This is a genomic window from Amycolatopsis sp. NPDC005003 (assembly GCF_053600695.1).
The window spans coordinates 1-54,042 of sequence record NZ_JBSGAI010000058.1 but is presented as its reverse complement, the minus strand read 5'-3'; the positions used below and the strand labels follow the sequence as shown (position 1 = coordinate 54,042).

The following is a 54,042-nucleotide window of genomic DNA, read 5'->3' as shown; positions in this document are numbered from 1 at the left end:
GCGGGGGCACCGCCCGCGCGGGGCGTGGGGCTAAAAGGGGCGGGCGCCGGGGAATCCCCGGCCGGCCGCAGCGAACCAACGCGCTACCAGGTGACCGGCAGCTCGGCCAATCCCTGGAACGCGTCCCCCGGCTTGACCCGGACTTCGTCGGCCGGGACCGCCAGGCGCAATCCCGGCAGCCGGTCGATCAGCCGCTGGAAAGCGATTTCCATGATGGCGCGCGCGTGGTTCATCCCCGCGCACTGGTGCGTCCCGAACCCGTAGGTCAGGTGGTCGCGGAACGTCGGGCGGTGCCAGTCCAGCCGGTCGCCGTCGTCGTAGGCTTCCTCGTCCCGGTTGATGAGCGAGAACAGGAAGAACACGCCGTCGCCCGCGCGGATGGTGGTGTCCGCGTCGACCTCGATGTCGGCCGCGGCCACCCGCTGCAGGCCGTCCGGGACGACCACGAACCGGGTCAGCTCGTCGACCGCGGCGGGCATCAGCGACGGGTCCGCCCGCAGCTCGGCCAGCTTCTCCGGGTGCTGCAGCAGCGTGAACGCACCCAGGCCGATCGAGCTGGACGTCGTGTCGTGGCCGGTCACCAGCACGATGAGGAACATCTGGAGGATTTCCTCGTGGTCGATGTCGCTCGCCGGGTCGCGCTCGGCGAGCAGGGCCTGCAGGAAGCCCTCCTCGGCCGGGTTCTGCTGGGCCTTCTCGATCAGCTTGGTCAGGTAGGCCATCAGCTCGTCGTAGGCCCCGCCGGCGTCCGGCCCGAACAGGATCTGGTGCGCCTTCTGCTCGAAGTAGTCCTGGTCCTCGTGCGGGATGCCGAGCAGGTCGCACAACGCCATCAGCGGCACCGGCGAAGCGAACTTCTTGAGCAGGTCCGCGGGCGCGCCTTCGGCGATCATCTCGTCGATCTGCCCGTCGACGATCGCCTGGATCTTCGGCCGCAGGGAGTCGATCCGCTTGACCGTGAACCCCGCCTGCACCAGCTTGCGCCGCGCCCGGTGGGCCGGGCCGTCGACGCCCACCAGCGCGGTGAGCAGCTTGATGACCTTCTGCTGGACGTCGGTGAACTCGACGGCCGCGGCCGCGCTGACCATCGGCCACGCGGGATTGGTCCGGTCACTGGAGATGCGCGGGTCGGTCAGCAGCCTGCGGGCCAGCTCGTGCCCGGTGACCGCCCAGGCCTTGCGGCCGTCGTACAGGGTGACCTCGGCGATCGGGCGCCGGTCGGCGAGCGGCTCGTAGCCCGGCGCCGGCTGGTACGGGCAGGTGCGGTCTTGCGGGAAGGCGACGGTCTCGGTCAAGGGAATCTCCTCCGACGAAGGGGCGTCAGGACGCCGGCGCGACGAGCCGCACCGGCAGGTCCTTGGTCCGGGTGAAGCCAGGCCGCAATATCCACGGGATCTCCTTGCGCGGCACCGCCAGCGTCATGTCCGGGAACCGCGTGTACAGCCCGCGCAGCGCCACTTCCGCCTCCAGGTAGGCGACGTGCTGGCCGAGGCAGCGGTGGATGCCCTTGCCGAAGCCGAGGTGGCTCTCGCTGCCGACGGCGAGCCGGTCGATCTTCAGCTTCTCCGGCTCGGGGAACTTCCGCGGGTCGCTGTTGGCGGCCATGATCAGCGGCACGACCGGCATCCCGCGCGGGATCACCGTGCCGCCCACCTCGATGTCCTCGGTGGCGAACCGCGGCTGCCCGAACTGGATCGGGCCCAGGCGCTGCAACTCGCGCACGGCCTGCGGCCACAGCGTCGGGTCCGCCTTCAGCCGCGCCAGCTGGTCCGGGTGCTCGTGCAGGGCCAGCACCGAGTTGCCGATCAGGTACGTCGTCGTCTGATGCCCGGCGGTGACCAGGCTGAACAGGATGCCGACCAGCTCGTCGTCGGTGGCGATGCCGGGGTTCTTGGCCTGCGCCTCGACGAGCGCGGTGACCATGTCGTCCTTCGGCTCGGCACGCCGCCGCTCGATCATCCCGCGCGCCGCGATGAGCGTCTTGCGGACCTCTTCGGGCAGCCGCTTGCCGTCCAGGGTGGCCATCGCGTCGCTCCACGCGCGCCACTGCGGGCGGTCTTCCGCGTCGACGCCGACCAGCTCGCAGATCACCGTGACCGGCAGCGGGTAGCAGTACGACTCGACGAGGTCGATCGGCGTGCCGTCACCGCCCTCGGCTGCCAGCTTGTCGAGCAGCTCGGAGGTGAGCTCTTCGACGCGGGGGCGGAACTTGCCGACCCGGTGCGCGGTGAGCGCGTAGGAGACCAGCTTGCGCAGCCGGGCGTGCTCCTCGCCGTCGGAGGCGTTGATGAGGTTCTTCAGCCAGGGGATCAGCTCCTCCGGCATGTCCAGGTGCCGGAAGACGCCGTTGCGGATGTCCTCGGCGGGCGAGTCGGCCAGCGGGTTGCACTGGAAGCGCTGGTCCATCAGGACCTGGCGGACGTCTTCGTAGCGGGCGGCCAGGTACATCGGCGGCCCGCCCATGAAGCCGCCGATCTGCAGCGTCGGCGCCTCGCGCACCGCCGCGTGCGCTCCCCACGGGTCGGCGACCACTTCCGGGGAGAACAGGTCGACCGGTTCGGCCGAAGTCTCGGCAGTGGTGGTCATGGGCCTTCCTTTCGTGTTGGATCCGGCTACGCACGGTCCGTTGTGGACACTCGCGCGGTCAGTGCGTGGCGACGAACTCCTTGAGCGTGCCGATCACGTACTCGATCATCTCCGTGGTGATCCCCGGGTAGACGCCGATCCAGAACGTCCGCTCGGTGACGATGTCGCTGTTGGTCAGCGGGCCGGCGATGCGCTGCGGCTTGCCGATGTAGGCGGGGTGGCGGGTGAGGTTGCCCGCGAACAGCCGCCGGGTGCGGATGTTGCGCGCTTCCAGGTAGTCGACCACCTCGGGCACGGCGAAGCCCGCGTCGGGCTGCACCGTGATGATGAACCCGAACCAGCTCGGGTCGCTGCCCGGCGTGGCCTCCGGGAGGATCAGCCCGGGCAGCCCGTCCAGGCCTTCGCGCAGCTGGCGCCAGTTCCGCTTGCGGGCCTCGATGAAGTCCGGCAGTTTCGCCAGCTGGCTCAGCCCGAGCGCGGCGTGGATGTCGGTGCTCTTGAGGTTGTAGCCGACCTCGGAGAAGACGTACTTGTGGTCGTAGGCCTCCGGCAGCGTGCCCAGGTGGAGGTCGAACCGCTTGAGGCAGCGGTCGTCTTCGCCCGGCTCGCACCAGCAGTCGCGGCCCCAGTCGCGGAACGACTTCGCCAGCTTGGCCAGCTTGATGTCCGAGGACAGCAGCATCCCGCCCTCGCCCATGGTCAGGTGGTGGGCGGGGTAGAAGGACACCGTCGAGAACCGGCCGAACGTGCCGGTGAGCTGCCCGTGGTACGTCGAGCCGACGGCGTCGCAGTTGTCCTCGATGAGGTGCAAGCTGTGGCGCTTCGCGATTTCGGCGACTTCCGCGACGGGGAACGGATTTCCCAGCGTGTGCGCGATCATGATGGCGCGCGTGCGCGGGGAGATCGCGGCCTCGACCCGCTCGGCCGTCGTGTTGTACGTGCCGAGCTCGATGTCGACGAACACCGGGATCATGCCGTTCTGCAGGATCGGGTTCACCGTGGTCGGGAAGCCGGCCGCGACCGTGACCACCTCGTCGCCCGGCTTCAGCCGCTCGTCGCCCAGCGTCGGGGACGTCAGGGTGCTCAGCGCCAGCAGGTTCGCCGAAGACCCGGAGTTCGTCAGGACCGCCTTGCGCCGCTTGAGTTTCCGGGCGAAGGCCGACTCGAACTTCGTCGCGATCGTGCCGGAGGCGATGCGCAGGTCGAGCGCGGCGGCCACCAGGGCTTCGCGGTCGGCGGCGTCCAGCACCGCCCCGGACGACAGGATCGGCGTCCGCCCCGGGATGAACGGCGCCGGCCCGGGGGACTGGGCGTCGTGGTAGTCGCGGACCTGCGCCAGCAGGTCCGATCGGGCTGAGTCGACCATGTCGGATCGATCCCCTGCTCCTCGAGTGCGGATTGCGGACCTAACGCTTCAGCCACGCTAGAAGCGCCGGAGGAAAGGGACATCCCTCAACGTGGTAGGCCGCTTCCGGCAACCGCCCGGGACTACTCGCGTTGGTGATGGCCCGGGCCGTCCTCGTGGGCAAGCTGGAGCCGACACCAGCCACCCCCCTGGGAGGACGATCTTGTGAAGGTTCTCAATCTCGCCGGGGTCGCCCCGTCGACGGTGTTCAGCCACGTCCCGCTCGCGAACGCCCTGCGGGGCGCCGGGCACCAGGTGATGACCACGGCGTCGGTCGACGAGATGGTCGACACCATCGCCGGCGTCGGGTTGTCCGCGGTGCGGACCACCGTGCCGGGGGTGTCCCCGCGGCAGGTCATCGCCGAGAGCGGCCTGACGCACGTGCCCGACGACCCCCGCGAACGCGAAATCATGGCGGGCCGCTGGTACGCGCACATGGAATACGTGACCCTGGACGCGTTGCTGGCGTTCAGCAAGGACTGGCGCCCGGACGTGATCATCAGCGGCGTCACCTCGTACTCCGGCCCGCTGCTGGCTGCCCACCTCGGCGTGCCGTACGTGCGCCACGCCTGGGACATCCACTCCCCGCGGCTGATGGACCAAGGAGCCGAGGAGCAGCTGCGCGACCAGCTCGAGGAGCTCGGCCTCGACGGCCTGCCCGAGCCCGCGATGACGATCGAAATCGCGCCGCCGAGCCTGCTGCCGGAAGACCTCGAGGGCGGCCAGCCGATGCGGTGGATCCCGGGCAACTCGCAGTCCGTGCTGGAACCGTGGATGTACACCAAGGGCGCGGGCACCCGGATCGGCGTCACCGTCGGCACCGGCGTCGCGAACTACAACCAGTACGACTTCCTGCAGGGGGTCGTCGAGCAGATCGCCACGCTGGACGCCGAAGTCGTCGTCGCCGTCACCGAGGACGCGGCGCCGGAGCTGCGTGAGCGGCTGAAGAACGTGCGCGCGGGCTGGATCCCGCTGGACGTCGTCGCGCCGACCTGTGACGTCCTGGTGCACCAGACCGGTGGCAGCACGATGATGACGGGCCTGAGCTTCGGCGTGCCGCAGGTGCTGCTCCCGGACCCCAACCTCTTCCGCGCCAACGCCATGGCCCGCCGCCTCGCCGGCACCGGTGCCGCGGTGGTGCTCTCCCCGGAGGAGGCCACGAGCGAGGTCATCGCGAAGACCTGCGGCGAGCTGGTCGCCGACCCGGCGTTCAAGGCGGCCGCGGGCGGGCTCGCCCGGGAGATCGCCGCGCTGCCGTCGCCGAACGAGGTGGCGGTGCGCATCGAGCGGCTCGTCCAGGAAGCGTCCTAAACGGACATGGGCAGCGTCAGCACCCGCAGCATGAGCGTGCGGCCGCTCGGCATCGGCGGCGCGCACCTCGTGTCGTCCAGGTCGTTCGGCGACGAGCGCGGCGACTTCTTCGAGGTCTACCGCGAAGACGTGCTGGCCGAGGCGCTCGGCTACCGGCCGAGGTTCCTGCAGGCCAACGTCTCGACGTCGTGCCGCAACGTGGTGCGCGGCGTGCACGGGGCGGCCACCCCGCCCGGCCTCGCGAAGTTCGTGACGTGCCTGCGGGGCTCGCTGCTCGACTTCGTCGTCGACGTGCGCACCGGCTCGCCGACGTTCGGGCAGTGGGACATGATCGTGCTCAACCCCCACGGCGGCACCGCGGTGTACGTCGAGGAGGGCCTCGGCCACGCGTTCGTGGCCCTCGAAGACGACACGTGCGTCCAGTACCTGCTGTCCGACCTCTACCGGCCGGCGGAGGTCCTCACCGTCAACCCGCTCGATCCCGGGATCGGCCTGCCGCTGAACCTGCCGGGCGAGCCCATCCTGTCCGACCGCGACGCGGCCGCGCCGACGCTGCGGGAGGCCGGCGAACTCGGTCTGCTGCCGCGGTACGAGGAGTGCCTGGCGCTGCGGGCGGCTCGCGTGCGGCCGGCCGAGGCGGCCGCGGCTTCCTGAACCACCGCAACGGAACGGCCCGGGACCGCGGTCCCGGGCCGTTCCGTCACGCCACCTGTTCGAGTGCGGTGCGGAGTGTCTCGCCGAGGAAGTCGAGATCGCCGTCGGTCGCGTTCAGCGGTGGGGCCACCAGCAGCCCCTCGCCCGTGCGGTCCGGGTGGAAGCCGACGTACGGGTACAGCAAAAGCCCCTTGCCCCGGGTGATCCGCATGACGTCGCCGAGGGTGCCCGACGCCAGCTCGATGCCGTAGAAGTACCCCAGCCCACGCACGTCCGTCACCACGGACCGCCCCCGCACCGCGTCGGCCACCAGCCGGCCGAGGGCCGCGCCGCGGACTTCGTCGCGGTCGAGGACGCCGAGGTCGTCCAGCACCGACAGCACCGCCAGCCCGGCCCGGCCCTGCAACGGCGTCGCCGACATCGTGCCCATCAGCGGCAGCCACTTGCCGCTGGACATGATGTCCTCGGCCAGGTCCGGGGCGATCATCGTGGCCGCCAGCGGGACGTACCCGGCGCCGAGGCCCTTCGACAGCGTGACGATGTCCGCCGCCGAGCCCGGTGTGTGGTGCGAGGCCAGCGGGAGCCCGCATCGGCCCAGGCCGGTGAGGACCTCGTCGTGGATGACCAGGACGCCGAACTCGTCGCAGACCTCGCGCAGCGCCCGCAGGTATCCCGCCGGCGGGACGAACCCGCCGCCGGTCGTGCCGTTGACCGGCTCCAGCATGACCGCCGCGACGCTCTCCGGGCCGGCCGCGACGATCGCGTCGCGCACCGCCCGCACGCACTCGACGCGGCAGGTGGGGAACGGGCAGTCGAGGTGCTGGCCGGGGTAGGGCGGGTTGAACGCGGGGGCGAGGCCGAAGCTGTCGTCCTGGTGCGGACGGCGGGACCGGTGGCCGGACAGTGCGAGCATGAACGCGCTGTTGCCGTGGTAGCCCAGTGTCGAGGTCAGGATCTTGTGCCTGCCCTCTTCGCCGCGGGCGCGCTGCACCAGCCTGGCCAGCGCGACGGCGGATTCCGTCGCGTGCGTTCCGGTGGGGGTGAACATGACCCGGTCGTCCGGCCGGTGCACCGCCCGTGCGGTGGCCGCGGCGAGCTGCTCCATCAGCTCGGGCGCGAACGTGCCCGGGCTGGCGTAGGTGCAGATCCCGACCTGGTCCCGCAGCGCCTCGACCACCACGGGGTGGGCGTGGCCGATGTTGACGTTGACGATCCCGCTGGCGCCGTCGAGGTAGCGCGTGCCGTCGGAGGCGTACACCCACGACCCGGCGGCGTGGCTGTACGGGATCGGGGGGATCTGCAGCCGGGCCGCCAAGAGCTGGGACGGCGCTTCCTGCGCGGTCATCGTCACGATCGGGTCTCCTCCTGGCCTCAGCCCACCGGCTCGGTGGCGTGATCGACGTAAAGCCTCGCCTTGGTGCGGATGTCGTCGACGAGCACGGCCTGCCGCGCCACGTCGTCGGTGTCGGGGAGCCGTCCCGAGCGGACGGCCGTCGCGAAGGCGGTCAACGTGTTCGCCACCTGATCGTCGGGCGGCAGCGGGATTTCGTCAACGCCCGAGCGTCGTTCCAGGCGCAGCAACGGAATGTGGTCGGCGGGCGGGGTGAACGCGTGATCGAGCACGATCCGTCCTTCGCTGCCCCAAAGCTCGTAGCCGGACCGGTAGGCGTGGTCGATCCCGAAGGTCGCGGACGCGCCCACGCCGTCGCCGGTGCACAGCAGCGCCTGCCCGGCGGAGTCGACGGGGTGACCGTGGCGCCGGGTGAGCACCGCGGAGACGACGTCGACTTCGCCGCCCAGGAAGGAAATCGCCGCGCGCACCGGGTAGACACCGGTGTCCAGCAGGGCACCGCCGCCGAGCTCGGCGCGGTGGCGGATGTCGTCGGCCGGGCGGGCCGGCACGGCGAACGCGGCGTGGAACGCCCGCAGTTCGCCGATCGCGCCGTCCGCGAGGAGCTCCCGGACCGCCGCGTGCTGGCTGTGGTGGAGGAACATGACGTTCTCCATCAGCACGAGCCCGGCCGACCGCGCGGCGGCGAGCAGGTCCCGCGTGCGGGAAACGCTGGTGGTCAGGGGTTTTTCGGCGAGCACGTGCTTGCCGGCGGCCAGTGCCTGCTCGATCCACCCGGCGTGCGCGGCGTTCGGGAGCGGGATGTAGACGGCTTCGACGTCGTCGAGATCGAGCAGCGCCGAATAGCCTTGCACCGCGCGGGATCCGTAGGCGCGGGCGATTTCCGCGGCTTTGCCGGCGTTCCGGCTGGCGATCGCCGCGATTTCCGTGCGGGGCAGGGCCGCCATGGCGGGGAGCACCTTGCGGAGCGCGATGCTCGCGCATCCCATGATCCCGATGCGCAGTGGGGCCACGGGATCTCCTTCACGGACGCACGATTTCGGTGCCACCCACGCTAGGGCAGCCGGGGCCGGCCGGACATCCCTCGTCCTGATAGCGAGGCCGCCGTCCTATCAGGTCGAGGGATGCCCGCCCGGCCGCGCCCGGCTTAGGCTCGCCGCAGCCGAGGAAGGGAGTGACGTGGTCCACAGCGCGATACACGAGGACACGGCGCGGGACGGACGCTCCGACGCCGTGGCCGACGAAGCAGTCATGTCCATGGCGGACTTCCACTCCTGGTTCAACGCGCGGGCCCGCGCGAACAGCTTCCAGGTGGACCGGATCCCGTTCGCGGACCTGTCCGGCTGGGACTTCGAGCCGGACACCGGCAACCTGGTGCACGCCAGCGGCCGGTTCTTCTCGGTGGAGGGCCTGCGCGTCCGGACCGACCGGCCCTGGGTGGGCGAGTGGGCCCAGCCGATCATCGTGCAGCCGGAAATCGGCGTGCTCGGCATCCTGGTCAAGCGGTTCGACGGGATCCCGCACTGCCTGATGCAGGCGAAGATGGAGCCGGGCAACATCAACGGGCTGCAGATCTCGCCGACCGTGCAGGCCACCCGCAGCAACTACATGAAGGTGCACGGCGGCGCGGCCACCAAGTACCTGGAGTACTTCCGGCCGGGCTCCCGCGGACGCGTGCTGTTCGACGGCCTGCAGTCCGAGCAGGGCTCGTGGTTCCTGCACAAGCGCAACCGCAACATCGTCGTCGAGACCGACGACGACGTCCCGCTCGACGAGGACTTCTGCTGGCTCACGCTCGACCAGATCCGGCGGCTGCTGCGGCTGGACCACATGGTGAACATGGACTCCCGGACCGTCCTCGCGTGCGTGCCGCCCGCGTTGGCGCGGCCGGGTGAGGCGGCCACCGGTGACGGCTCGTTCGTCGAAGCGGTCCACCGCTCGCTGTCCGGCCGCGCCCGGGCCGTGCACGACCCCGGCCACATCCTCAGCTGGCTCACCGAGGTGCGCGCCCGCCAGGAGCTGGTGCAGCGCCGGGTGCCGCTCAAGGAGATCGCCGAGGACGGCTGGCGCCTCGGCCACGACGTCATCGACCACCGCGACGGCAAGTACTTCGACGTCGTCGCGGTGGCTGTGGAAGCCAGCAACCGCGAGGTCGGTTCGTGGACCCAGCCGCTGGTGGCGCCCCGGCAGTCCGGCCTGCTGGCGTTGCTGGTCAAGCGGATCGGCGGCACGCTGCACGCGCTGGTGCAGGCCCGCAGCGACGCCGGCACGCTCAACATCGCCGAGCTGACCGCGACCGTGCACTGCCAGCCGGGGAACTACGCCGACGCGCCGGCGGAGCACCGCCCGCCCTACCTCGACTACGCACTGGCCGCCCCGACCGGCCGCGTCCGCCTCGACGTCGTGCATTCCGAGGAAGGCGGCCGGTTCTACCACGCGCAGAACCGCTACCTGGTGATCGAGGTCGAGGACGACTTCGCCGCCGAGCCCGACGACCGCTTCCTCTGGACGACGCTGAGCCAGCTGATGTCCCTGCTGTCGCACAGCAACTACCTGACGGTGGAGCTGCGCAGCCTGATGGCGGGCATGCGCAGCTTCTGACGGACGACGAACGGGCCGGTCCCGCAGGACCGGCCCGTTCGTCGTACCTCAGGCCGTGGGAACCGCGGTGCGCAGCCGGTCCCGCAGGTCGTCGGCCAGCGCGTCGAGGCCGCCCGGGCCCGCGGTGCCGAAGACGTGGTAGTCCGGCCGCACCAGCATCGAAGCCGCTCCGAAGCGGGCCAGGAAGGGCCGGTAGACGTTGTCGGTGTCCACGGCGTCGTCCAGCCGGACGACGTGGGTGCCGAGGTCGGCCAACACCTCCGCGGGAGCGTCTTCGGTGGTGAGCAGCACGAAACCGCGGCCGATGACGTCGTCGAACAGCCCGGTGGTCCCGGCCAGGCTGACCCGGCCCTGCGGCACGACCACGCCCGCACCCGGGCTCTCGTGCAGCAACCCGCCGGTGAGCGGTTTCGCCGGTTCGGGACGGCCCGCGGGCTTGCCACGGCGGTTGGCCAGCACGGTCGCGTCCCGCTCGGCGGCGGCCGCCGGGTCCGTCACGCAGATCACGCGGCCCAGCTGGACCGACGACAGGATCGCCTCGCGAGCCTGCTCCCGGCGTTCCTCGCCGTAACTGTCCAAAAAGGACTCCGGGGCCAGGTCGCGGAGCGTGAGGTCGAGCTTCCACGCCAGGTTGGTGACGTCCCGGATGCCGGAACACAGGCCCTGCCCGGCGAACGGCGGCATGAGGTGCGCCGCGTCGCCGGCGAGCAGGACGTGCCCCACCCGCCACCGGTCCGCCCACCGCGCCTGGAAGATGTAGGTGGTGCTGCGCAGCAGGGTCGCGGTCTCGGGCGTGACGCCGAAGGGTGCCATCAGCCGCCACGCCGTCTCGTCTTCGTTCAGCGCCGCCGCGGTCTCGCCCGGCAGCCGCATGAACTCCCAGCGGCGGCGGCCGGGCCCGCTGCCCACCAGTGTCGTGGGCCGCGCCGGGTCGCAGATCTGCACGTTCGTCGGCACGAATTCGCGTGGTTCCTTCAGCTGGACGTCGCAGAGCAGCCACTCGTAGGAAAAGCCGAGGTCGGTCACCGGCACCTCGAGGTGCTCGCGCACGAAGCTGTTGGCGCCGTCGCAGCCCACGACCCACCGCGCCGACAGCGTCCGCGAGACGTCGTCGGAATCAACGGTGGTGACCTGGACGAGCGAGCCGTCGGCGATGGCCACGACTTCGTGCCCGCGGAGCACGGTGATCCCGGGCAGGTCGGCCACCCGGGCGGCGATCAGCTCTTCCAGCGCGGGCTGGTGCATGGTGTTCGCGTCGGGCCAGCCGTACGGGCCTTCGGTGGTGAAGGCGATGTCGAGCAGCGTCTGCCCGTCGGCGGTCTGCCACTGGTAGCCGTTGGCCGGGGCGGTGATCCGCCCGAGGTCCGGGCCGATGCCGGTGGCGGCCAGCAGCCGGGCGGTCTCGCCGTCGAAGCTGGTCGCCCGCGGCAGCCGGTACGGCCGGGGCCGGCGCTCCAGCACGGTCACCCGCCAGCCGCGCTGGGCCAGCAGCACCGACAGGGTGGCGCCGATCGGGCCGTTGCCGACGATGACGACGTCCGTGTCCGTCAAGAGAGCCTCACAAGGCGGGTCAGCTGGTCGCGCAGGCAGTCCAGACGTTGCGGCAGCGAGGGATCACCCTCCGGCCAGCCCAGGTCGAGGCCCACCCGGCCGCCGAAGCTGCTCAGCACGTAGCCGCCGAGCGCGACGGTCTCCCGCATCCGGGACGCCGAGTGCAGGTTGGTCAGCCGCAGCCCGTCCGGCGTCCGCATCGGCGGGACGACGCCCCAGTTCATGACGCTGACCACGGCCAGCGCGAGTTTCGGGTCCCACGGTTTCGCGGCCGCGGGCCGGGAGAACATGTCCAGGATGCTGCGCTGCACGGAACCGTCGGCGAGACCGGCCCGCAGCTGATCGCCGATCGCCCGGCCGATGACGACGGCGTCGGGCGCCAGCCCGGCCGGCACCTCGAAGCCGGCCCCGCCGAGCACGTTCGTGCCTTCGGTCGCACCGACCGGGGGCGTCAGCCTGCTGCGCAGGTTCACCGAGTACCGGTGGACGAGGTCGGTCAGCGACATGTCCCGGATCTCGGCCTCGGCGAGCAGCACCGCACCCGACACCAGGCCGTTGATCGTCACCTTCTCGCGGTGCCCGAGTTCCACCAGTGCCGCCGTCTCGGCCTCGGTCAGCCGGAGCTGCACGACGGGCCGGGTGACGGGATCCGGCCGGGCGCCCGCCGGTGGGGCCACCGCGGTGGCCGGCCCGTTCGCGTGGATGCCGCGCTCGGCCAGCAGGTCCTCCAGCGACTGCGGAAAGGGGTGGCGGCCCAGGTCGAGCGGCACGCCCTCGACGACGTCGGTGTAGCAGGACCACAGCGTCGAGAGGAGCGCGGTGGCGTGGTGGGCGTCGGCGACGCTGTGCTGGATCGCCAGGCAGACACCGGCCTCGTCGCCGTCCCGGACGACGTTGAGCGCGCTCAGCGAGCGGCTCTGGTCGAGGTTCAGCCCGGCCAGCGGCCGGTCGGTGGCACCGTCGGCGAACCGGATCTCCGGCGGCGCGTCGGACTCGGTGAGCACCGCGCGGCCGGCGTCGAACTCCACCCGCGCCGAAAGCTGCGGGTAGGCGCGGCAGACCGCTTCGAACGCCGTGGTCAGCGCGTCCGGGTCGAGCCGGCCCTCGGCCCGCACGGTGTACCCGATGTAGGCCTCTTTGGCGGCGTGGATGCTTTCGCTGGGCGCCAGCGCCCGCCGGACAGCGGCTCGCGTCACGGCTTGCCTCCCGTGGACAGCGCGACGCCGGCCAGCTTCTCCGTGATCGTCGCGATCATCGGGGCGGCCTGGTCGACCAGGAAGAAGTGGCCGCCCGGCAGCACCCGCAGTTCGGCGGGCCCGGTGGTGTGCTCCGCCCAGGCGCGGGCCTCCTCGACCGACACCCGCGGATCGCGGTCGCCGGTGAACACCGTGACCGGGCAGTCCAGCCGCCGTCCCGGTTCGTGCCGGTAGGTCTCGACCGCGCGGTAGTCGCTACGGATCGCGGGCAGCACCATGGCCAGCAGCTCCGGGTCGGCGAGCATGGCCGCGTCGGACCCGCCCAGCTTCCGCAGCTCGGCGACGAGCCGCTCGTCCGAGGCGCCGCGGAAGTCGTCGTCGCGGTAGCGCGACGGCGCCCGCCGCCCGGACGCGAACAGGTGCGCCGGCGCGGGCAGCCCGGCTTCGGCCATCCGCAACGCCAGCTCGTAGCCGATGATCGCGCCCATGCTGTGCCCGAACAGCGCCAGCGGCCGGTCGTCCGGCGGGCGCAGCACTTCGAGGAGCCGGTTCACCAGCCCGCCGATGCTGTCGACGGGTGGTTCGTGGCGCCGGTCCTGGCGGCCCGGGTACTGGACCGCGAGGACCTCCACCGCGGGAGCGAGAGCCTTGGCGAGCGGGAAGAAGAAGCTGGCCGAGCCGCCGGCGTGGGGCAGGCACACGAGCCGGGCTCGCGCGTCCGGTGTCCGCTCGAAACGGCGTAACCACTTCTCGGTGTCTGGTCGGTGCACGGGGGACTGCCTTTCGGGGCTAAGCGAGTTTCAGGGGGAGCGTCTTGGTCCGGGTGAACGCCGGCCGGAGGATCCACGGGATCTCCTCGCGGGGCACGGCGAGCGCCAGGTCCGGGAACCGGGTGAACAGCCCGTGCAGCGCCACCTCGGCCTCCTGGTAGGCGAGGTGCTGGCCCAGGCAGCGGTGGATGCCCTTGCCGAAGGACAGGTGCAGCTCGTTGGCGACGCTCAGCCGGTCGACGATCAGCTTGTCCGGCTCGTCGAACTTGCGCGGGTCGGTGTTGGCGGCCAGCAGCAGCGGCGCGACCGGCGTCCCCCGCGGGATCGTGACGCCGCCCAGTTCGACGTCCTCGGACGGGAAGCGCGCCTGCGTGAACTGGAGCGGGCCCAGCCGCTGCAGCTCCCGCACGGCCTGCGCCCACAGCGTCGGCTCGGCCTTGAGCCGGGCGAGCTGGCCGGGGTGCTCCAGCAGGAAGAGCACAGAGTTCCCGATCAGGTACGTCGTCGTCTGGTGCCCGGCGGTGACGAGGCTGAACAGGATCCCGACGATCTCGTCGTCGGACACCCGGCCGGGGTCCTCCGCCTGGGCCTGCACGAGCGCGGTGACCAGGTCGTCCTTCGGCTCGACGCGCCGGCGGGCCATCAGCTCGCGCGAGAGGGCGATGCACTTGCGCAGTGCGGGCGGGATGCTGGGGCCGTCCATCGTCGCCATCGCGTTGCCCCAGGCGTGCCAGGCCGCGCGGTCGGGCTCGTCGATGCCGACCAGCTCGCAGATGACCGTGACCGGCAGCGGGAAGCAGAACTCCTCGACGATGTCCACCGGCGAGCCGTCCTTGCCCAGCTCGGCCATGTGGTCGAGCAGGTCCGCGGTGATCTTCTCGACGCGCGGCCGCAGCGCGTTGACGCGGCGCGCGGTCAGCGCGTAGGAGACCAGCTTGCGCAGCCGCGTGTGGTCCTCGCCGTCGGCGGTGTTGAGCTTGTTGGCCATCCACGGGATGAGGTCTTCGGGGAAGTTCATCGCCTTGAAGACGCCGTCGCGGATGTCGGCCAGCGGCGAGTCGGCCGGCGGGTTGGTGAGGAAGCGGGGATCGGTCAGGACGGTGAGGACGTCCTCGTAACGGGTGGCCAGCCACATGTCCGGGCCACCCATCATGGTGCCGATGTTCAGCGTCCCGGTGTGCGGCAACGGCTCTTCGCGCAACCGCGCGTACCAGCCGAACGGGTCGGCGACCACTTCCGGGGAGAACAGGTCGACCGGCTCGGCCGAAGGCTTGGCGGTGGCGGTCATGGCCATCCCTTCCGTTCGCGTGGAGCGTGCCCGGGTCGGACGGTAGGGAAGCGGTGCCCAGCGGGGCATCCCCCAACCTGGCAGTGCTCGGCTGTGTGTCCTTTATGGATGGTCGGAGCACTATCAGGACGAGGGATGCCGTGGCCCGCCGTGTCTCCCATAGCCTGCGGACAACGATGCCGAGACGATGCTTAGGGGTACTGGTGACGAAGCCGACTCCGAACGAGATTGGTAAGGGCTACGACGCTTTCGCGGACCTGCTCGACCAGCTCTGGGGTGAGAACCTGCACCACGGGTACTGGGACGACGAATCCGCGACGCTCGAAGAGGCCACCACGCGGCTCACCGACCGGCTGGCCGCCATGCTCCCGCTGCGCGCGGGCGACCGGCTGCTCGACATCGGCTGCGGCAACGGTGAGCCCGCCATCCGGATGGCCGTGGCGAACGACGTCATGGTCACCGGCATCTCCATCAGCGAAAAGCAGGTGGAGCGGGCGAACGACCGCGCGTACAAGGCCGACGTCGACGACCGGGTCGTCTTCGAGTACGCCGACGCGATGGAGCTGCCGTACGAGGACGGGTCGTTCGACCTCGTCTGGGCGCTGGAGTCGCTGCACCACATGCCGGACCGCTGGCACGTGATCCGCCAGGCGGCCCGCGTGCTGCGCCCGGGCGGGCGGCTGGCCCTCGGCGACTTCCTGCTCGTGCCGGGCCCCGCCGGGCTGGAAGCCGACGCCGAACGCGTCCGCGAGGTCGGCAAGGGTGTGGTGTCGGTCGTCTCGCTCGACGAGTACCACGCCCACCTGCGTGAAGCCGGCCTCGAGCCCGAGCACAGCGAAGACGTCAGCGAGTACACCCGGCCGTCGTGGACCAAGGCGGCGGAGCGGTTCGAAGAGCTGCGGGAAGAGGCCCTGCAGCACATCGAGGCCGCGCAGTTCGAGGTCACGCTCGGCCGGTTCCGCGCGTTCAGCGAGGAACCGTCGCTGGGGTACGTCCTCCTGACCGCGCGCAAGCCCGACTGAGGGAAGCCCGAAACCATGCAGATGACGGAAGAGAACCTCCGCGGCCTGTTCGGCCGGATGACGGGGGACGAGAAGCACGGCTGGGCCGCGGCGTCGACGCTGCACGCGATCTGGGTGCTCTACGAACGCGTGCTCAACGTGTCGCCGTCGACCATCGACGACCCCGACCGCGACCGGTTCTACCTCTCCAAGGGCCACGGCCCGATGGCCTACTACGCGGTGCTCGCCGCGAAGGGCTTCATGCCGCCGGAGACGCTGGACACCTGGCGGCAGTGGGGTTCGCCGCTCGGCATGCACCCGGACCGCACCCTCGCGCCCGGCGTGGAGATCAGCGCCGGTTCGCTGGGCCACGGCCTGCCGCTCGGCGTCGGCACCGCGCTCGGGCTGCGCGCCCAGGGCCGCGACGCCCGCGTGTTCGTCCTGCTGGGCGACGGCGAGTTCGACGAGGGCAGCAACCACGAGACGATGGCGATCGCCGGACGGCTCGGGCTGGACCGGCTCACCGCGATCGTCATCGACAACAAGACGGCCAGCCTCGGCTGGCCGGGCGGCATCGCCGGGCGCTTCGAGCAGGAGGGCTGGGCCGCGGCCACGGTCGACGGCCGCGACCACGACGAGCTGGAGAAGGCGCTGACCGGGGAGACCGACGGGCGGCCGCGCGCGGTCGTCGCGGAGATCCTCCCGGTCGAGGAAGGGAGCACCGCGTGACCGCCCAGGTGACCAGGAAGCAGATGCGGACCGTCTTCGCCGAATCGGTGATCGAGTCGCTGGCCACGGACCCGCGGGTGGTCATGCTGACCGCCGACATCTCGTCGTGGTTCTTCTGGGACGTGAAGAAGGAGTTCCCGGACCGCGTCCACAACTTCGGCATCCGCGAGCAGGCGATGATCGACATCGCCGGCGGCTTCGCGCTGGCCGGCCAGCGGCCGGTGGTGCACACGTACGCGCCGTTCCTCGTCGAGCGGCCGTTCGAGCAGCTCAAGATCGGCCTCGGCCACCAGGACGTCGGCGCGGTGCTGGTCAGCGTGGGCGCCTCCTACGACGACCCGTCGTGGGGCCGCACCCACCAGGCCCCCGGCGACGTGGCCCTGCTGGACACGCTGCCGGGCTGGACGGTGCACGTCCCGGGCCACGAGGACGAGGTCGCGCCGCTGCTGAGCCAGGCCATCGCGGGCGACAACCGCGTCTACGTCCGGCTGTCCGAACGCGCGAACAGCGAAGCGGTGCCGGTGTCGGACAAGTTCGCGGTGCTGCGCCAGGGCCGCGCGGGCGTGGTGGTCGCGGTCGGCCCGGTGCTGGACCAGGTCCTGGCCGCGACGGCCACGGCGGACGTGACGGTGCTGTACGCGTCGACCATCCGCCCGTTCGACCACGCCGGCCTGCGCGCGGCGGTGACCGCGTCGGCGCCGAACGTCGTGCTGGTCGAGCCGTACCTGCGGGGCACCTCGGCGTTCGAGGTCACCGAGGCGCTGGCGGACGTCCCGCACCGCCTCCGCTCGTTCGGCACGTGGCGCGACCGCGAGGCCCGCGTGTACGGAACGGCCGAGGAACACGACCGCCTGTTCGGCGTGGACGCCGAGTCCCTGGCGGATTCGATCGCCCGCTTCGTCGGCTGACCCGCGAGCGGGACCCCACCGGCTCCACGCCGCACCGGCACCCCAGACGGTGCGGCGTGGAGCCGGCTTTCGCCGTGTCACCCCGCCAATCACGCGAGATGCCCCTCCAGTCACGCGCGATGCCCCTCCAGTCACGCGAGATACGCCCCCAATCACGCGAGATACGCCCCCGATCACGCCTGGTGCCCCTTCCGACACCCGGACATGGGAAGGCCCGGACCGCCGTCGTGCGGTCCGGGCCTTCTCGGCGGTGTCCTAAGGGGCGTCCCAGGCGATCGGCAGCGAGTGCACCCCGTACGTCAGCATGTCGTTGCGCAGCGGAACCTCCTCCGGCGGCACGGCCAGCCGCAGGTTCGGCAGCCGGCGCAGCAGCTCGGCGTAGCCCGCCTGCATCTCCATCCGGGCCAGCTGCTGGCCGAGGCACTGGTGCACGCCGTGGCCGAACGCCAGGTGGGGGCCGCGGGGGCGGGTCAGGTCGAGGTCCGGGTCCGGCCACTGGCGCTCGTCGCGGTTGGTGGCGACCACGGAGACCACCACCGTCGAGCCCGCCGGGATGTGCTCGCCGCCGAACTCGAGGTCCTCCTTGGCGAACCGGAAGATCCCCGGGTTCACCACGGACAGGTAGCGCAGCAGCTCCTCGACGGCGTCGGTGATGCGGTCCGGGTGGTCGCGCAGCGTGGCGAGCTGGTCCGGGCGCTGGAGCAGCACGAAGATGCCCAGCCCCAGCATGCTCGCCGTGGTGTCGTAGCCGGCGATGAGCAGCAGGTTGGCGATGTTGATCAGCTCGTCGTCGGTGAGCGCGGGGTCGGCGCCGGCGTGGTGGATCAGGCCGGAGAGGAGGTCGCCGGCGGGGTGGTCGCGCTTGTCCGCGACCAGTGCCTGCATGAACGCGCGCAGGGCGTCGGCGTTCTTCACCGCCTCCGCGACCGGCTGGTTCATCTGCAGCAGGGCGGACGCGCGCTGCTGGAACTCCGCCCGGTCCTCGTAGCGCACTCCGAGCAGTTCACAGATCATCAGCGACGGCGCGGGGAACGCGAATTCGGTCATCAGGTCGGCGGTGGTGCCGCCGGCCAGCATGGCGTCCACCCGTCCGGCGACGATTTCGTCGATCCGGGCGCCGAGCTCGCGGATCCGGCGGACGGTGAACTGCCCGGTGAGCAGTTTCCGGTACCGAGTGTGCTCCGGGGGGTCCATGTTGATGAACGACCCGGCGCGCGCTTTGTCGTCGCGCAGGCGCTCCCGGAATTCGGCCGACAGTTCTTTGAACCGCGGGTGGTACCGGAACCGGTCGGAGGAAAAGCGCGGGTCCGAAAGCACCGCGCGCGCTTCCTCGTACCCGGAGACGAGCCAGAAGGGATCGCCGGCGGCCAGTGTCGCCCTGGCGACGGGACCCCGTTCGGCCACGGCCACCAAAGCGGGCGGCACGTGGAACGGATCCTCGCGCCGGACGAACTCCGGGGGCAGCGGTGAGCGCAGCGATTCGTTGCTGGGCGCGTTTTCGGTCACGTTGATCGTCACTGCGGAGGAACTCCATTCCCGGATCGCCGGACAAGCCTCGGCCGCGAGCCTAAGTTCCCCGCGGCCGGGCGGGCATCCCTCGGTCTGATAGGTCTCCGGCCGCAACTATCAACGTGGGGGTTGGTGGCCCACGGCGGCATCGACAGCATGAGGTGGTCCGGCCCCCTGCTGAGCGAGGTGTGTCCCGTTGCCCGACGTCCTTCTGCTGAACGGTCCCAACCTGGGTGTGCTGGGCCGGCGCGAGCCGGAGATCTACGGCACCGACACGCTGGCCGACATCGAAAAGATGGTCGCCGAAGAGGTGCGTCCCCACGGGTGGGACGTCGTGCCGATCCAGCGTGACGGCGAAGGTGAGCTGGTCGGCGCGATCCACCGGCACCGCGACACGACGGTCGGGGCGATCGTCAACCCCGGCGCGTTGATGATCGCGGGCTGGAGCCTGCGCGACGCGCTGGCCAGCTACGAACCGCCGTGGGTGGAGGTCCACCTGAGCAACGTGTGGGCGCGCGAGCGGTTCCGGCACGAGTCGGTCATCGCGCCGCTGGCGAGCGGGGTGGTGGTGGGTCTCGGCGCCTTCGGCTACCGCCTGGCCGCGCGGGCGTTGCTGCACCTGTCCGCCGAATCGGGGAATGTACTGCGCTGATTGCGCCAGCCGCCCTCGGTGCCCCGGAAGCAGCCCGCGAACGGCGCTTTCCGGGTATTCACCTTGACCTGGTGTTCCCCCATGGTCCAGTCCACCGTTATCGTGAACATCATCTTCGGGCCTGGTTGGTTGACTACTAACCGTTTGCCCGCTAGTCCATCGGGCTGATTCGGGCCGGTCGCTATCCGCGAATTTCCTTGTGCGACAAGCAATACGCCGCTTATTCACCATTTCGAAAGGTGTGATCAGGGTCACATGGTCGGTGACGACCGGCTGAGCCGAAGCTAGTGTGGGTCGCACAAGATGTTAATTTCTGACGAATCAAACCTGGGGAGGTTGTGGTGGTGCGCCCCGGTGCGTCTTCCGGGTGTCACCACACGCTGATTTCACCTTCCGCGCTCCGCGCGAACACTGTTTGACGCGGCGCGCACACATTGGGGGGAACGGCCCCTACGGGGCGTGCCGTTCATGCTCGGTGTCGGGAGAAATCCCCTGCAGCTGCGGCGCGCCGTGAAATCGATTCCGCTCCGTCTATGCCTGGGGGATAGCCGATCGATGTTGGACGTACCGAACTTGCAAATGCCACAGAATCCGTTCGCCGGATTCGGTGACGATTTGATGCAGCGGTCCTGTGACACCGCTGGGTTCCTCCGCCGCTCCGCCTCGTCGTGGTTCAACGGGCGGCTCGACGCGGGCCTGCACTGCGCCAGGGCCGCGGCGGAGGGCACCCGCCCGGAATCCGACGAACTCGGCCAGCTGGCTCGGTTCTGGTACGTCGGATTGCTGATCAAGGCCCGGGACCTCGACGCCGGCCGCCGGGTGCTCGAGTCGGCGGAAGCGGGCCGGGGCGGGGCGGCCTCCGACCGCATGACCGCCGTCGCGCACAACGCGCGGGGCAGCCTGCTGTTCGCCATGGGCAGCGTCGACGACGCGATGGACGAGATCAGCACCGGGCTGCGGATCGCCGAGAGCTGCGGCGACCGGTCGCTGCGGCCGCCCAGTTACGTCGTGCTCGCCCTCGGGGCGCTGCGCCGCGCGGACATGCGGGCGTGCCGCCACTTCGTCGACAAGCTGTCGGACGAAGCGCTGCTCGGTTACTTCGGGCAGGCGCCCGGAGCGTGGGTGGCCGCGCAGGCGGTCGAGGCCCGCAGCGGGGTGGAGAGCGCGGCGAGCCTCATCGCCGGGATCGTCACGAACCCGGTGGTGCTCCGGCAGCTGCTGGTGTCGGAACCGGCGGCGGCGTCCTGGCTGGTGCGCGCGTGCGTCAAGCTGGACGCGCTCGACCTGGCGAAGGCTTCGGCGGAAGAGTCCGCCGCACTGGCCGCCGAGCAGCCGGAGTTCAGCGTGATCCGCGGCTCGGCCCTGCACGCGGCGGGGCTGCTGGAGCAGGACGCGGCCAAGCTCCACGAGGCGGCCGACATCCACCCCGACCGCTGGTGCGCGGCCTCGGCGCGCGAGGACCAGGCGAGCCTGCTGGCCGTCCGGTGCTCCGAACGCGACCGGACGATCCGGATCCTCGAGTCGGTCCTGGACGCCTACACGGCGGTGAGCGCGACGAGGGACTCCGCCCGGGTGGTGAACAAGCTCCGCGAGTACGGCGTCCGCCGCGGCACCACCCGCACGGTGGAGTGCGAGGGCACCGTCCCGCACGGGCTGACGAACACGGAGTTCGCCGTCGCGGAGCTGGTGAGCCAGGGCCACACCAACAACGAGGTGGGCAGGCAGCTGTTCATCTCCCGGCACACCGTGGCGTTCCACCTGAAGAAGGTGTTCCAGAAGATGAACCTCACGTCGAGGGTGGAGCTGGCGGCGGCGTGGAAGGTGTTCTCGTGAGGCGGTGAACGCGGTGGGCCGGTCGGTCCCCCGGGCGGTCGGGTGCCGTGCCGGGCGGGATGACCGGGTAGCCGAGCGGGCACGAAGCGTGGTCACGCCGCAGTGGAGGGCGGCGCGGTCCCGAGGAGTCCGCAGACCAGTGGTCCTGAGGTGCCGGGGGCCGGCGGTGGCCGGGCCGCCGGGTGGAGAGGTGCCCTCCGTCCCGGCGGCGCTGTGGTGCCCGGGCGCCCGGGACGGGCGGGCAACTCGCTCCGACGGTCCCGTAAGCGCTCTCCCGCGCCCCCGTGCCACCCCCCGATCCGCGAATCCGACACGCCGGCACGCCCGGTCGCGGTCCGGTTCGGTGGCGTTCGCCTCACCGGCCCGGCCGCCGGAAAACCCCAGGTAGGGCCGCCAAGGTGGCGTTACCGGCCGGTAGCTGGAATGATATTCGGCCGCTCACGCTCCGCTGAACCTCTTCCACGCTGCGCCAACCGGCGGGACCCCCGTGTGGCATCTTGACTGGAAGCGCCGGTGGGGTCACGCTTACTCCCGACGGCGAAACCGGGGCCCTTGCGGGAGGGACCACCGGGTCGCCCGGAGGCATACCTGAAGACGTTGCGAAGCAGGCTGGGCCCCATCGGGAGCGCCCCCTGGACAAGCCGCGACGTTCGGGCTAGACTGCCTCTTTGCGCTGCCCTCTTTCAGGCTGCCCGGAGCCGGTAGTTAGGATAGTGGGCACACGGCACCCTTGACAGTCGCTGATAGCTGTTGCTATGGCGGCCGTCACCGCTCATTGTCCCCGGAAGGACGCATCTTGGCAGTCTCTCCCGCGAACCAGGCCACTGCTGCGACCAACTCGGCTGAATCTCGCTCGGAGGCCACGGGAATCCCCGGCGCGCCCAAGCGGGTTTCCTTCGCAAAGATTCGCGAACCCCTGAACACCCCCAACCTGCTCGACGTCCAGATCCAGTCGTTCCAGTGGTTCACCGGGGACGAAGCGTGGTTCCAGCGCCGTGTCGAGGAGGGTGAGGAGAACCCGGTCGGCGGCCTCGAAGAGGTCCTCAACGAGATCTCCCCGATCGAAGACTTCTCCGGCTCGATGTCCCTGTCCTTCTCCGCCCCGCGCTTCGACGAGGTCAAGGCCTCGATCGAGGAGTGCAAGGACAAGGACATGACGTACGCGGCCCCGCTGTTCGTCACGGCGGAGTTCGTCAACAACAACACGGGCGAGATCAAGAGCCAGACGGTCTTCCTGGGCGACTTCCCGGTGATGACCGACAAGGGCACCTTCGTCATCAACGGCACCGAGCGTGTCGTGGTGTCCCAGCTGGTCCGCTCCCCGGGCGTCTACTACTCCAAGGACATCGACAAGACCTCCGACAAGGACGTCTTCAGCGTCCGGGTCATCCCGAGCCGGGGTGCCTGGCTGGAGTTCGACGTCGACAAGCGCGACACCGTCGGCGTCCGCATCGACCGCAAGCGCCGCCAGCCGGTCACCGTGCTGCTGAAGGCGCTCGGCTGGACCACCGAGGCGATCCGCGAGCGCTTCTCCTTCTCGGAGACGCTGCTGGCCACCCTCGAGAAGGACCACACCGCCGGCACCGACGAGGCGCTGCTCGACATCTACCGCAAGCTCCGCCCGGGCGAGCCGCCCACGAAGGAGAGCGCGCAGACCCTGCTGGAGAACCTGTTCTTCAAGGCGAAGCGCTACGACCTGGCCAAGGTCGGCCGGTACAAGGTCAACAAGAAGCTGGGCCTGTCGACGCCGATCGACAACGGGACGCTGACCGAAGAGGACATCGTCACGATCATCGAGTACCTGGTCCGGCTGCACGCCGGCGAGGACAAGATGACCGCCGCGAACGGCACCGAGATCCCGGTCGAGACCGACGACATCGACCACTTCGGCAACCGCCGCATCCGCACCGTCGGCGAGCTGATCCAGAACCAGATCCGGGTCGGCCTGTCGCGCACCGAGCGCGTCGTCCGCGAGCGCATGACCACGCAGGACGTCGAGGCGATCACCCCGCAGACCCTGATCAACATCCGCCCGATCGGCGCGGCGATCAAGGAGTTCTTCGGCACCTCGCAGCTGTCGCAGTTCATGCAGCAGACGAACCCGATCGACGGCCTGACCCACAAGCGCCGCCTCAACGCGCTGGGCCCGGGTGGTCTGTCGCGTGAGCGCGCCGGCATGGAGGTCCGCGACGTCCACCCGTCGCACTACGGCCGGATGTGCCCGATCGAGACGCCGGAAGGCCCGAACATCGGCCTGATCGGCTCGCTCTGCTCGTACGCGCGGGTCAACCCGTTCGGCTTCATCGAGACGCCGTACCGCAAGGTCGTCGAGGGCCGGGTCACCGACCAGATCGACTACCTGACGGCGGACGAGGAAGACCGGTACGTCAAGGCCCAGGCGAACGCGCCGATCGACGACGAGGGCAACTTCGTCGAAGACCGGGTCATGGCCCGCCGCAAGGGCGGCGAGGTCGAGCTGATCGACCCGCTCGACATCGACTACATGGACGTGTCGCCGCGGCAGATGGTCTCGATCGCGACGGCGATGATCCCGTTCCTCGAGCACGACGACGCGAACCGCGCGCTGATGGGCGCGAACATGCAGCGTCAGGCCGTGCCGCTGCTCCGCAGCCAGGCGCCGTACGTCGGCACCGGCGTGGAGCTGCGCGCCGCGATCGACTCCGGCGACATGCTGGTCGCCGAGCAGTCGGGCGTGGTGGAGGAGCTGTCGGCCGACCTGATCACGGTCATGCACGACGACGGCACCCGCAAGAGCTACAGCCTCTACAAGTTCCGCCGCTCGAACCACGGCACCTGCTTCAACCACCGCCCGATCGTCAACGAGGGCGACCGGGTGGAAGCCGGCCAGGTCATCGCCGACGGCCCGTCCACCGAAAACGGTGAGGTGGCGCTCGGCAAGAACCTGCTGGTCGCGGTCATGCCGTGGGAGGGCCACAACTACGAGGACGCGATCATCCTCTCCGAGCGCCTGGTGCAGGACGACGTGCTGACGTCGATCCACATCGAGGAGCACGAGATCGACGCCCGCGACACGAAGCTGGGCGCCGAGGAGATCACCCGGGACATCCCGAACGTCTCCGAGGAGGTGCTGGCCGACCTCGACGAGCGCGGCATCATCCGGATCGGTGCCGAGGTCCGCGACGGCGACATCCTGGTCGGCAAGGTCACGCCGAAGGGCGAGACCGAGCTGACCCCGGAGGAGCGCCTGCTCCGCGCGATCTTCGGCGAGAAGGCCCGCGAAGTCCGCGACACCTCGCTGAAGGTGCCGCACGGCGAGACCGGCAAGGTCATCGGCATCCGCGTGTTCTCGCGCGAGGACGACGACGAGCTGCCCCCGGGTGTCAACGAGCTGGTCCGCGTCTACGTGGCCCAGAAGCGCAAGATCCAGCCGGGCGACAAGCTCGCCGGCCGGCACGGCAACAAGGGTGTCATCGGCAAGATCCTGCCGGTCGAGGACATGCCGTTCATGGAGGACGGCACGCCCGTCGACATCATCCTGAACACCCACGGTGTGCCGCGACGGATGAACATCGGCCAGATCCTCGAGCTGCACCTGGGCTGGCTGGCTTCGCAGGGCTGGACGATCGAGGGCGACCCGGACTGGGCGAAGAACCTTTCGCCCGAGCTGCGCGACGTCGCGCCCGGCACGAACACCGCCACCCCGGTGTTCGACGGCGCGAAGGAGGAGGAGCTCACCGGGCTGCTCAGCAGCACGAAGCCGAACCGCGACGGCGAGCGGATGGTCAAGGAGAACGGGAAGGCCAACCTGTTCGACGGCCGCTCCGGCGAGCCGTACCCGTACCCGGTGTCCGTCGGCTACATGTACATCCTGAAGCTGCACCACCTGGTCGACGACAAGATCCACGCCCGCTCCACCGGTCCGTACTCGATGATCACGCAGCAGCCGCTGGGTGGTAAGGCGCAGTTCGGTGGCCAGCGCTTCGGTGAGATGGAGTGCTGGGCGATGCAGGCGTACGGCGCCGCCTACACGCTGCAGGAGCTGCTGACGATCAAGTCGGATGACGTGGTCGGCCGCGTCAAGGTGTACGAGGCCATCGTCAAGGGCGAGAACATCCCCGAGCCGGGCATCCCGGAGTCGTTCAAGGTGCTCCTCAAGGAGCTCCAGTCGCTGTGCCTCAACGTCGAGGTGCTCTCCAGCGACGGTGCGGCGATCGAGATGCGCGACTCCGACGACGAGGACCTCGAGCGCGCCGCGGCGAACCTCGGCATCAACCTGTCCCGCAACGAGTCGCCCTCGGTGGACGACGTCGTGCACTGATCCGGTGTCGAGCGGGGACCTGCCTCCCGAGTGAGACACAGGTCCCCGCTCCACCGCCGACCCCTCTCTAGCCGATACAACCCCAAGGGGATTAAGACGTGCTGGACGTCAACTTCTTCGATGAGCTCCGCATTGGTCTCGCCACGGCCGACGACATCCGTCAGTGGTCGTACGGCGAGGTCAAGAAGCCGGAGACCATCAACTACCGGACGCTCAAGCCCGAGAAGGACGGCCTCTTCTGCGAGAAGATCTTCGGCCCGACCCGGGACTGGGAGTGCTACTGCGGCAAGTACAAGCGCGTCCGCTTCAAGGGCATCATCTGTGAGCGCTGCGGCGTCGAGGTGACCCGCGCCAAGGTGCGCCGCGAGCGGATGGGCCACATCGAGCTGGCCGCCCCGGTCACCCACATCTGGTACTTCAAGGGTGTTCCCTCGCGCCTCGGCTACCTGCTGGACCTGGCGCCGAAGGACCTCGAGAAGATCATCTACTTCGCTGCTTACGTCATCACCGGCGTGAACACGGAGCTGCGCCACAACGACCTGCCGACCCTCGAGAACGAGATCGGCGTCGAGCGCAAGAACCTCGAGACCAAGCGTGACGCGGACATCGAAGCCCGCGCGCAGAAGCTCGAAGCCGACCTGGCCGCGCTGGAGGCGGAGGGCGCCAAGTCCGACGTCCGCCGCAAGGTCAAGGAGGGCGGCGAGCGCGAGATGCGCCAGCTGCGCGACCGCGCCGGCCGCGAGCTGGACCGCCTCGAGGAGGTCTGGACGACCTTCACGAAGCTCGACACCCGCCAGCTGATCGCCGACGAGCTGCTCTACCGCGAGCTCGTCGACCGCTACGGCGAGTACTTCACCGGCGGCATGGGCGCGGAGGCCATCCAGAAGCTGGCCACCGAGTTCGACGTCAACGCCGAGGCCGAGAGCCTGCGCGACACCATCCGCAACGGCAAGGGGCAGAAGAAGCTCCGCGCGCTGAAGCGGCTCAAGGTCGTCGCGGCCTTCCAGGCCACCGGCAACGACCCGCGCGGCATGGTGCTCGACGCCGTCCCGGTGATCCCGCCGGACCTGCGCCCGATGGTGCAGCTGGACGGTGGCCGCTTCGCGACCTCCGACCTGAACGACCTGTACCGCCGGGTCATCAACCGGAACAACCGCCTCAAGCGGCTGATCGACCTCGGCGCGCCCGAGATCATCGTCAACAACGAGAAGCGGATGCTGCAGGAGGCCGTCGACGCGCTGTTCGACAACGGCCGCCGCGGGCGTCCGGTCACCGGCCCGGGCAACCGGCCGCTGAAGTCGCTGTCCGACCTCCTCAAGGGCAAGCAGGGCCGGTTCCGCCAGAACCTGCTCGGCAAGCGCGTCGACTACTCGGGCCGTTCGGTCATCATCGTCGGCCCGCAGCTGAAGCTGCACCAGTGCGGCCTGCCGAAGGACATGGCGCTCGAGCTGTTCAAGCCGTTCGTCATGAAGCGGCTGGTCGACCTGAACCACGCGCAGAACATCAAGTCCGCCAAGCGGATGGTGGAGCGCTCGCGGCCGCAGGTGTGGGACGTGCTGGAAGAGGTCATCACCGGCCACCCGGTGATGCTGAACCGCGCGCCGACCCTGCACCGCCTCGGCATCCAGGCCTTCGAGCCGCAGCTGGTCGAAGGCAAGGCCATCCAGCTGCACCCGCTGGTCTGCGAGGCGTTCAACGCGGACTTCGACGGTGACCAGATGGCGGTGCACCTGCCGCTGTCGGCCGAGGCGCAGGCCGAGGCCCGGATCCTGATGCTGTCGGCGAACAACATCCTGTCGCCGGCGTCGGGCCGTCCGCTCGCCATGCCGCGGCTGGACATGGTCACGGGTCTGTTCCACCTGACCCGCCTCAACGAGAACGCCGAGGGCGCGGGCAACGCGTACTCGTCGCCGGCCGAGGCCATCATGGCCTTCGACCGCAAGGCGCTGAGCCTGCACGCCCCGGTCAAGATCCGCATCACCGACCGGCAGCCGGCCAAAGCCGACGAGCCGGCGCTGGCGGAGAAGGGCTGGGAGCCGGGCAAGGCGTGGCTGGCCGAGACGACCCTGGGCCGCGTGCTGTTCAACGAGCTGCTGCCGGCGGACTACCCGTTCATCAACGAGCCGATGCCGAAGAAGCGGCAGGCCGCGATCGTGAACGACCTCGCCGAGCGGTACTCGATGACCCAGGTCGCGCAGACCCTGGACAAGCTGAAGGACGCCGGCTTCTACTGGGCGACCCGGTCGGGTGTCACCGTCGCCATCTCGGACGTGCTCACCCCGGTGGGCAAGAAGGCCATCCTCGACGAGTACGAGGGCAAGGCCTCCCAGGTGGAGAAGCGCTACCAGCGCGGTCAGCTGTCGCACGCCGAGCGCAACAACGAGCTCGTCAAGGTGTGGACGCAGGCCACCGAAGAGGTCCACAAGATCATGGAGACGGCGCTGCCGGACGACAACCCGATCGCCATGATCGTGAAGTCGGGCGCCGCCGGTAACATGACGCAGGTCCGGTCGCTGGCCGGGATGCGTGGCCTGGTGTCGAACCCGAAGGGTGAGTACATCCCGCGTCCGATCAAGGCCAACTTCCGTGAAGGCCTGTCGGTGGCGGAGTACTTCATCGCGACGCACGGTGCCCGGAAGGGCCTGGCGGACACGGCGCTGCGGACCGCCGACTCGGGTTACCTGACCCGGCGTCTGGTGGACGTCTCGCAGGACGTCATCGTCCGCGAGATCGACTGCGGCACCACCCGCGGCATCATGATGCCGATCGGCGAGGACATCGGCGACGGCAAGGTCCTGCGCGACCAGCACGTCGAGACGTCGGTGTACGCGCGGAACCTCGCGACGGACGCGGTGGACGCCAAGGGCAACGTCGTGCTGAACGCCGGCGACGACCTGGGCGACCCGGCCATCGAGAAGCTGCTCGGCAGCGGCATCTCGAAGGTCAAGGTCCGCTCGGTGCTGACCTGCGAGTCGGCCGTCGGTATCTGCGCGACCTGCTACGGCCGCTCGATGGCGACCGGTCAGCTCGTCGACGTCGGCGAGGCGGTGGGTATCGTCGCCGCCCAGTCGATCGGTGAGCCGGGTACGCAGCTGACGATGCGTACGTTCCACCAGGGTGGTGTGGCCGGTGACGACATCACGACCGGTCTGCCGCGTGTCCAGGAGCTGTTCGAGGCCCGCGTCCCGAAGGGCAAGGCGCCCATCGCCGACGTCGACGGCCGCGTGCGGATCGAGGAGAGCGAGCGGTTCTGGAAGATCACCCTCATCCCGGACGACGGGGGCGAGGAAATCGTCTTCGACAAGCTGTCCAAGCGGCAGCGGCTCGCGAACACCCCGAACGGCCCGCTGGGCGACGGCGACCACGTGCACGTCGGACAGCAGCTGCTCGAGGGCACGCCGGACCCGCACGAGGTGCTGCGGGTCATGGGGCCGCGCGAGGCGCAGATCCACCTGGTGGACGAGGTCCAGAAGGTGTACCGCGCCCAGGGTGTGTCCATCCACGACAAGCACATCGAGGTCATCGTCCGGCAGATGCTGCGCCGGGTGACGATCATCGACTCCGGTGCCACGGACTTCCTGCCGGGCGAGCTGCCCGAGCGGACCAAGTTCGAGGCGACGAACCGGGCCGCGGTCGCCGAGGGCGGCGAGCCGGCTTCGGGCCGTCCGGTGCTGATGGGTATCACGAAGGCGTCGCTGACCACGGACTCGTGGCTGTCGGCGGCCTCGTTCCAGGAGACCACGCGAGTCCTGACCGACGCGGCGATCAACGGCCGCTCGGACAAGCTCGTGGGCCTCAAGGAGAACGTGATCATCGGTAAGCTGATCCCGGCCGGTACGGGCATCAACAAGTACCGCAACATCCAGGTGCAGCCGACCGAGGAGGCCAGGGTCGCGGCGTACGCGATCCCGTCCTACGACGACGGTTACTACACCCCGGACGTGTTCGGTACGGGTACCGGTGCCGCGGTGCCGCTGGACGACTACGACTTCGGCCGCGACTTCCGCTGAAGCTGAGTCACGAGAAAGGCCCTCGCCGGGTGTCCGGCGGGGGCCTTTCCTCTTTTCGTCACCCAACCGGGTATTCACCCACCTCGATTGCGGCTAGAGTGAGCCGGTTCACGCGGTTCGGGGGCTTTGCGCGTTTCCAGCGGGTAATCAGGGGTGACTGTTCGTGAACAAATCCAGGGGTGTCAGATCTCTCGCGCGCGGTTTCGCCGCGTTGACGGCCGCGGCCGTGCTGACCAGCGTGTTCGCCGGCCCGGCGGCGGCGGACGAGCCGACGCCGACGTCCACTGTGCCGGTGACGTCCGAAGCGCCGTCCACTTCGGAAGCGCCGGCCACCTCGGAGGCACCGGCGCCGAGTTCCACCCAGCCGGAGAACAAGCCGGCGGCGGCGCAGCCGCAGGACGAGCCCGCGCCACGCGCGCGCATCGAGGTCTCGGTCATCGGCTTCGGGGGCGAGCACGCGTCCGACGAGGACATCCACTTCACGTTCAGGCTGACGAACACCGGTGACGCCACCGCGACCGGTGTCTGGGTCATCCAGCACCTCGACCAGCCGACCGATCTGCAGGTCGGCCCGGTGCCGGGCTGGTACGACCTGACGTCCTACGGGCGGGGGGTCAAGCTCGAGCCGGGGCAGACGTACGAGCTGGCGATGACCGGGCACATCCGGGACATCGGCAAGGACACCGTGCGCTTCCGGGGCGTCGTGTTCGACGGTTCCGGCTCCCCTTCCAACCTGACCTTCGACGAGTCGGCGAAGGTCGTCCGGACCCCCGGTGAGGCGTCGGGTGTCGTGTACGGCGACAAGAACGGCAGTGGCACCCGCGACAGCGGTGAAGAGCTGGCCGGGGTCAAGCTCACCCTGCGGTACGTACACGGCGACGTCACGTACACCGCGACGAGCGATGAGAAGGGCAACCTGACGTTCAAGGTCCCGGCCGCGGACTACTACCTCGGTGGCGACGTGGTCGACGGCTGGCTGTTCCCGTGGCGCATCGTCCACATCGGTGAGGGCACGAAGCTGGACCTGCGCGGCGCACCGCCGTTGAACGGCGCGCTCACGGCGTCGATGAAGTTCACCCAGGACAGTTACAAGGTCGGCGACACCGCGCACCTGACCGTCACGCTGGCCAACTCGGGCAAGATCCCGCTCGTCGGGATCGTGGCCGGCTGCAACCGGGTGGGCAACCCGTACATCCTGCAGGGCGACGGCCCCGGCTGGGGGGATCTGGTCTGGACGCGCGGGGTGACGATCGGCGCCGGGGAAACGCGCGTCTTCGACGTCACCGACACGGTGCCGGAGGCCGCGTTCAACCGCGGCTTCGTCGCGGCCGCCTGCGACTTCGGGTACTCCGAAGTCGACTCCGAGAACCACGTGGAGGCGAACACGCGGGCCGCGGTGCCCGGCGGTGTCGGTGCCCTGATCGGCGACGTGGAAGTCATCTCCGATCAGGGGCAGGTCGTCCGCGGCGTTCCCGGGGTCAAGGTCGTGCTGACCGCCGCGCAGGCTTGCCCGGTCATCGGCGAGCAGACGACGGACGAGAAGGGGCACTTCGAATTCCACAAGCTGGTTCCGGGGCTTGACTACAGTCTCTACCTCCTGCCGCCCAAGGGCTGGAAGATCAAGTACGACAACCCGACCTGGGCCGACGTCTTCGCCCCGGAGAACCGCCCCGGCCGGCTGACGATCCGGGCCGAGGAAGGTGACGCGCCGCTCCCCGTGGTCCCCACCAACCCGGCGGACTGCACTGCCGTGCCCCCGACGTCCACGACCGGCGCTCCCGGCGCACCGGGCGGCACTGGCGGTGGCCAGAGCGGCGGCTCCGGGCTGGCCAGCACCGGCGTCGACGCGATCGGCCTCGGCGCGCTCGCGCTGATCGCCCTCGGGCTCGGTGGCGGCTTGGTGTTCGGCACCCGCCGGCGTCGCCGCGCAGCCTGACGTCGGGCGCGGCCCACCTTCCCAGCCGTCATGAGTGAAACAGTGTTCCACCACAGGGGTGATTGCTCGTGAACAAATCCGGAAGCGCGAGATCTCTCGCGCGCGGTTTCGCGGCGTTGACGGCCGCGGCCGTGCTGACCAGCGTGTTCGCCGGCCCGGCGGCCGCGGAAGACCCGACGCCGGCGTCCACCGCGCCGGCGACGTCCGAAGCGCCGTCCACATCGGAAGCGCCGTCCGCATCGGAGGCGCCGGCGACTTCGGAGGCGCCGGCGCCGAGTTCCACCCAGCCGGAGAACAAGCCCGCGGCGGCGCAGCCGCAGGACGAGCCGGCGCCACGCCCGCGGGTCGCCGTCTCGATCGGCCTCGACAAGGACGTCTACACGTCCGCCGACGATGTCCGCTTCACGGTCAAGCTGACGAACGTCGGCGATGTCGCCGCGGAAGGCGTCAACGTCTACCAGTTCACCGACAAGCCGACCGATCTCGAGGTGACCTACGGATCCTGGGGCGACTTGAGTTCGGGGCAGGGGATCAGGCTGGAGCCCGGGCAGTCCTTCGAGCAGACGGGCGTCGGGCACGTCCGGGACGTCCGGCAGGACACCGTGACCGTCCGGGGCATCTTCTTCGACAAAACCGGCTTCACCGTCAGTTCCGAGTTCGGAACCTCGGCGAAGGTCACCACGGCGCCCGGCGAGGCGTCGGGTGTCGTGTACGGGGACAAGAACGGCAGCGGCACGCGCGACAGCGGCGAAGAGCTGGGCGGGATCAAGCTCACCCTGCGGTACGTGCACGGCAATGTCAGCTTCACCGCGACGAGTGACGCGAAGGGCAATCTCACGTTCAAGGTCCCGGCCGCGGACTACTACCTCGGTGGTGAGGTGGTCGACGGCTGGCTGTTCCCCTGGCGCACCGTCCACGTCGGCGAGGGCACGAAGCTGGACCTGCGCGGCGCACCGCCGCTGAACGGCGCGCTCAAGGCCTCGATGAAGTTCACGAAGGACAGCTACCAGGTCGGCGAGCTCGCGCACGTCTCGGTGACCCTGGCCAACTCCGGGCCGATCCCGCTCGTCGGCATCGTGGCCGCGTGCAACCGCATCGGCGACCCCTACATGCTCAGCGGCCGTACTCCCGGCTGGGGCGACCTCGCCCGGGACGGGGTGACGATCGCCGCCGGGGAGACCCGCGTGATCGACGTGTCCGAGGCCGTCCCGCAGGCGGCGTTGAACCGTGGATTCGTCATGGCCGCCTGCGACTTCGGCTACGAGGAGGTCGACACCGAAAACCACGCGGACACCTTCACGCAGGCGGCGGTCCCGGGCGGCAAGGCCGTCGTCGAGGGCAACATCGGCGTTTTCGACGACCAGGGCCAGGTGAAGCAGGGTCTGGCCGGGGTCAAGGTCGTGCTGGTGTCCGACCAGCACTGCCCGGTGGCCGGCGAGCGGACCACCGACGCGAAGGGCCACTTCGAGTTCCTCGACGTCGCGCCCGGGCCGGAGTTCCAGCTGTACCTGCTGCCTCCGGCGGGCTGGAAGATCAAGTACGAGAACCCGATGTGGGTCGGTGTCTGGGGCCCGCCGGAGAACCACAGCCTGTTGCGGATCGACGCGGAGGAAGGCGACGCGCCCCTGCCGACGGTGCCGGTCAACCCCGCTGACTGCACCGCGGTCACGCCGACGTCCACGACCGGCGCACCGGGCGGGACGGGCGGTGGCCAGAGCGGCGGTTCCGGCCTGGCCAGCACCGGTGTCGACGCGCTCGGCCTCGGCGCGCTCGCGCTGATCGCCCTCGGGCTCGGTGGCGGCCTGGTGTTCGGCGCCCGCCGCCGTCGCCGCGCGGCCTGACGCACGCGAAAGCGCCCCGGTCCACTGTGGACCGGGGCGCTTTCGTCGGTCAGTGCAGGGCGGCCCGGGACACCGGGAAGTCGAAGTAGGTGTCCGGGAACGGCTCACCGTTCAGCGTGAAGTGCCACCACTCCTCGGGCAGGTTGCGGAAGCCCGCCGCGGCCATCGTCGAGCGCAGCAGGTCGCGGTGCTGCCGGGCGACGCCGGTGATCGCCGGGTTGTCGGTGTGGGCGAGCGGGTCGAAGCAGTCGTAGCCGGTACCCATGTCGACGGTGTTGTCGGGGAAGCGCTGGTCCCGCGGCGCGAAGCACGCCTCGAGCGGCTCGCCCGGGCGGTACGGCCGCTGGAACGGCGGCGGGATCCGGACGAGCGTGAGGTCCATCGTGCTGCCGCGGCTGTGCCCGGACTTCTCGGCGATGTAGCCGTCGGCGAAGAGCCGGTCCTTGGCGACGTTCGGGTAGAACTCCGCCTTCATCTTCTCGTCGGCGAGGTCCTCGGCCCACCGCACGAAGTGGTCGACGGCGCGCTGCGGCCGGTAGCAGTCGTACACCTTGAGCGTGTAACCCTGCCGGACCAGCTGCGCCTGCGCCTTCCGCAGCCCTTCGGCGGCCTGCCGGGTCAGGATGCACAGCGGCTGGCGGTACCCGTCGATCCGCCGGCCGACGAAGTTGTGCCGCGTGTCGTAGCGGATGTCCTGCAGGATCGACGGCGCGACGTCGGAGAGCGCGACGAACGCGCCGGGCGTGGTGGCCTGCGCGGGCGCAGGAACGGCGAGGGCGGCCGAGGCGGCGAGGGTGACGGCGAGCGCGCGCATCCGGCGAGTCAAGATCGGCATCCCTCTCGTCTACCAGTTCGGCACCGGACGATCAGCCGCCTTCCGGGCAGCTCTTCGGTCAGGACCTGCCGCCGGCGTTTCCGGTGGCCCGTGACGGCCGGTAGCCGGGCCGTTGTCGGCAAATGTCTCGTCCCGGCGGCCGCGGCGGCGCGGCCAAGATGGGCCGTGGCTGACTCTGTGCCTTTCACGGACAACTTCTCGGACCTCTCGAACACGCAGGGGTACCAGTTCGAGTTCCGCTGTGAACGCTGCGGCAACGGCTTCCGCTCCGCCTTCCAGCGCGACAACATCGAGACCGGCCGGAGCGTGCTCCGCGCGGTGGGCTCGTTCTTCGGCGGGACGCTGCGCGACCTCAGCAATTCGGCCGACCAGTGGCGCTACGACCGCGCGACGAACTCGCCGGCCAAGGACAAGGCACTGGCGGCGGCGGTCGAGGAGATCACGCCGAGCTTCCGCCAGTGCCGCGGCTGCGGCGACTGGATGTGCCACGACCAGTGCTGGAACGAGGAGATCGGCCAGTGCCTGCGCTGCTCGCCCAGCGTCGCCGAGGAGATCTCGCGTGCCCAGGCGTCGGCCCAGCGCGACCAGATCTGGGAGAAGGCCCGCGAGAAGGACTGGACGTCGGACCTGGACATCGACACCCGCGCGAAGGTCACCTGCCCGGGCTGTGGCCTCAAGGCCGACGGCGGCAAGTTCTGCTCGTCGTGCGGCACGTCGCTGGCCCTCAAGGTCACCTGCGGCGGCTGCGGCAGCGAGAGCAACAAGCCGGGAGCGCTGTTCTGTTCCGATTGCGGCGCCAAACTCTGAGCCGGGCCGCTCCGGAAACCGGGGTTTCCCCGGCCCTTCCCACGAATTCCGCCGTATTACCCCGGCGCGGTCCGCGATGCGGGCCGCGCCTTTTTCGCGGCATCGACAAACCGCCTCCGTCGCGGGTATTTGTCTAGGGTGCGCGAGGGGGGCTCGCGGGCACGGAAACCGGATCGGTGGTCGTTCCGGGACGCGTGGAGGAGGGGTGCGGCGTGGCGGCCGACGGCGTGGGCGGAAACAACGCGGAATGGCCCGGCGGCACGGTCATGTCCCGGTTGCCGGGTGCGCTGGCCGGTGAACTGCTGGCGCTGGGGAGCGCGAAACCGTGCCCCGCCGGGACCGTCCTGCTGCACCAGGGCGAGCCGAGCACCCACGTTTTCCTGCTCGGGCACGGGAAACAGCCCCGGCTGGCCTGCGTCAAGGTCAGCGCCGCGGACCGCAACGGCACCGAAAGCCTGCTGGGCATCCGGGTGAGCGGTGATCTCGTCGGCGAGATGGGCGTGCTGCGGGAAGGCCCCCGCTCGGCCACGGTGACGGCGTGCCGGGCGATGACGGTGCACCGGATCCCGCTGGAGCACTTCCGGCTCTTCCTGCGGCGCCGGGAAGAAGCCTGGCGGGTGGTCTGCCACATGCTCGCCGACCGGCTCGACTGGGCGAACCGCCGTCGCCTCGACTTCGCCGGGTACGACACGGCGGTGCGGCTCGCCCGGGTGCTGCTCGAACTCGCCGTGCACCACGGCGCGCCCGGCGAGGCCGGGATCCGGCTGGGAATCCAGCTTTCGCAACCCGAATTCGGCAAGCTGATCGGGGCCGGCCGGGACGCGATCCAATTGGCTGTCCGTCAATTGAAGGAGAAGAACTACATCGCGTACCGATACCGGACAGTAACCATTCTTGACCTGAACGGGCTAAGGACGTTCGCTGATCCTGGCTAACGAACCGGTGCAGATCGCGGAATTTTCCGGAGTCTCGGTCACGGAGAGCAGGCAGACTCTGCGCTCACCTCCTACCGCCTCCGAAAAGGACAAGTACCTTGGCTCGCGGCCGCGATTTTTCCCGCCACCTGCTCGTTTCCATGGACGTACAAGGCTACGGCGGCCAGGACGACCGCCGGCACGCTTCGATCCAGTCCGGCCTGCTGGCCGTCGCGGACACCGCCGCCGCCCGGTGCGGCCTGGACCGGACGGCCTGGCACCGGCAGGGCGCCGGCGACGGCGAACTGGCGATCCTCCCGGCGGGCACGCCCGAACCGGCCGTCACCGACGACTACGTCCGCGAGCTGGCCGCGGCGCTCGCCGACCACAACCACGACCTCGTGGCCGGCGCCCGGATGCGCCTCCGGATCGCGATCCACCACGGCGTCGCGATGCCCGGCGCGAACGGCTGGACCGGGCAGGGCGTCGTGGGCGTGAGCCGCCTCGTCGACAGCGCACCGCTGCGCGCGGCCCTGCGGGCGTTCCCGGACGCCGGCCTGGCCGTGCTCGTGTCGCGGCAGATCTACACCGACGTCGTGGCCCAGCGCCACACCTCCCTGAAGCCGGGCGAGTTCCGGGAAGTCGTGGTGCGGCACAAGGAGTTCACCGACGTGGCCTGGCTCCGGGTCCCGGGCCACGACGTGCACGGCGCCTCCCTCTCGGCCGATCCGCCCGGGCAGCCGGTGGATCCGCCGGGCACCCGGGTGACCGCCGAGACAGGCCGGCACTACCGCGCCGAGGCGATCACCGTGGTCAACGGCAACGTCGACGCCCCGAACGCGGTCTTCGGGATCAAGCACGGCTCATGAGCGACGAGGAAGAACCGGCGGAGAAGCCGGCCGAGGTGCCGGAGCCGGCGCCCGGCGACGACGACACCGAACGGCTCGCCTGCGTGGTGAACCAGTTCAACGCCCCGATCTACGCCGACGGCGCCCGGTTCGGCACCGGCCCGCAGCGGCCGGCGCGGATCAAGGCGGCCACCGGCAAGCTCGACGACGCCGACGTCCGCGCGGAGCTGAGCCACTACGTTTCGCCCGCCTGCTACGACAAGGCCCTCGCCGCGCTGCGCAAGGACCACGTCGTCGGCCTGCACGCCGGCCAGGGCACCGGCAAGCGGGCCGGGGCGACGGCGCTGCTGCGCGAGGTCACGCACGGGCCGCTGTACCTGCTGTCCCCGATGATCGCGCTGAAGACACTGGCCGAGCGCGAGTACACGGCCGGGAGCGGCTACATCGTCGCCGACCGCATCGCGGAGCGGAAGGCCGCCGACGTCGACTTCACGTGGCGGACGATCCGCGACCGCGTCCGCGACCAGGATGCCTACCTCGTCGTCACCACCACCACGCCGGCCGAGCCCGGTGAAGTCGACGCCGTGACCCAGGTGCGCTGGGAACCGCCCGACCTCGGGAAAGTGCTGCGCGCCATGCTCGCCGGCCTCGACGACGCGGTGGAGCTCACCGCCCAGGTCCTGCGGGCGTGGCCCGACGGCGGGCGGCTGAGCGACCTGGTGGCCGTCGCGGCCGACCTCACCGAGGGGACGACGGTCGGCGACGCGCTGCCCAAGCTGGACGCGTCCCTCCACGACCGGGTCCGGGCCTGGTTCGACGAAGAGCGGGACGAGCGGGACTACCTGGCGGTCACCGCGCTGGCCTTCCTCGACGGGACGCGGCAGCGCACCTTCGAGGCCGCCCTCGGAAAACTCGAGCTGAAGCTCGCCGAGACGGTCCTGGCCGGGGAGCCGGACCCGCTCGAACGCCCGAAACCGGACCTGGTCCGGCAGCACCGGGTGAAGCTGTACGCCGAGGACAGCCTCATCAAGGTCGAGCGGGCCGGCTCGGACGGGGTCGCCCGGCACTGCCCCCGGTTCCGGGAGCCGCGGTACCGCCGGTTCGTGCTGGCCGAGCTGTGGGCCCGCGAAGAAGCCCCGTTCTGGGACGGTGTCGCCGCGTGGCTCGACGAAGTGATGCCCCAGGAAAGCCTGCGGGTCGCGGCCGGTCTCGCCGAACTCGCGAACTACGCCTTCGACGAGGTCGACGACATCCTGGCGCCGTGGGCCGACGGGCAGAAGGGCTGGGCGGGCCAGACCACCGCGACGCACGTCCTGTGGTTGCTGAGCTACGACGAGGCCCTGGCTCCGGAGGCGCTTCAGCTCGCCGCCCGGTGGGCCGGCCGCGGCACGCCCGCCGAACGGTGGACCGGGGCCATGGCGCTGAGCGGCGAGCTCGGCGCCCGCTACCCGCACGAGGCGGCGAACCGCCTGTGGCAGCTCATCCTGCAGAGCCACACGGTCACCGGCGACGCCCACGTGGCCCTCGCCGGCCTGTTCGTCACCCTCACCCGGCGCAGCGAAGACGCCGCCGTCGTACTGACGTTGCTCGACGGCCGGCTGAAGAAGCTGGCGAAGCCGGGTGCCACCCCGGCGTACGCCCGCGCCGCGATCCGGGCGATCCTCGCCGTTCTCTCGGCGCACGACCGGATCTCCGGCCGCCACGCCGCCACCGCGTACCTCTGCGGCGCGGGGGAGCGGACCGCGGCCGTCCAGGGCCGGCTGTGGGCCGCGGTGCTGCGCAACCGGCCGACCCGCAAGCGGGCGCTGACCGTGCTGCGGTCGGCCCTCGACGATCTCAAGCACCTCTGCGACGACCCCGTCGCAGTCGCGACTTCGCTGGGGCTGGCCATCTCTGCGGCCTTGCCGCCCGGCGAAGCCGACCTCCTCCGCGCGGACTTCGCCGCGTTCGAAGCCCGCACCCGCAAGGACAGTTCCCCGCTGGTCGAGCACCTGCTCGCCGCGATCGCCCACCTGCACCGAGAGGCTGCCGCTCTGCCATGACCGAGTCCTACCCGATCGTCGAGCAACGCTCCCTGGATCCCGCGCAGGTGAAGGGGAAGTTCTTCTGGCGCAAGGAATACCGCGAGCACGGCGAGCTGCCGCGGCCGAACGCGCACCAGGTGTTCGTCTACCGCGCCGACGGCGAGTACGTCCTCGACAGCGCCCAGCGCCGCCTCGACGAGGAACAGGTCGTCAACGCCACGCACGTCAGCCTGGTGGACCTGACCCGCGACGCCGAGGTGATCGTCGAGCTGGCCATCCCGTGCGCCGAAGCCGAAGACTTCACCATGCGCGTCACGTTCGTGTGCACGGTGACCAACCCGGTCAGCGTCGTGCGCGAAGGCCGCGGCGACGCCCAGACCCTGCTGCGGGCCTACCTCAAGAGCCACCACCGGATCTTCGAGCTCGGCCTGAAGTACCGCCTCGACGAGGTCAACGAAGTCCGCCGGGACGTCAACGCCCAGGTCAAGGCCTTCACCACGCTGAAGCCGCCGGTGATCTCCGGCATCGCCGTGGAGCTGCGCAGCGTCGAAGTGCTGACGCCGGACGAAGTGCGCCAGCTCATGGGCAACCGCCGCAGCCTCGAGTACCAGCACGAGCTGGACACGACGCAGCAGCGCCTGGACCACTCGCTGACCAAGGAGCGCCAGCACCACGACCAGTACCTGGAGCGGGACCGCAGCGGGCACGACCACCTGCTGAGCAGTGAACGGCAGGCGCACGAGCAGCAGCTGGAATGGGACCGCCTCCACCACTCCGGGGTCGTCGGGATCGAGCAGCAGCGGTACGAGCTCGACCGGCTGGCCGACCGGAAGGCGTTCGACCGCGAGCAGCGCGGGCACGACCGCGCGGAGGTCACGGCGCTGGCCGAGATCATCCGCGAGAACCCGGACAGCGCGCTGGCCAACGCCTACGTGGCCGGCTCGCTGGACGCGACGGATCTGGCCGAGCGGTTGCTCACCGAGAACCGCCACCGCGCCGAGCTCGAGCGCACCGACCGGCAGGCCCGGTTCGACCGCGAACACGAGGAACGGCTCTACGAGATCGAACGCCGCAACGAGCAGCGCCGCTGGGAACGGGAGCAGTCCCGCGAGGAGCGCAAGTGGAGACGGGAGGACCACGGCCTGGCACGCGCGGAGACCCGGCGCAAGGAGGAGATCACCCTGGAGGTGATCCGGGAGCTCGGCAAGCACGGCTACCTCGACATGACGAACCTCGACCCGAACATGCTGATCACCAAGCTGACCGGGGCCCCCTCGCGCGAGCGGCTGGAGCGGGGCTCCTCGGCGCCGCCCGCGCAGCAGGGCGCTCTAGACGACGGCGAAGACGACGACACCGGGGTGAGGGAAGAGGATGTCAGTTGACACCGAGGCGCCCACCCGGGGCGCCCTGCCCCCGGACGTCCCGCTGGGGACCTACCGGCCGGTGGACCCGCACCGCGGGCTCGGCAGGCGGCTGCGGGCGCTGGCCGGGATCCGCGAGGAGATCCTCGACTGGGTGCCGGAAGAGCGGCCGCGCTACACCCGGCTCGGCGCCATCATCTTCAACACCGGCCTGCTCGCCGGGGTGTCGCTGCTGGTGGCGCTCAGCGATCTGTCGACCGTGCCGTGGATCTTCCTGCTGCCGGCCGGCGCGCTGTGGGCCTACGTCATCATCAGCTTCGACGGCTGGCTGATCTCCAGCACGCACGGCATGCTCGGGGCGGGCAAGACCCGGGTGTTCGTGCCCCGGCTGGTGATCTCGCTGCTGATGGGGGCCGTGATCGCGGAACCGCTGCTGCTGTGGATCTTCCAGCCCGCCATCCACAAGGAGGTCCTCGACGGCAGGCAGCACGAGCTGTCCGCCTACGAGAGCCAGTACCGCACCTGCAACCCCGACGGCGCGCCGGCGCTCACCACCCCCGAGTGCGCGAACTACCAGCTGACCATCAAGAACTCGCCGGACGCGGCGCAGCGGGAGCTGGACAAGGCGGGCAAGAACCGGGACGCGGCGAAGTCGGAGTACGACGCCCTCTACGCGCAGTGGGACCAGCTGGAGAAGCTGGCGCGCGCGGAGTGCAGCGGCGCGCGGGGCGAGGGGCTCACCGGGGTCGCGGGCGACGGCCCCGAATGCGACCGGAACCGGCAGGTGGCGGACCGCTTCCGCACCGACAACCAGCTCGAGAAGCGGCAGGCCGACCTGACCGCGGCCAACGCGAACATCGACGCGTTGACCGCGAAGGTGGGCAGCGCCCGGCAGACCGCCGGCCAGCAGGTCAGCGAAGCCATCACCGCGAAGGTGACGTCGATGCGCGAGCACCAGGGCACGATCGGCATCCTCGACGAGGACGAAGCGCTCGGCCGGCTGTCGGACCGCAGCGCGCTGGTGTTCGCGGCCCAGTGGCTCGTGCGGCTGCTCCTGATCGCGATCGACTGCATGCCGGTGCTGACGAAGCTGATGAGCGGCTCGACCGCGTACGACGTGCTCGTTTCCCGGCAGGTCGAGGTCGCCCGCCGGCTGCACGACAAGCACGTCACGCTGCGGGAGCGGCAGGACACCGCCGACAACGACGTCTGGCTGCAGCGGACCGAGTACAACCTCCGGACGCGGGTCGACAGCATCGAGGAGGCCGACCGCACGGCGCGGGCGCGCCGGGAGTCGGACCTGGACGCCGAGATCGACCGGCTGGCGGCGAAGCTGCGCAACCAGCAGTGACCGGAGTTTCCGGCAATTATAACGAATGAATAACGAGCAGCCCCGGCGTTCAGGCGCCGGGGCTGCGCCATTGTGACCAACCGTGACGCCGCCGGTTGGGCTAGCTGGCCCCGCTCACCTGTTCGGCTCAGTGGTGCCCGTCAAATCGGCTCACTTCGTGGGAGATTGACCCGTTCGTGCCGGTTCTCATTCTTTGATCACGGCTGGACCGTTCGCTCGCTTGGGGCGAATATCCCGTCCAGGTCGGCTGACGTCAGCTTTCCGTTGTGCCCCAACGGTTTCCATCCGTGAGAACTGGGAGAACCATGCGAACGACCCCGTTGCGCCCTGGCCGGTGGCGGAAGGTGGTGACCGGCGCCGCGGCTCTGGCCCTCGCGGCCGGCGCGGTCACGTACACCGGTTCGGCCACCGGCGCCTACGCCGACGTCCGGACCGTCACCGATGCGAAGACCGCGTCCGACGGCAAGCAGTACTGGGTGCAGAACCACCTGGTGACCAAGGACCTCGCCCGTGCGGAGAGCGGCCCGCCCAAGAAGTGGCTGCTCGTCTGGGCCGGCGACGAGAACATCGCCGACACACTGGTCAAGGACGTCAAGAACCTGCCCGGCACCCTCGGCGGCGGGCTGAACAAGCTGAAGAACGCCCTGCCCGGCCCGGACTTCCTCGCGGTCATCGACGCGACGCCGGGTTCGCCGGCGTACGGCAAGGTGGTCAACACCGCCACCGTCGGCCCGCTGGTCGAGAACGAGCCGCATCACATGCAGTACGTGTGGCACAAGGGCGACACGATCTACGCCGGGGCGCTGTTCGCCGCCGCGACGTACGCCTTCGACGTCAGCGCGCTGCCGCAGCTGAAGCTCAAGGGCGTCAGCCTGCCGACGAACACCCTCGGCGGGAGCGTTCCGGACGCCTACTGGGTCCTCAAGGACGGCACCGCGTACGGCACGTACATGGGCGGCCCGGTCGCCCCCGGGCCGCACGCCTACGCCGACGGCTCCACCCAGGTCGGCAACGGCTTCGCGGGCAGCCCCGGCGAGGTCGTCCACTTCGGACAGAACGCGCAGGTGCTCTCGGAGTCCCCGGCCGCGACCCCGCAGGGCGACAACGCCAAGCTGTGCGACAACCTGCCGCAGCTGGGCAAGCCGACCTGCGCCAACCCGCACGGCATCCAGGCCCGCGAGGACCTGAACACGCTCGTCACGAGCGACTACGCCGAGCCGCGCAACATCATCCTCGACCCGGTGAAGCAGCCGTCGCCGTACCTGCGCCGGCCGACCGTGCGGACCTGGGACATCTCCGACCGCAACCACCCGAAGCTGAAGGCGGTGTCCTACCTGCCGGACGGCCCGCGTGCCGACCCGGCCGACCCGCTGCACGCCGAGAGCCGCGCGGTCATGGAGACCACGGTGACCAACCTGCCGGGCCACAAGGGCGCGTTCGCCCAGACCATGCAGGGCGGCGCGGTGTTCTACACGCCGGACATCACCGCGGCCGAGCCGCACTGGATCGAGGTGTTCGACGACGGCGCCGCCAACAAGGCGATCTACGCGAACAACGACTCCAACGGCGGCAGCTCGAACGGCGGCTGGATCCAGACTAGCCCGGACGACAAGTACCTGTACCGCGCGATCGTCGGGCGGCAGAAGGGCACCCTCTCGGCCGACGACCCCGGCACCACCGGCGGTGTCTACGTGCTCGACATCCAGAAGCTGGTCGACGCCGGCGACCGGGTCGAGGACATCGAAGGCCGGGTCGACACCAAGGCGAAGGCGCAGCAGGGCGGGGGCGGCGACCTGCCGGCCGTCGTCGGCGCGGCCCCGATCAACCCCGGCACGCCGGGCGCGGGCCCGCACTGGGGCGCCTACGACAACTTCGTGCTCGGCAGCGACGGTTTCTACCACGAAACGACGTCGCCGCAGCACCTCGCGGTGTCGAACTACTTCGTCGCGCGGTCCGGGCTCGACGGTGACCACAAGGTCAACCTGCTGAGCCTCGGGCCGGACGGGAAGGTCTCGGTCGACCAGAACTTCCGGGACGAGTTCACCGGGCAGGTCGGCATCAACTTCAACCGCAAGTCGTGGCCGCACGGAGCGTTCGGCAACGCGAAGCCGCACTCCGAGCTGTTCGTGGTCGCGGACGCGGACGTCAGGTAGACCCATGGACCACCACCACCCGGGGACCGGTTCGTCCACAGTGGACGCGCTCGCGCTCGTCCTGCGGCTGGCGCTGCTCCTCTCGACGGCGGTCCTCGCCGGCGGCGGCCTCTTGCGGCCGACGGCGGGGGAGCCGACGCGGGCGCAGCGGTGGACGCTGTCCGGCCTCGGCGGGCTGTCGGCGCTGCTGGCCGTCGTTTCGGGGCTCGCGGTCGGCGTCAACGCCGTCGCGCTGGTCGTGCACGTCGCGCTGGCGGCGGCCGTGCCCGTGCTCGGGCGGTGGCCGCGAGCCGGGCGCTGGGCGTCGGTCGCACTGCTGGCGCTGGTCGTGCTCGAGACGTCGCTCGGCGGCACCGGTGTCGGGTTCGCGCTCGACTCCGTGTTCGTCGCCGGTGCGGCCGTGTGGTTCGGCTTCGCGCTGGCCGGCCCGGTGGCGACGCCGTCCGTCCGGCCCGGGCCGCTGGCGATCACCCTCGGCGGGTTGTTCGTCGTCGCCGGGGCCGTGCGGTTCGGGTTGTCCGGGCTCGGGTTCGACCGGCGGCTGGTCACGACGGTCTCCGGGCTCGTGGTGGTGGCCGTGGTGGTGCTGCCCGTGGTGGTGAGCGGGCTCGCGGCGGTGCTGCGGGCCCGCGCCTACCGCGTCGGCGCGGCCGGGGTCGCTCTCGCGTTCCTCGCCTGGAGTGCGCTCGGCGCGATCCCGGCACCCCCGCCGCTGCCCGTGCCGGGTGTGCCGCTGCTCGCCGACGCGGGCGTTCCGGTGCTGGTCAGCCCGCAGCGGCCGGGGCACAACGTCGTCCACTTCCCGGCGAGCGCGGGCGACGACCTCGCCGCCGGCGTCCGCGGCGGCCTGATCGGCAAGGCGGTGGCCCGGCCCGGCGCGGAGGGCACCTGGGCCGACGTCGACCTGCCGCCCGGGCGCAGCGACCTGGAGATCCACCGCGGCGGCACGACCACGGTCGTCGAGGTCGACGCGGGCACCGCGCCCGGCCCTTCGATCGCGGACGCGGACGCGCCCGAATGCGCGTCGGCGGCGCTCGGCGGCCTGGTCGCCGGCCGCGCCGACGTGCTGGCCGCGTGCCCCTCCGACGCGCTGGCCCCGGAGGACGGGGGAGCGCTGGTCAAGCTGGTCGAGTTCCTCGCCGGCCGCAAACCCTCGGCCGTCACGCTGGTCGCCGACGACTCACCCCGGGGTGCCGCGGCCGCGAAGCTGGTGCGGGAAACCGCGGCGCGCACCGGGTTGGCGGTGCGGCCGGACGCCGGGCCGGACACCGCGCTCGTCGTCGTCTCCGGCTGGGCACCGGGGTACACGGCGATGACGCGCGCGGCCGAGCGGCAACGCCTCGAGCCCACCCACCAGTACGGGCTCTACCTGGCGCCGTGGCTGCTGAACGGGCCGATCGTCAACGCCGTGGCGAGTGCCTCGCTGCCGCTGCGGTTCGACCCGCGGGAAGCGACCGCGGTCGGGTACGCCGTCGCGGCCGGCAACCGCTTCGGCGGCGAAAGCCCGACCTTCGGCGGCTTCCGGAACTGGCTGGGGGCCGGCGGGACGGCGGGTGACGTCCAGCTCTTCGCCGCCGCCCAGGTCAACGCCATGCCGATGAACCCGGGTGAACCCCACGCGACCGGGATGATCATGGACCGCGACTACGCGGGCCAGTGGATCCCGGACGGGACCATCGTGCCGATCAAGACGGTCCTGCGCTGAATACCCTTGTTAGGAAAGGAAAAAGCATGAAACGTCTCGCTGCCCGCGTGCTGCTGCCGCTCGCCGCGGCCACGGCGTTGACCGGCCTGGCCGGCGGCGTCGCCAGTGCCGACCCGACGGACGGTTCCGGCTGGCTGGTCCCCGGCGTCGACCTCGGCAGTGTCCTCGGTCCGCTCGGCCAGCCGGTCGGCCTGCTCGCCCCCGTTTTCGGCCTCGTCACCGCCGTCTCCTGAAAGGGTGCCCGCCATGAAGAAGAGCCTCGCCCGCGCGGCCGGAGCCGCGATCCTCACCGGAGCGGCCCTGTTCGGCGCGGCCGCCCCCGCACTGGCCGACACCCCGGGTGTCGTCGTGGTCGACGAGCCGGACACCAGCGGCCTGAACAACATCTGGACGTTCGCGCCGCTGGGCGTGCCGGTGCTCGGCCTGATCCAGTCGGTCAACGGCGTCCCGGGCAAGCTCCTGCCCTCCTTCTGACCCCACGCCCGGGGCGGCGTTGATCCGGCGGATCCGCGCCGCCCCGGGCACCATGAAGACATGACGTCCGTCACGAAGCGCCTCACGGTGATCGCCGTCGTGCTGATCACCGCGGGCGCCATCCTGCTGTCGGTCGGCGCCATCGGCTTCCGGGCGACGTCGGATCAGCCCGACGCCAACATCGGCGCGGGGTTCGCCCTGCTGGCCGGGCCCTACGTCGTCGGTCTCGGGCTGGTGTTCGCCCTGTCGGCGGGCTTGACCCACCTCACGACACGCCGCCGCTGAGGTTCCACAGCGCCGCGGGCAGGTGATCGGCCAGCTCGGCGAGGTAGGCCGCTTCGGCGGTGACGTTCTGCCGCGTCGCGCAGCCCGGCCCCCAGGTCCGCGCCGCCCCGTTCTCGACGACGACCTCCCGCTGCGCGAACCGCGGGTTCGCCGCCAGCCAGCGGGCCAGCTCGGCGTCGAGCGCCGAGTCCGGCGGTAGCGTCGGCATCGAGACCGGCCGGCCCGGGACGATCCGCAGCTCCGGGCCCGGCGGCACGCGCACCTGCGTCACGTGGAGGTCGCGGAAGTGGATGTGGTCGTCGAAGTTCCGGTACGACTCCCGCGTGTCGATCGCGAGCACCGGCCGGCTCCCGAGGCGGAACTCGACCCACGGGTCTTCCGGCGCGCCCGTCAGCGGTCGCCCGGTCGGGTGAAAGACGCCGAAGGTGGGGGAGCCGTCGCTGAACGTGCCACCCCGTTCCGCCGCGAACGCCCTGAACCAGTGGTCCGCGCGGCTCGCGGCGGCCTTCCGCTGCGAACGCCACCAGATCGCGGCGGCCACCCCGGCCACGACCACCAGGACGCCGATCGTGAAGAGCGTCTGCATCGTCAGAAGTCCAGGTCTTCGCGGGTCTCCTCGACGGACTGGTCCCGGCCCGTCCCGTCGTAGCCGCTCGTCTTCTTCGCGTTCTTGACGTGGCTGTTGAGCTTGCCGAGGTGGTCGTTGACGGTCTTGGCGGGGTTGTCACCGGGGTTGGCCGGGTTGAAGCCGAGCACGCCCTTGACCGCCGCCTCGCCACCCTTCTTGAGCGCTTCGGTGGCGCCGGCCTTCAGCATCGTCTTCTTGTAGTCGACCTTGCCCGCGGCGTCGAGCACCGGGTTCTCGAAGGCCTTCGCCCAGCGCTTGCCGATCAGGCCCTTGTCGCCGACGGCCTTCTGCAGCAGGTCCTTGCCCTCGTTCTCCTGCGCGATCTTCGTCAGCGACTTGCCCAGCGTGGTCGAGGCGAACTTCTGCCGCAGCTTCCGGAGCCAGTCGAGCACCTTCTGCAGGAGCTCGCGCAGCTTGTTCACCTTCTGGGTGGTCTTCGCGGTGGTCTGGGCGGCCTTGACCTCGGTCACCGGGGCGGCGGCGGACAGCGAGGCCCCACAGGTCGGCACCGCGGCGGCCAGCGCCGGCACCCAGAGCAGGATCAGCCAGGTCACGAATTCGGTGAGGATGGCCTTGATCAGGTCCTCGACGAAGCTCATCAGCATGCTGTTGAGCTGCAGCATCCTGGCCAGGTCGCCGGACTTCCCGGCGACGCCCTCGATGCCGTGCGCGAACTCGCCCAGCGCCGTCTTCGCCGCGTTGCTCGCGTTGCCCTCCCAGTCCTTCAGCGACTCGTCGGCGACCTCGGCGAAGTTCTTGGCCAACTTGTCCAGCCCGGTGGCGATCGCGCCGAAGTTCTCCGCCGCGATCCCCAGCGCCGGCCCGTCACCGCTGACGAAGTGGATCGCGTCCTGGATCGGCTGGACGGCGTTGACCAGGAAGTTCAGCCCCTGCCCGACCAGCCAGCCGAGCGGGTCGGTGGCGATGTCGGTGATGGTGCTCGAACTCGACTGGATGAAGCTCGCGGTGTCGGTCGCGATCGTGCCGAGCGCGAGGGTGATGTCCGCGCCGTCGGGCTGCGGCGCGAACACGGCCTTCGTCACCGAGACGGCGTCCTTCCCGACGGTGACCGCGCTGCCGACGAACGGGGTCGCCTTGACCGCGTTGTCGACGTTCACCCCGAGCACGGTCTTCGGGTCGGCGGGTTTGACGGTGATCCCGCTCGCGACGTCTTCGACCTCGGCCATGCGTCCCCCTCAGTGCTTTCCCGGACCGTCGAGCAGGGTCTCGACCTGGCCGAAGAAGATCTTGTGGTCGTCCTCGACGCCCTGGTAGACGTTCGCCGCGTCGGTCAGCTTCGCCTGCGCCGAGGCCAGGCCGTCCGCGATCGAGGTCAGCAGCGAGTGCAGCTCGCGGAGGGTGTCGTCGTAGCCGCTCTTGGTGAAGAGGCCGACCACACCCCACGACTTGTCGCCGACGTCGGCCTGCGCGACCTTTTCGGTGATCTTCGCGCCCTGGTCGCGGTACTTGTCCAGGTCGCCGACGTACTTGTGCAGCGCGTCCACCCGGACGCGGTAGCCGTCGGGCATCAGTCCTCCTCGTCGAACAGGTTGCGCAGGAAGCGGTCGCCGGCACTCGGGCCGGCCGCCGGCGGCGCCGCCGGCGGATCGGCCGGGCGGAGCACGCGCTCCTCCGAGAAGTCCCGCGGTGCCTCCGGTGCCGCCTCTTCGGGGAGCTTCGACCGCAGTTCTTCGACGGTGGTTCCGAACGCCAGCGCCTGCGTCTCCAGGACCTGGTCGACCAGGCCGAGGTCGTCGCCCATGTTCTCCTCGACGATCACGGCCTGCCGCCGCGCCGCTTCGCCGACGGCCTCCCGCAGCGTGGCGAGGAGCGCGGCCGAAAGGGCCTGCGGGCCCTTGGCCAGCGCGGCCTCGGTGAACCTGACGTCCAGGACGGCCCCGCCGGGCCCGGTGACGACGGTGACGCCCCCGTCCGGCGACGCCGCGCTCGCCCGGAGCTCGGCCAGCTGCTGCTGCATGGCGCCCAGCCCGGCGAACCGGTCGTCGGCGGTGCGGATGCCCGCCTGGAACCGCTCGAACTCGGCCACCAGGTGCTCGAACTCGCCCGACATGCGCCCGCCTCTCCGTTTCGTGGTGCACCCATCGTGACCCTTCGGCCGCACTGTGACGCACGGAACGGCCGATCCGATCCCACTGCATCACCCGACCGGGTAATGGGTAGGTTTCGGCCGGAGAGGGAAGCAGGGGACAACGCGCGAGGAGTGTGTGATGACCAGCACCGAAGGGGCTTCGGGCCCCGCCGAAGAACCCAAGTCGACGGGCAGCCACGCGGCCCCGGAGGGAGCGGGCGTGCACCCGCTGATCGACCTGTCCCGCGACCCGAACCCGGGCAAGCCGGACCACGCCAAGCCGGACGAGGACTGAGGAAGCGGGGGCGGCTCGGCACCCGGCGCACCTCGTCGGAGGCGGTGCGCCGGGAAGCCGGGCTGCCCGGTGCCGGTCGGGGGCGCCGCGCGCCGGCCCGCGGCGCGGCCGAGGCCGCTCCGGCGGCGCACAGGGCGGGATGACCGTGTCGGGGAATGTCCCGTGGCCACCGGGCGTTGACCCACCTGTGCCGCCCGGCTCGTAGCCCGGCCGGGCCCATGCGCCGCGGCGTACGCGCCCGCGCGACCCGAGGCGTGGAATGTCCCGCAGCCCCGGGGCGTTGAGAGGTACGCTGGAGGTTCGTCGACCTACAGACCCCCCGCCGCCGTCCTCCCGGACCCGGGCGGGTATCTTTGGAGACCGTGCCCGGCATGCGTCGGGCCGCTCCGCGTGCCGTGCGCATGGGCGGGGTGCTCAGGCACCCGGTCACCGGCTTCGGCAGGTCGGGGTTCCGACGGAAATCCCTCCGGGAAGTTACCGGTCGAGAGACCGTGACGCGGGCCGACACGCCCGACCGCGGGGGCCGGTGAAGACACGAAGAAGCAGATCACGACAGGAAGCTGGTCCATTGCCCACGATCCAGCAGCTGGTCCGCAAGGGCCGCCAGGACAAGGCTGCCAAGCAGAAGACCGCGGCCCTCAAGGGGAGCCCGCAGCGGCGCGGCGTGTGCACCCGCGTGTACACCACCACCCCGAAGAAGCCGAACTCGGCGCTGCGCAAGGTCGCGCGTGTGAAGCTGACCAGCGGCATCGAGGTCACCGCCTACATCCCCGGTGAGGGCCACAACCTGCAGGAGCACTCGATGGTGCTCGTGCGTGGTGGTCGTGTGAAGGACCTTCCGGGTGTCCGTTACAAGATCATCCGCGGTTCGCTCGACACGCAGGGTGTCAAGAACCGCAAGCAGGCGCGCAGCCGGTACGGCGCGAAGAAGGAGAAGAGCTAATGCCCCGCAAGGGTCCGGCCCCCAAGCGGCCGCTGATCTCCGACCCCGTCTACGCCTCCCCGCTGGTCACCCAGCTGGTGAACAAGGTGCTGAAGGACGGGAAGCGGTCCCTGGCCGAGCGCATCGTGTACGGCGCGCTCGAAGGCGCTCGCGAGAAGACCGGCACCGACCCGGTCGTCACGCTGAAGCGCGCCCTCGACAACGTGAAGCCCACCATCGAGGTGAAGAGCCGCCGCGTCGGTGGTGCCACCTACCAGGTGCCGATCGAGGTCAAGCCGGGCCGCTCCACCACGCTGGCGCTGCGCTGGCTGGTCTCCTTCTCGCAGGCCCGCCGCGAGAAGACGATGATCGAGCGCCTGCAGAACGAACTGCTGGACGCTTCCAACGGCCTCGGTGCCTCGGTGAAGCGTCGCGAAGACACGCACAAGATGGCCGAATCCAACCGGGCCTTCGCGCACTACCGCTGGTAAGTAGTTCGGCATCGCCGCCCGTCCTTATGGGTATGCCATGCCGGGCCCCAAGCTTGAGAACAGGGGAACACTCTCGTGGCACGTGAAGTGCTGACCGACCTGAACAAGGTCCGCAACATCGGCATCATGGCCCACATCGACGCCGGCAAGACGACGACCACCGAGCGGATCCTGTTCTACACCGGGGTCAACTACAAGATCGGTGAAGTCCACGACGGCGCCGCCACCATGGACTGGATGGAGGAGGAGCAGAAGCGGGGTATCACCATCACCTCGGCTGCCACCACCACCTTCTGGGACGACCACCAGATCAACCTGATCGACACCCCCGGGCACGTCGACTTCACCGTCGAGGTGGAGCGCAACCTGCGGGTGCTCGACGGCGCGGTCGCCGTCTTCGACGGCAAGGAAGGTGTCGAGCCGCAGTCCGAGCAGGTCTGGCGGCAGGCGGACAAGTACGACGTCCCGCGCATCTGCTTCGTCAACAAGATGGACAAGCTGGGTGCGGACTACTACTACACCCTGCGCACCATCGAGGAGCGCCTCGGCGTCAAGCCGCTGGCCATCCAGCTGCCCATCGGCGCGGAGAACGACTTCGAAGGCGTCGTCGACCTGGTCCGCATGAAGGCCCTGGTCTGGCGCGGCGAGGTGCAGAAGGGCGAGGACTACACCGTCGAGGAGATCCCGGCCGACCTGGCCGACCGGGCCGCGGAGTACCGCGAGAAGCTGGTCGAGACCGTCGCCGAGACCGACGACGCCCTGATGGAGAAGTTCCTCGAGGGTGAGGAGCTGACCGAGGCGGAGATCAAGGCGGGCATCCGCAAGATCGTGATCACCCGCTCGGCGTTCCCGGTCCTGGCCGGTTCCGCGTTCAAGAACAAGGGCGTGCAGCCCATGCTCGACGCGGTCATCGACTACCTGCCGTCGCCGCTGGACGTCCCGGCCGTCGAGGGCCTGCTGCCCGACGGCGAGACCGTGGCGACCCGCAAGGCGTCGGTCGACGAGCCGTTCGCCGCGCTCGCGTTCAAGATCGCCGCGCACCCGTTCTTCGGCAAGCTGACCTACATCCGGGTCTACTCGGGCAAGGTCGCTTCCGGCGCGCAGGTCATCAACGCGACCAAGGAGCGCAAGGAGCGCATCGGGAAGATCTTCCAGATGCACTCCAACAAGGAGAACCCGGTCGACGACGCCCAGGTCGGCCACATCTACGCGGTCATCGGGCTGAAGGACACCACCACGGGTGACACCCTGGCGGACCCGCAGAACCCGATCGTGCTGGAGTCGATGACGTTCCCCGAGCCGGTCATCCGGGTCGCGATCGAACCGAAGACGAAGGCCGACCAGGAGAAGCTGTCCCTGGCGATCCAGAAGCTGGCCGAAGAGGACCCGACGTTCCAGGTCAAGCTGGACGAGGACACCGGCCAGACGATCATCGCGGGCATGGGCGAGCTGCACCTCGAGGTGCTGGTGAACCGGATGAAGTCCGACTACAAGGTCGAGGCGAACATCGGCAAGCCGCAGGTCGCCTACCGTGAGACGATCAAGAAGACGGTCGAGAAGCTCGACTACGTCCACAAGAAGCAGACCGGTGGTTCCGGCCAGTTCGCGAAGGTCATCGTGAAGCTGGAGCCGCTCGAGCGCACCGACGGCGCGCTCTACGAGTTCGACAACAAGGTGACCGGTGGTCGCGTGCCGCGGGAGTACATCCCGTCGGTGGACGCGGGCGCGCAGGACGCGATGCAGTACGGCGTCCTGGCCGGCTACCCGCTCGTCGGGTTGAAGTTCACCCTGTTGGACGGTGCGTACCACGAGGTCGACTCTTCGGAGATGGCGTTCAAGATCGCCGGTTCCATGGCGATGAAGGAAGCCGCGAAGAAGGCCGGCCCGGTGATCCTGGAGCCGATGATGGCGGTCGAGGTGACCACGCCCGAGGACTACATGGGCGACGTCATCGGTGACCTCAACTCCCGCCGTGGTCAGATCCAGGCCATGGAGGAGCGGTCCGGTACCCGCGTCGTGAAGGCGCTGGTTCCGCTGTCGGAGATGTTCGGCTACGTCGGCGACCTGCGGTCCCGCACCCAGGGCCGGGCGAACTACTCCATGGTGTTCGACTCCTACGCCGAGGTTCCCGCGAACGTCGCGAAGGAAATCATCGCGAAGGCGACGGGGGAGTAACTCCCCCAGCGCTCGCGGGCATTAAGGGACTCTCCTGAACGTCCGCAGCACCGACGAAGGAACAATCGTGGGGCGGCAGCCACGCCGCCCCACGAGCACAAAGCGAAATCAGTCCAGGAGGACATTCCAGTGGCGAAGGCGAAATTCGAGCGGACCAAGCCGCACGTCAACATCGGCACCATCGGTCACGTTGACCACGGCAAGACGACTCTGACCGCGGCCATCACCAAGGTGCTGCACGACAAGTACCCGGAGCTGAACGAGTCGCGGGCGTTCGACCAGATCGACAACGCGCCGGAAGAGAAGCAGCGCGGCATCACGATCAACATCTCGCACGTCGAGTACCAGACCGAGAAGCGTCACTACGCGCACGTGGACGCCCCGGGTCACGCGGACTACATCAAGAACATGATCACCGGTGCCGCCCAGATGGACGGCGCGATCCTGGTCGTGGCCGCCACTGACGGCCCGATGCCGCAGACCCGTGAGCACGTGCTGCTCGCCCGCCAGGTCGGCGTGCCCTACATCGTGGTCGCGCTGAACAAGGCCGACATGGTCGACGACGAGGAGATCCTCGAGCTCGTCGAGCTGGAGGTCCGCGAGCTGCTGTCCTCGCAGGAGTTCCCGGGCGACGACGCGCCGGTCGTGCGCGTTTCCGGCCTGAAGGCCCTCGAGGGCGACGAGAAGTGGTCCGAGGCCGTTCTCGAGCTGATGACCGCCGTCGACGACAACGTGCCGGACCCGGTGCGTGAGCTCGACAAGCCGTTCCTGATGCCGATCGAGGACGTCTTCACCATCACCGGTCGTGGCACCGTGGTGACCGGTCGCGTCGAGCGCGGCCAGATCAACGTCAACGAAGAGGTCGAGATCGTGGGTATCCGCGAGAAGTCGACCAAGACCACCGTCACCGGTGTCGAGATGTTCCGCAAGCTGCTCGACTCGGGCCAGGCGGGCGACAACGTCGGCCTGCTGGTCCGCGGTATCAAGCGCGAGGACGTCGAGCGCGGCCAGGTCGTCGTGAAGCCGGGCACCACCACCCCGCACACCGACTTCGAGGGCCGGGTCTACATCCTGTCGAAGGACGAGGGTGGCCGTCACACCCCGTTCTTCAACAACTACCGCCCGCAGTTCTACTTCCGCACCACCGACGTGACCGGCGTCGTGACCCTCCCCGAGGGCACCGAGATGGTCATGCCGGGCGACAACACCGACATCTCGGTCCAGCTGATCCAGCCGGTCGCGATGGACGAGGG

Annotated in this window: 43 protein-coding genes; 28 read left to right on the top strand and 15 right to left on the bottom strand. The window is 70.3% G+C overall.

The genetic code is table 11. The annotated features are described in order from the left end of the window. Positions 1-83 precede the first annotated feature (83 nt). Genes ACWED2_RS42365 through rfbH form a run of 3 tightly spaced genes read right to left on the bottom strand, consistent with a single transcriptional unit; the run spans position 84 to position 3,952 of the window. Positions 84-1,295 carry a cytochrome P450 gene (locus ACWED2_RS42365; protein ID WP_449696147.1) on the bottom strand — a complete coding sequence of 404 codons (1,212 nt, stop codon included), beginning with the start codon at positions 1,293-1,295 and terminating at the stop codon, positions 84-86. A 25-nt stretch (positions 1,296-1,320) separates the two neighbouring features. Next, positions 1,321-2,586 (bottom strand): cytochrome P450 family protein, encoded by a 1,266-nt coding sequence (locus ACWED2_RS42360; RefSeq protein ID WP_449696146.1) that lies wholly within the window; start codon positions 2,584-2,586, stop codon positions 1,321-1,323. A 58-nt stretch (positions 2,587-2,644) separates the two neighbouring features. Further along, positions 2,645-3,952 (bottom strand): lipopolysaccharide biosynthesis protein RfbH, encoded by a 1,308-nt coding sequence (rfbH, locus tag ACWED2_RS42355; RefSeq protein ID WP_449696145.1) that lies wholly within the window; start codon positions 3,950-3,952, stop codon positions 2,645-2,647. Positions 3,953-4,156: 204 nt separating this feature from the next. Between rfbH and ACWED2_RS42350 the strand changes: the two genes are divergently transcribed. Next, positions 4,157-5,302, top strand: a complete 1,146-nt coding sequence (locus ACWED2_RS42350) for a glycosyltransferase (protein ID WP_449696144.1) — start codon at positions 4,157-4,159, stop codon at positions 5,300-5,302. 30 nt (positions 5,303-5,332) lie between these two features. Further along, positions 5,333-5,956 (top strand): dTDP-4-dehydrorhamnose 3,5-epimerase family protein, encoded by a 624-nt coding sequence (locus tag ACWED2_RS42345; protein WP_449696149.1) that lies wholly within the window; start codon positions 5,333-5,335, stop codon positions 5,954-5,956. 46 nt (positions 5,957-6,002) lie between these two features. On the opposite strand, the gene ACWED2_RS42340 is transcribed toward ACWED2_RS42345, so the two are convergent. Continuing rightward, positions 6,003-7,301 carry an aminotransferase family protein gene (locus ACWED2_RS42340; RefSeq protein WP_449696148.1) on the bottom strand — a complete coding sequence of 433 codons (1,299 nt, stop codon included), beginning with the start codon at positions 7,299-7,301 and terminating at the stop codon, positions 6,003-6,005. Positions 7,302-7,327: 26 nt separating this feature from the next. Next, positions 7,328-8,320, bottom strand: a complete 993-nt coding sequence (locus ACWED2_RS42335; protein ID WP_449696143.1) for a Gfo/Idh/MocA family protein — start codon at positions 8,318-8,320, stop codon at positions 7,328-7,330. A gap of 166 nt (positions 8,321-8,486) precedes the next feature. Here ACWED2_RS42335 and ACWED2_RS42330 point away from each other — a divergent pair, with 166 nt between their 5' ends. Beyond that, a complete protein-coding gene (locus ACWED2_RS42330; RefSeq protein ID WP_449696142.1) occupies positions 8,487-9,908 on the top strand; it encodes an NDP-hexose 2,3-dehydratase family protein in 1,422 nt (473 codons plus the stop codon). 48 nt (positions 9,909-9,956) lie between these two features. Here the strand turns inward: ACWED2_RS42330 and mhpA are convergent, their stop codons facing one another. Genes mhpA through ACWED2_RS42310 form a run of 4 tightly spaced genes read right to left on the bottom strand, consistent with a single transcriptional unit; the run spans position 9,957 to position 14,719 of the window. Beyond that, positions 9,957-11,459, bottom strand: a complete 1,503-nt coding sequence (mhpA, locus tag ACWED2_RS42325) for a bifunctional 3-(3-hydroxy-phenyl)propionate/3-hydroxycinnamic acid hydroxylase MhpA (RefSeq protein ID WP_449696141.1) — start codon at positions 11,457-11,459, stop codon at positions 9,957-9,959. After that, complete coding sequence (locus tag ACWED2_RS42320) at positions 11,456-12,655, bottom strand: phthiocerol/phthiodiolone dimycocerosyl transferase family protein (protein WP_449696140.1); 1,200 nt, start codon at positions 12,653-12,655, stop codon at positions 11,456-11,458. The genes mhpA and ACWED2_RS42320 overlap by 4 nt, the downstream gene beginning before the upstream one ends. Next, complete coding sequence (locus ACWED2_RS42315; RefSeq protein ID WP_449696139.1) at positions 12,652-13,425, bottom strand: thioesterase II family protein; 774 nt, start codon at positions 13,423-13,425, stop codon at positions 12,652-12,654. Before ACWED2_RS42315 ends, ACWED2_RS42320 begins: the two co-directional genes overlap by 4 nt. 19 nt (positions 13,426-13,444) lie before the next feature. After that, the gene (locus tag ACWED2_RS42310) at positions 13,445-14,719 is read right to left on the bottom strand and encodes a cytochrome P450 family protein (protein ID WP_449696138.1); all 1,275 of its coding nucleotides are present in this window, start codon (positions 14,717-14,719) and stop codon (positions 13,445-13,447) included. A gap of 197 nt (positions 14,720-14,916) precedes the next feature. On the opposite strand from ACWED2_RS42310, the gene ACWED2_RS42305 reads away from it, so the two are divergent. From ACWED2_RS42305 to ACWED2_RS42295, 3 genes are read left to right on the top strand one after another with little or no spacing between them, the layout of a single operon-like run. Beyond that, positions 14,917-15,735, top strand: a complete 819-nt coding sequence (locus tag ACWED2_RS42305) for a 27-O-demethylrifamycin SV methyltransferase (RefSeq protein ID WP_449696137.1) — start codon at positions 14,917-14,919, stop codon at positions 15,733-15,735. 15 nt (positions 15,736-15,750) lie between these two features. After that, positions 15,751-16,443, top strand: a complete 693-nt coding sequence (locus ACWED2_RS42300; RefSeq protein WP_449696136.1) for a thiamine pyrophosphate-dependent enzyme — start codon at positions 15,751-15,753, stop codon at positions 16,441-16,443. Further along, complete coding sequence (locus tag ACWED2_RS42295) at positions 16,440-17,351, top strand: transketolase family protein (RefSeq protein ID WP_449696135.1); 912 nt, start codon at positions 16,440-16,442, stop codon at positions 17,349-17,351. Before ACWED2_RS42300 ends, ACWED2_RS42295 begins: the two co-directional genes overlap by 4 nt. Before the next feature lie 255 nt (positions 17,352-17,606). On the opposite strand, the gene ACWED2_RS42290 is transcribed toward ACWED2_RS42295, so the two are convergent. Beyond that, a complete protein-coding gene (locus ACWED2_RS42290) occupies positions 17,607-18,869 on the bottom strand; it encodes a cytochrome P450 (RefSeq protein ID WP_449696134.1) in 1,263 nt (420 codons plus the stop codon). Between the two features lie 187 nt (positions 18,870-19,056). Between ACWED2_RS42290 and ACWED2_RS42285 the strand changes: the two genes are divergently transcribed. The 6 genes from ACWED2_RS42285 to ACWED2_RS42260 all read left to right on the top strand — a co-directional run bounded on the left by ACWED2_RS42285 (position 19,057) and on the right by ACWED2_RS42260 (position 33,432). Continuing rightward, positions 19,057-19,512, top strand: a complete 456-nt coding sequence (locus ACWED2_RS42285) for a type II 3-dehydroquinate dehydratase (protein WP_449696133.1) — start codon at positions 19,057-19,059, stop codon at positions 19,510-19,512. A 618-nt stretch (positions 19,513-20,130) separates the two neighbouring features. Further along, entirely contained in the window at positions 20,131-21,345 is a 1,215-nt protein-coding gene (locus tag ACWED2_RS42280) for a helix-turn-helix transcriptional regulator (RefSeq protein ID WP_449696132.1), read from the top strand. Positions 21,346-22,141: 796 nt separating this feature from the next. Continuing rightward, positions 22,142-25,645, top strand: a complete 3,504-nt coding sequence (gene rpoB / locus ACWED2_RS42275; RefSeq protein WP_449696131.1) for a DNA-directed RNA polymerase subunit beta — start codon at positions 22,142-22,144, stop codon at positions 25,643-25,645. Between the two features lie 98 nt (positions 25,646-25,743). Next, the gene (locus ACWED2_RS42270; RefSeq protein ID WP_449696130.1) at positions 25,744-29,655 is read left to right on the top strand and encodes a DNA-directed RNA polymerase subunit beta'; all 3,912 of its coding nucleotides are present in this window, start codon (positions 25,744-25,746) and stop codon (positions 29,653-29,655) included. A 163-nt stretch (positions 29,656-29,818) separates the two neighbouring features. After that, positions 29,819-31,591 carry a hypothetical protein gene (locus ACWED2_RS42265; RefSeq protein WP_449696129.1) on the top strand — a complete coding sequence of 591 codons (1,773 nt, stop codon included), beginning with the start codon at positions 29,819-29,821 and terminating at the stop codon, positions 31,589-31,591. A 68-nt stretch (positions 31,592-31,659) separates the two neighbouring features. Further along, positions 31,660-33,432 carry a hypothetical protein gene (locus ACWED2_RS42260; RefSeq protein ID WP_449696128.1) on the top strand — a complete coding sequence of 591 codons (1,773 nt, stop codon included), beginning with the start codon at positions 31,660-31,662 and terminating at the stop codon, positions 33,430-33,432. 49 nt (positions 33,433-33,481) lie between these two features. Here the strand turns inward: ACWED2_RS42260 and ACWED2_RS42255 are convergent, their stop codons facing one another. After that, complete coding sequence (locus ACWED2_RS42255; protein ID WP_449696127.1) at positions 33,482-34,267, bottom strand: M15 family metallopeptidase; 786 nt, start codon at positions 34,265-34,267, stop codon at positions 33,482-33,484. Positions 34,268-34,432: 165 nt separating this feature from the next. Here ACWED2_RS42255 and ACWED2_RS42250 point away from each other — a divergent pair, with 165 nt between their 5' ends. From ACWED2_RS42250 to ACWED2_RS42200, 11 genes are all read left to right on the top strand, one after another. Continuing rightward, positions 34,433-35,074, top strand: coding sequence for a zinc ribbon domain-containing protein (locus ACWED2_RS42250; protein WP_449696126.1), 642 nt, complete (start codon positions 34,433-34,435; stop codon positions 35,072-35,074). A 212-nt stretch (positions 35,075-35,286) separates the two neighbouring features. Continuing rightward, positions 35,287-36,009, top strand: coding sequence for a Crp/Fnr family transcriptional regulator (locus tag ACWED2_RS42245; protein WP_449696125.1), 723 nt, complete (start codon positions 35,287-35,289; stop codon positions 36,007-36,009). Between the two features lie 140 nt (positions 36,010-36,149). Further along, positions 36,150-36,857, top strand: a complete 708-nt coding sequence (locus ACWED2_RS42240; protein WP_449696124.1) for a hypothetical protein — start codon at positions 36,150-36,152, stop codon at positions 36,855-36,857. Then, positions 36,854-38,878, top strand: a complete 2,025-nt coding sequence (locus ACWED2_RS42235) for a hypothetical protein (protein ID WP_449696123.1) — start codon at positions 36,854-36,856, stop codon at positions 38,876-38,878. The genes ACWED2_RS42240 and ACWED2_RS42235 overlap by 4 nt, the downstream gene beginning before the upstream one ends. Further along, the gene (locus tag ACWED2_RS42230) at positions 38,875-40,242 is read left to right on the top strand and encodes a hypothetical protein (protein WP_449696122.1); all 1,368 of its coding nucleotides are present in this window, start codon (positions 38,875-38,877) and stop codon (positions 40,240-40,242) included. The genes ACWED2_RS42235 and ACWED2_RS42230 overlap by 4 nt, the downstream gene beginning before the upstream one ends. Next, positions 40,232-41,572 (top strand): DUF4407 domain-containing protein, encoded by a 1,341-nt coding sequence (locus ACWED2_RS42225; protein WP_449696121.1) that lies wholly within the window; start codon positions 40,232-40,234, stop codon positions 41,570-41,572. Before ACWED2_RS42230 ends, ACWED2_RS42225 begins: the two co-directional genes overlap by 11 nt. A gap of 305 nt (positions 41,573-41,877) precedes the next feature. Continuing rightward, positions 41,878-43,725, top strand: coding sequence for a hypothetical protein (locus ACWED2_RS42220; RefSeq protein ID WP_449696120.1), 1,848 nt, complete (start codon positions 41,878-41,880; stop codon positions 43,723-43,725). A gap of 4 nt (positions 43,726-43,729) precedes the next feature. Next, positions 43,730-45,430 (top strand): hypothetical protein, encoded by a 1,701-nt coding sequence (locus tag ACWED2_RS42215; protein WP_449696119.1) that lies wholly within the window; start codon positions 43,730-43,732, stop codon positions 45,428-45,430. A 26-nt stretch (positions 45,431-45,456) separates the two neighbouring features. Continuing rightward, positions 45,457-45,663 (top strand): hypothetical protein, encoded by a 207-nt coding sequence (locus ACWED2_RS42210; RefSeq protein WP_449696118.1) that lies wholly within the window; start codon positions 45,457-45,459, stop codon positions 45,661-45,663. Between the two features lie 13 nt (positions 45,664-45,676). Further along, the gene (locus ACWED2_RS42205; protein ID WP_449696117.1) at positions 45,677-45,904 is read left to right on the top strand and encodes a hypothetical protein; all 228 of its coding nucleotides are present in this window, start codon (positions 45,677-45,679) and stop codon (positions 45,902-45,904) included. A gap of 60 nt (positions 45,905-45,964) precedes the next feature. Then, positions 45,965-46,189: a hypothetical protein gene (locus ACWED2_RS42200; RefSeq protein ID WP_449696116.1), complete on the top strand. Its 225-nt coding sequence runs from the start codon at positions 45,965-45,967 to the stop codon at positions 46,187-46,189. Here ACWED2_RS42200 and ACWED2_RS42195 read toward each other — a convergent pair. From ACWED2_RS42195 to ACWED2_RS42180, 4 genes are read right to left on the bottom strand one after another with little or no spacing between them, the layout of a single operon-like run. Further along, entirely contained in the window at positions 46,170-46,775 is a 606-nt protein-coding gene (locus ACWED2_RS42195) for a hypothetical protein (protein WP_449696115.1), read from the bottom strand. The genes ACWED2_RS42200 and ACWED2_RS42195 overlap by 20 nt on opposite strands. A 2-nt stretch (positions 46,776-46,777) precedes the next feature. Then, complete coding sequence (locus ACWED2_RS42190; protein WP_449696114.1) at positions 46,778-48,004, bottom strand: hypothetical protein; 1,227 nt, start codon at positions 48,002-48,004, stop codon at positions 46,778-46,780. Between the two features lie 9 nt (positions 48,005-48,013). Next, positions 48,014-48,346, bottom strand: a complete 333-nt coding sequence (locus ACWED2_RS42185; protein ID WP_449696113.1) for a hypothetical protein — start codon at positions 48,344-48,346, stop codon at positions 48,014-48,016. After that, on the bottom strand, positions 48,346-48,888 hold the full coding sequence (locus ACWED2_RS42180; RefSeq protein ID WP_449696112.1) for a YbaB/EbfC family nucleoid-associated protein: 543 nt from the start codon (positions 48,886-48,888) through the stop codon (positions 48,346-48,348). Before ACWED2_RS42180 ends, ACWED2_RS42185 begins: the two co-directional genes overlap by 1 nt. 157 nt (positions 48,889-49,045) lie before the next feature. On the opposite strand from ACWED2_RS42180, the gene ACWED2_RS42175 reads away from it, so the two are divergent. The 5 genes from ACWED2_RS42175 to tuf all read left to right on the top strand — a co-directional run. Further along, positions 49,046-49,201 (top strand): hypothetical protein, encoded by a 156-nt coding sequence (locus ACWED2_RS42175; RefSeq protein WP_449696111.1) that lies wholly within the window; start codon positions 49,046-49,048, stop codon positions 49,199-49,201. Positions 49,202-49,769: 568 nt separating this feature from the next. After that, a complete protein-coding gene (gene rpsL / locus ACWED2_RS42170) occupies positions 49,770-50,144 on the top strand; it encodes a 30S ribosomal protein S12 (protein ID WP_003102113.1) in 375 nt (124 codons plus the stop codon). After that, positions 50,144-50,614: a 30S ribosomal protein S7 gene (gene rpsG / locus ACWED2_RS42165; protein ID WP_003102106.1), complete on the top strand. Its 471-nt coding sequence runs from the start codon at positions 50,144-50,146 to the stop codon at positions 50,612-50,614. The genes rpsL and rpsG overlap by 1 nt, the downstream gene beginning before the upstream one ends. Positions 50,615-50,689: 75 nt before the next feature. Continuing rightward, positions 50,690-52,789, top strand: coding sequence for an elongation factor G (fusA, locus tag ACWED2_RS42160; RefSeq protein WP_449696110.1), 2,100 nt, complete (start codon positions 50,690-50,692; stop codon positions 52,787-52,789). 129 nt (positions 52,790-52,918) lie between these two features. Further along, on the top strand, positions 52,919-54,042 hold a 1,124-nt coding region (gene tuf, locus ACWED2_RS42155), incomplete at its 3' end, for an elongation factor Tu (RefSeq protein WP_449696109.1).

Bases quoted from the DNA above. Each gene is read 5' to 3' on its own strand.
- ACWED2_RS42175 (WP_449696111.1), top strand. From the start codon at position 49,046: ATGACCAGCACCGAAGGGGCTTCGGGCCCCGCCGAAGAACCCAAGTCG.
- ACWED2_RS42210 (WP_449696118.1), top strand. From the start codon at position 45,457: ATGAAACGTCTCGCTGCCCGCGTGCTGCTGCCGCTCGCCGCGGCCACG.
- ACWED2_RS42205 (WP_449696117.1), top strand. From the start codon at position 45,677: ATGAAGAAGAGCCTCGCCCGCGCGGCCGGAGCCGCGATCCTCACCGGA.
- ACWED2_RS42230 (WP_449696122.1), top strand. From the start codon at position 38,875: ATGACCGAGTCCTACCCGATCGTCGAGCAACGCTCCCTGGATCCCGCG.
- ACWED2_RS42310 (WP_449696138.1), bottom strand. From the start codon at position 14,719: ATGGCCATGACCGCCACCGCCAAGCCTTCGGCCGAGCCGGTCGACCTG.
- ACWED2_RS42340 (WP_449696148.1), bottom strand. From the start codon at position 7,301: ATGACCGCGCAGGAAGCGCCGTCCCAGCTCTTGGCGGCCCGGCTGCAG.
- ACWED2_RS42225 (WP_449696121.1), top strand. From the start codon at position 40,232: ATGTCAGTTGACACCGAGGCGCCCACCCGGGGCGCCCTGCCCCCGGAC.
- ACWED2_RS42240 (WP_449696124.1), top strand. From the start codon at position 36,150: ATGGACGTACAAGGCTACGGCGGCCAGGACGACCGCCGGCACGCTTCG.
- ACWED2_RS42345 (WP_449696149.1), top strand. From the start codon at position 5,333: ATGAGCGTGCGGCCGCTCGGCATCGGCGGCGCGCACCTCGTGTCGTCC.
- ACWED2_RS42360 (WP_449696146.1), bottom strand. From the start codon at position 2,586: ATGACCACCACTGCCGAGACTTCGGCCGAACCGGTCGACCTGTTCTCC.
- rfbH (WP_449696145.1), bottom strand. From the start codon at position 3,952: ATGGTCGACTCAGCCCGATCGGACCTGCTGGCGCAGGTCCGCGACTAC.
- ACWED2_RS42255 (WP_449696127.1), bottom strand. From the start codon at position 34,267: ATGCCGATCTTGACTCGCCGGATGCGCGCGCTCGCCGTCACCCTCGCC.
- ACWED2_RS42300 (WP_449696136.1), top strand. From the start codon at position 15,751: ATGCAGATGACGGAAGAGAACCTCCGCGGCCTGTTCGGCCGGATGACG.
- ACWED2_RS42180 (WP_449696112.1), bottom strand. From the start codon at position 48,888: ATGTCGGGCGAGTTCGAGCACCTGGTGGCCGAGTTCGAGCGGTTCCAG.
- ACWED2_RS42280 (WP_449696132.1), top strand. From the start codon at position 20,131: ATGCAGCGGTCCTGTGACACCGCTGGGTTCCTCCGCCGCTCCGCCTCG.
- ACWED2_RS42195 (WP_449696115.1), bottom strand. From the start codon at position 46,775: ATGCAGACGCTCTTCACGATCGGCGTCCTGGTGGTCGTGGCCGGGGTG.
- ACWED2_RS42200 (WP_449696116.1), top strand. From the start codon at position 45,965: ATGACGTCCGTCACGAAGCGCCTCACGGTGATCGCCGTCGTGCTGATC.
- ACWED2_RS42190 (WP_449696114.1), bottom strand. From the start codon at position 48,004: ATGGCCGAGGTCGAAGACGTCGCGAGCGGGATCACCGTCAAACCCGCC.
- ACWED2_RS42220 (WP_449696120.1), top strand. From the start codon at position 41,878: ATGCGAACGACCCCGTTGCGCCCTGGCCGGTGGCGGAAGGTGGTGACC.
- ACWED2_RS42235 (WP_449696123.1), top strand. From the start codon at position 36,854: ATGAGCGACGAGGAAGAACCGGCGGAGAAGCCGGCCGAGGTGCCGGAG.
- ACWED2_RS42185 (WP_449696113.1), bottom strand. From the start codon at position 48,346: ATGCCCGACGGCTACCGCGTCCGGGTGGACGCGCTGCACAAGTACGTC.
- rpsG (WP_003102106.1), top strand. From the start codon at position 50,144: ATGCCCCGCAAGGGTCCGGCCCCCAAGCGGCCGCTGATCTCCGACCCC.
- ACWED2_RS42215 (WP_449696119.1), top strand. From the start codon at position 43,730: ATGGACCACCACCACCCGGGGACCGGTTCGTCCACAGTGGACGCGCTC.